This is a genomic window from Candidatus Bathyarchaeia archaeon (genome assembly GCA_038883335.1).
GTDB lineage: Archaea > Thermoproteota > Bathyarchaeia > Hecatellales > Hecatellaceae > JAVZMI01.
In genome coordinates, this window is the sequence record JAVZMI010000002.1 from 57,672 (window position 1) to 113,290 (window position 55,619).

General features: G+C 48.0%; 69 protein-coding genes, 2 tRNA genes and 2 pseudogenes (2 of these 73 cut by a window edge). 38 read left to right on the forward strand and 35 right to left on the reverse strand.

Annotation, left to right across the window (positions count from 1 at the left end; all coding sequences use genetic code 11):
* The 3 genes from QXJ75_01410 to QXJ75_01420 form a co-directional block, all read right to left on the reverse strand.
* Positions 1-159, reverse strand: the beginning of a protein-coding gene (locus tag QXJ75_01410) for a hypothetical protein (protein MEM3736739.1). It extends 378 nt beyond the left edge of the window; 159 of the gene's 537 nt are visible here — the first part of the coding sequence; its start codon is at positions 157-159; the stop codon falls past the left edge of the window.
* Between the two features lie 27 nt (positions 160-186).
* Positions 187-648, reverse strand: a complete 462-nt coding sequence (locus tag QXJ75_01415) for an Hsp20/alpha crystallin family protein (protein MEM3736740.1) — start codon at positions 646-648, stop codon at positions 187-189.
* A 69-nt stretch (positions 649-717) separates the two neighbouring features.
* A complete protein-coding gene (locus QXJ75_01420; protein MEM3736741.1) occupies positions 718-3,429 on the reverse strand; it encodes a UPF0182 family protein in 2,712 nt (903 codons plus the stop codon).
* Between the two features lie 307 nt (positions 3,430-3,736).
* Here QXJ75_01420 and rpl18a point away from each other — a divergent pair, with 307 nt between their 5' ends.
* The 9 genes from rpl18a to QXJ75_01465 all read left to right on the forward strand — a co-directional run bounded on the left by rpl18a (position 3,737) and on the right by QXJ75_01465 (position 8,988).
* Positions 3,737-3,982, forward strand: a complete 246-nt coding sequence (gene rpl18a, locus QXJ75_01425; GenBank protein MEM3736742.1) for a 50S ribosomal protein L18Ae — start codon at positions 3,737-3,739, stop codon at positions 3,980-3,982.
* Positions 3,979-4,416 carry a prefoldin subunit alpha gene (pfdA, locus tag QXJ75_01430; GenBank protein ID MEM3736743.1) on the forward strand — a complete coding sequence of 146 codons (438 nt, stop codon included), beginning with the start codon at positions 3,979-3,981 and terminating at the stop codon, positions 4,414-4,416. Before rpl18a ends, pfdA begins: the two co-directional genes overlap by 4 nt.
* Before the next feature lie 7 nt (positions 4,417-4,423).
* Positions 4,424-5,335, forward strand: a complete 912-nt coding sequence (ftsY, locus tag QXJ75_01435; GenBank protein MEM3736744.1) for a signal recognition particle-docking protein FtsY — start codon at positions 4,424-4,426, stop codon at positions 5,333-5,335.
* Positions 5,336-5,367: 32 nt separating this feature from the next.
* Positions 5,368-6,177 (forward strand): D-aminoacyl-tRNA deacylase, encoded by an 810-nt coding sequence (locus tag QXJ75_01440; GenBank protein MEM3736745.1) that lies wholly within the window; start codon positions 5,368-5,370, stop codon positions 6,175-6,177.
* A 33-nt stretch (positions 6,178-6,210) separates the two neighbouring features.
* The gene (locus QXJ75_01445) at positions 6,211-6,384 is read left to right on the forward strand and encodes a protein translocase SEC61 complex subunit gamma (GenBank protein ID MEM3736746.1); all 174 of its coding nucleotides are present in this window, start codon (positions 6,211-6,213) and stop codon (positions 6,382-6,384) included.
* An 86-nt stretch (positions 6,385-6,470) separates the two neighbouring features.
* Complete coding sequence (locus QXJ75_01450; GenBank protein ID MEM3736747.1) at positions 6,471-6,938, forward strand: transcription elongation factor Spt5; 468 nt, start codon at positions 6,471-6,473, stop codon at positions 6,936-6,938.
* Positions 6,939-6,942: 4 nt separating this feature from the next.
* The gene (locus QXJ75_01455; GenBank protein ID MEM3736748.1) at positions 6,943-7,425 is read left to right on the forward strand and encodes a 50S ribosomal protein L11; all 483 of its coding nucleotides are present in this window, start codon (positions 6,943-6,945) and stop codon (positions 7,423-7,425) included.
* 25 nt (positions 7,426-7,450) lie between these two features.
* Positions 7,451-8,107, forward strand: a complete 657-nt coding sequence (locus QXJ75_01460; GenBank protein MEM3736749.1) for a 50S ribosomal protein L1 — start codon at positions 7,451-7,453, stop codon at positions 8,105-8,107.
* A complete protein-coding gene (locus QXJ75_01465; GenBank protein ID MEM3736750.1) occupies positions 8,107-8,988 on the forward strand; it encodes a 50S ribosomal protein L10 in 882 nt (293 codons plus the stop codon). Before QXJ75_01460 ends, QXJ75_01465 begins: the two co-directional genes overlap by 1 nt.
* 58 nt (positions 8,989-9,046) lie before the next feature.
* Here the strand turns inward: QXJ75_01465 and QXJ75_01470 are convergent, their stop codons facing one another.
* Positions 9,047-10,267: a tRNA (guanine(10)-N(2))-dimethyltransferase gene (locus tag QXJ75_01470; protein MEM3736751.1), complete on the reverse strand. Its 1,221-nt coding sequence runs from the start codon at positions 10,265-10,267 to the stop codon at positions 9,047-9,049.
* A gap of 56 nt (positions 10,268-10,323) precedes the next feature.
* Here QXJ75_01470 and QXJ75_01475 point away from each other — a divergent pair, with 56 nt between their 5' ends.
* Positions 10,324-10,857 (forward strand): NTPase, encoded by a 534-nt coding sequence (locus tag QXJ75_01475; GenBank protein ID MEM3736752.1) that lies wholly within the window; start codon positions 10,324-10,326, stop codon positions 10,855-10,857.
* A 147-nt stretch (positions 10,858-11,004) separates the two neighbouring features.
* On the forward strand, positions 11,005-11,721 hold the full coding sequence (locus QXJ75_01480; protein MEM3736753.1) for a creatininase family protein: 717 nt from the start codon (positions 11,005-11,007) through the stop codon (positions 11,719-11,721).
* Between the two features lie 57 nt (positions 11,722-11,778).
* Here QXJ75_01480 and QXJ75_01485 read toward each other — a convergent pair whose 3' ends face one another.
* The 3 genes from QXJ75_01485 to QXJ75_01495 form a co-directional block, all read right to left on the reverse strand.
* A complete protein-coding gene (locus tag QXJ75_01485; GenBank protein MEM3736754.1) occupies positions 11,779-12,660 on the reverse strand; it encodes a cation diffusion facilitator family transporter in 882 nt (293 codons plus the stop codon).
* A 375-nt stretch (positions 12,661-13,035) separates the two neighbouring features.
* Positions 13,036-13,302: a thioredoxin family protein gene (locus tag QXJ75_01490; protein MEM3736755.1), complete on the reverse strand. Its 267-nt coding sequence runs from the start codon at positions 13,300-13,302 to the stop codon at positions 13,036-13,038.
* A gap of 11 nt (positions 13,303-13,313) precedes the next feature.
* Positions 13,314-14,399: a permease gene (locus QXJ75_01495; GenBank protein ID MEM3736756.1), complete on the reverse strand. Its 1,086-nt coding sequence runs from the start codon at positions 14,397-14,399 to the stop codon at positions 13,314-13,316.
* Between the two features lie 195 nt (positions 14,400-14,594).
* On the opposite strand from QXJ75_01495, the gene QXJ75_01500 reads away from it, so the two are divergent.
* From QXJ75_01500 to QXJ75_01510, 3 genes are read left to right on the forward strand one after another with little or no spacing between them, the layout of a single operon-like run.
* Positions 14,595-14,981 carry a putative zinc-binding protein gene (locus QXJ75_01500; GenBank protein MEM3736757.1) on the forward strand — a complete coding sequence of 129 codons (387 nt, stop codon included), beginning with the start codon at positions 14,595-14,597 and terminating at the stop codon, positions 14,979-14,981.
* 26 nt (positions 14,982-15,007) lie between these two features.
* Positions 15,008-15,706, forward strand: coding sequence for a tetrahydromethanopterin S-methyltransferase subunit A (locus QXJ75_01505; protein MEM3736758.1), 699 nt, complete (start codon positions 15,008-15,010; stop codon positions 15,704-15,706).
* Between the two features lie 2 nt (positions 15,707-15,708).
* Positions 15,709-16,056 carry a metalloregulator ArsR/SmtB family transcription factor gene (locus QXJ75_01510; protein ID MEM3736759.1) on the forward strand — a complete coding sequence of 116 codons (348 nt, stop codon included), beginning with the start codon at positions 15,709-15,711 and terminating at the stop codon, positions 16,054-16,056.
* A 257-nt stretch (positions 16,057-16,313) separates the two neighbouring features.
* Here QXJ75_01510 and QXJ75_01515 read toward each other — a convergent pair.
* From QXJ75_01515 to QXJ75_01635, 25 genes and pseudogenes are all read right to left on the reverse strand, one after another.
* Positions 16,314-16,437, reverse strand: a tRNA-Ser gene (locus QXJ75_01515).
* A 50-nt stretch (positions 16,438-16,487) separates the two neighbouring features.
* A pseudogene (locus QXJ75_01520) lies at positions 16,488-17,455 on the reverse strand (RNA-guided pseudouridylation complex pseudouridine synthase subunit Cbf5).
* 164 nt (positions 17,456-17,619) lie between these two features.
* Positions 17,620-17,868: pseudogene (locus QXJ75_01525) on the reverse strand (50S ribosomal protein L14e).
* Positions 17,865-18,443 carry a nucleoside monophosphate kinase gene (locus QXJ75_01530; GenBank protein MEM3736760.1) on the reverse strand — a complete coding sequence of 193 codons (579 nt, stop codon included), beginning with the start codon at positions 18,441-18,443 and terminating at the stop codon, positions 17,865-17,867. The pseudogene QXJ75_01525 and the gene QXJ75_01530 overlap by 4 nt, the downstream one beginning before the upstream one ends.
* A 103-nt stretch (positions 18,444-18,546) precedes the next feature.
* Positions 18,547-19,053, reverse strand: coding sequence for an EMC3/TMCO1 family protein (locus QXJ75_01535; GenBank protein MEM3736761.1), 507 nt, complete (start codon positions 19,051-19,053; stop codon positions 18,547-18,549).
* A 17-nt stretch (positions 19,054-19,070) separates the two neighbouring features.
* Positions 19,071-19,643 (reverse strand): adenylate kinase, encoded by a 573-nt coding sequence (locus QXJ75_01540; protein ID MEM3736762.1) that lies wholly within the window; start codon positions 19,641-19,643, stop codon positions 19,071-19,073.
* 102 nt (positions 19,644-19,745) lie between these two features.
* A complete protein-coding gene (gene secY, locus QXJ75_01545) occupies positions 19,746-21,146 on the reverse strand; it encodes a preprotein translocase subunit SecY (GenBank protein MEM3736763.1) in 1,401 nt (466 codons plus the stop codon).
* 15 nt (positions 21,147-21,161) lie between these two features.
* Positions 21,162-21,512 (reverse strand): uL15 family ribosomal protein, encoded by a 351-nt coding sequence (locus tag QXJ75_01550; protein MEM3736764.1) that lies wholly within the window; start codon positions 21,510-21,512, stop codon positions 21,162-21,164.
* Between the two features lie 87 nt (positions 21,513-21,599).
* Positions 21,600-22,076 (reverse strand): 50S ribosomal protein L30, encoded by a 477-nt coding sequence (locus tag QXJ75_01555; GenBank protein ID MEM3736765.1) that lies wholly within the window; start codon positions 22,074-22,076, stop codon positions 21,600-21,602.
* Between the two features lie 9 nt (positions 22,077-22,085).
* Positions 22,086-22,712, reverse strand: a complete 627-nt coding sequence (locus QXJ75_01560; GenBank protein MEM3736766.1) for a 30S ribosomal protein S5 — start codon at positions 22,710-22,712, stop codon at positions 22,086-22,088.
* Positions 22,713-22,714: 2 nt separating this feature from the next.
* Positions 22,715-23,296 (reverse strand): 50S ribosomal protein L18, encoded by a 582-nt coding sequence (locus QXJ75_01565; protein MEM3736767.1) that lies wholly within the window; start codon positions 23,294-23,296, stop codon positions 22,715-22,717.
* Positions 23,293-23,751, reverse strand: coding sequence for a 50S ribosomal protein L19e (locus QXJ75_01570; protein ID MEM3736768.1), 459 nt, complete (start codon positions 23,749-23,751; stop codon positions 23,293-23,295). The genes QXJ75_01565 and QXJ75_01570 overlap by 4 nt, the downstream gene beginning before the upstream one ends.
* Positions 23,752-23,787: 36 nt before the next feature.
* Positions 23,788-24,309: a 50S ribosomal protein L32e gene (locus QXJ75_01575; protein ID MEM3736769.1), complete on the reverse strand. Its 522-nt coding sequence runs from the start codon at positions 24,307-24,309 to the stop codon at positions 23,788-23,790.
* Entirely contained in the window at positions 24,275-24,832 is a 558-nt protein-coding gene (locus QXJ75_01580) for a 50S ribosomal protein L6 (GenBank protein ID MEM3736770.1), read from the reverse strand. Before QXJ75_01580 ends, QXJ75_01575 begins: the two co-directional genes overlap by 35 nt.
* 13 nt (positions 24,833-24,845) lie before the next feature.
* Entirely contained in the window at positions 24,846-25,238 is a 393-nt protein-coding gene (locus QXJ75_01585; GenBank protein MEM3736771.1) for a 30S ribosomal protein S8, read from the reverse strand.
* 12 nt (positions 25,239-25,250) lie between these two features.
* Positions 25,251-25,412, reverse strand: coding sequence for a 30S ribosomal protein S14 (locus QXJ75_01590; protein MEM3736772.1), 162 nt, complete (start codon positions 25,410-25,412; stop codon positions 25,251-25,253).
* Positions 25,409-25,981, reverse strand: a complete 573-nt coding sequence (locus QXJ75_01595; protein MEM3736773.1) for a 50S ribosomal protein L5 — start codon at positions 25,979-25,981, stop codon at positions 25,409-25,411. Before QXJ75_01595 ends, QXJ75_01590 begins: the two co-directional genes overlap by 4 nt.
* Complete coding sequence (locus QXJ75_01600; GenBank protein MEM3736774.1) at positions 25,963-26,712, reverse strand: 30S ribosomal protein S4e; 750 nt, start codon at positions 26,710-26,712, stop codon at positions 25,963-25,965. Before QXJ75_01600 ends, QXJ75_01595 begins: the two co-directional genes overlap by 19 nt.
* On the reverse strand, positions 26,712-27,188 hold the full coding sequence (gene rplX / locus QXJ75_01605) for a 50S ribosomal protein L24 (GenBank protein MEM3736775.1): 477 nt from the start codon (positions 27,186-27,188) through the stop codon (positions 26,712-26,714). The genes QXJ75_01600 and rplX overlap by 1 nt, the downstream gene beginning before the upstream one ends.
* Before the next feature lie 24 nt (positions 27,189-27,212).
* Positions 27,213-27,650: a 50S ribosomal protein L14 gene (locus QXJ75_01610; protein MEM3736776.1), complete on the reverse strand. Its 438-nt coding sequence runs from the start codon at positions 27,648-27,650 to the stop codon at positions 27,213-27,215.
* The gene (locus tag QXJ75_01615) at positions 27,651-27,998 is read right to left on the reverse strand and encodes a 30S ribosomal protein S17 (protein MEM3736777.1); all 348 of its coding nucleotides are present in this window, start codon (positions 27,996-27,998) and stop codon (positions 27,651-27,653) included. It lies immediately after the preceding gene.
* Entirely contained in the window at positions 27,992-28,279 is a 288-nt protein-coding gene (locus tag QXJ75_01620) for a ribonuclease P protein subunit (protein MEM3736778.1), read from the reverse strand. The genes QXJ75_01615 and QXJ75_01620 overlap by 7 nt, the downstream gene beginning before the upstream one ends.
* The gene (rpmC, locus tag QXJ75_01625) at positions 28,276-28,512 is read right to left on the reverse strand and encodes a 50S ribosomal protein L29 (GenBank protein MEM3736779.1); all 237 of its coding nucleotides are present in this window, start codon (positions 28,510-28,512) and stop codon (positions 28,276-28,278) included. Before rpmC ends, QXJ75_01620 begins: the two co-directional genes overlap by 4 nt.
* Entirely contained in the window at positions 28,512-29,279 is a 768-nt protein-coding gene (locus QXJ75_01630; protein MEM3736780.1) for a 30S ribosomal protein S3, read from the reverse strand. The genes rpmC and QXJ75_01630 overlap by 1 nt, the downstream gene beginning before the upstream one ends.
* Before the next feature lie 224 nt (positions 29,280-29,503).
* Entirely contained in the window at positions 29,504-29,965 is a 462-nt protein-coding gene (locus tag QXJ75_01635; protein MEM3736781.1) for a 50S ribosomal protein L22, read from the reverse strand.
* A gap of 352 nt (positions 29,966-30,317) precedes the next feature.
* Between QXJ75_01635 and QXJ75_01640 the strand changes: the two genes are divergently transcribed.
* Together QXJ75_01640 and QXJ75_01645 are read left to right on the forward strand one after the other, a co-directional pair.
* The gene (locus QXJ75_01640; protein ID MEM3736782.1) at positions 30,318-31,421 is read left to right on the forward strand and encodes a DUF362 domain-containing protein; all 1,104 of its coding nucleotides are present in this window, start codon (positions 30,318-30,320) and stop codon (positions 31,419-31,421) included.
* A 148-nt stretch (positions 31,422-31,569) separates the two neighbouring features.
* Entirely contained in the window at positions 31,570-31,728 is a 159-nt protein-coding gene (locus tag QXJ75_01645; protein MEM3736783.1) for a hypothetical protein, read from the forward strand.
* Here the strand turns inward: QXJ75_01645 and QXJ75_01650 are convergent.
* Entirely contained in the window at positions 31,717-32,361 is a 645-nt protein-coding gene (locus QXJ75_01650) for a stage II sporulation protein M (GenBank protein ID MEM3736784.1), read from the reverse strand. The genes QXJ75_01645 and QXJ75_01650 overlap by 12 nt on opposite strands.
* A 233-nt stretch (positions 32,362-32,594) precedes the next feature.
* Between QXJ75_01650 and QXJ75_01655 the strand changes: the two genes are divergently transcribed.
* The 7 genes from QXJ75_01655 (at position 32,595) to QXJ75_01685 (ending at position 38,825) form a co-directional block, all read left to right on the forward strand.
* On the forward strand, positions 32,595-34,493 hold the full coding sequence (locus QXJ75_01655; GenBank protein MEM3736785.1) for an arginine--tRNA ligase: 1,899 nt from the start codon (positions 32,595-32,597) through the stop codon (positions 34,491-34,493).
* Positions 34,494-34,606: 113 nt separating this feature from the next.
* A complete protein-coding gene (locus tag QXJ75_01660; GenBank protein ID MEM3736786.1) occupies positions 34,607-35,896 on the forward strand; it encodes an MBL fold metallo-hydrolase in 1,290 nt (429 codons plus the stop codon).
* Between the two features lie 309 nt (positions 35,897-36,205).
* A complete protein-coding gene (locus tag QXJ75_01665) occupies positions 36,206-36,424 on the forward strand; it encodes a DUF2116 family Zn-ribbon domain-containing protein (GenBank protein MEM3736787.1) in 219 nt (72 codons plus the stop codon).
* A 31-nt stretch (positions 36,425-36,455) separates the two neighbouring features.
* On the forward strand, positions 36,456-37,052 hold the full coding sequence (locus QXJ75_01670) for an archaemetzincin family Zn-dependent metalloprotease (GenBank protein MEM3736788.1): 597 nt from the start codon (positions 36,456-36,458) through the stop codon (positions 37,050-37,052).
* A 306-nt stretch (positions 37,053-37,358) separates the two neighbouring features.
* A complete protein-coding gene (locus QXJ75_01675) occupies positions 37,359-38,243 on the forward strand; it encodes a hypothetical protein (protein ID MEM3736789.1) in 885 nt (294 codons plus the stop codon).
* A 346-nt stretch (positions 38,244-38,589) separates the two neighbouring features.
* Positions 38,590-38,736 carry a hypothetical protein gene (locus tag QXJ75_01680; GenBank protein ID MEM3736790.1) on the forward strand — a complete coding sequence of 49 codons (147 nt, stop codon included), beginning with the start codon at positions 38,590-38,592 and terminating at the stop codon, positions 38,734-38,736.
* Positions 38,737-38,747: 11 nt separating this feature from the next.
* Positions 38,748-38,825, forward strand: a tRNA-Gly gene (locus QXJ75_01685).
* 199 nt (positions 38,826-39,024) lie between these two features.
* On the opposite strand, the gene QXJ75_01690 is transcribed toward QXJ75_01685, so the two are convergent.
* Together QXJ75_01690 and hisG are read right to left on the reverse strand one after the other, a co-directional pair.
* Positions 39,025-39,261 (reverse strand): Lrp/AsnC ligand binding domain-containing protein, encoded by a 237-nt coding sequence (locus tag QXJ75_01690; protein MEM3736791.1) that lies wholly within the window; start codon positions 39,259-39,261, stop codon positions 39,025-39,027.
* Positions 39,262-39,332: 71 nt separating this feature from the next.
* Positions 39,333-40,247 (reverse strand): ATP phosphoribosyltransferase, encoded by a 915-nt coding sequence (gene hisG / locus QXJ75_01695; protein MEM3736792.1) that lies wholly within the window; start codon positions 40,245-40,247, stop codon positions 39,333-39,335.
* A 412-nt stretch (positions 40,248-40,659) separates the two neighbouring features.
* Between hisG and dapA the strand changes: the two genes are divergently transcribed.
* The 15 genes from dapA to QXJ75_01770 all read left to right on the forward strand — a co-directional run.
* The gene (gene dapA, locus QXJ75_01700; protein ID MEM3736793.1) at positions 40,660-41,718 is read left to right on the forward strand and encodes a 4-hydroxy-tetrahydrodipicolinate synthase; all 1,059 of its coding nucleotides are present in this window, start codon (positions 40,660-40,662) and stop codon (positions 41,716-41,718) included.
* Positions 41,705-42,505, forward strand: coding sequence for a 4-hydroxy-tetrahydrodipicolinate reductase (dapB, locus tag QXJ75_01705; GenBank protein ID MEM3736794.1), 801 nt, complete (start codon positions 41,705-41,707; stop codon positions 42,503-42,505). Before dapA ends, dapB begins: the two co-directional genes overlap by 14 nt.
* A gap of 46 nt (positions 42,506-42,551) precedes the next feature.
* Positions 42,552-43,829 carry a diaminopimelate decarboxylase gene (lysA, locus tag QXJ75_01710; protein MEM3736795.1) on the forward strand — a complete coding sequence of 426 codons (1,278 nt, stop codon included), beginning with the start codon at positions 42,552-42,554 and terminating at the stop codon, positions 43,827-43,829.
* Entirely contained in the window at positions 43,817-44,653 is an 837-nt protein-coding gene (gene dapF, locus QXJ75_01715; protein MEM3736796.1) for a diaminopimelate epimerase, read from the forward strand. The genes lysA and dapF overlap by 13 nt, the downstream gene beginning before the upstream one ends.
* A gap of 12 nt (positions 44,654-44,665) precedes the next feature.
* Complete coding sequence (locus QXJ75_01720; protein ID MEM3736797.1) at positions 44,666-45,856, forward strand: aminotransferase class I/II-fold pyridoxal phosphate-dependent enzyme; 1,191 nt, start codon at positions 44,666-44,668, stop codon at positions 45,854-45,856.
* Positions 45,857-45,955: 99 nt separating this feature from the next.
* Positions 45,956-46,630 (forward strand): energy-coupling factor ABC transporter permease, encoded by a 675-nt coding sequence (locus QXJ75_01725; GenBank protein ID MEM3736798.1) that lies wholly within the window; start codon positions 45,956-45,958, stop codon positions 46,628-46,630.
* Positions 46,627-46,908 (forward strand): hypothetical protein, encoded by a 282-nt coding sequence (locus QXJ75_01730; GenBank protein MEM3736799.1) that lies wholly within the window; start codon positions 46,627-46,629, stop codon positions 46,906-46,908. The genes QXJ75_01725 and QXJ75_01730 overlap by 4 nt, the downstream gene beginning before the upstream one ends.
* Positions 46,909-46,932: 24 nt before the next feature.
* A complete protein-coding gene (cbiQ, locus tag QXJ75_01735) occupies positions 46,933-47,751 on the forward strand; it encodes a cobalt ECF transporter T component CbiQ (GenBank protein ID MEM3736800.1) in 819 nt (272 codons plus the stop codon).
* Between the two features lies 1 nt (position 47,752).
* The gene (locus QXJ75_01740) at positions 47,753-48,652 is read left to right on the forward strand and encodes an ATP-binding cassette domain-containing protein (GenBank protein MEM3736801.1); all 900 of its coding nucleotides are present in this window, start codon (positions 47,753-47,755) and stop codon (positions 48,650-48,652) included.
* A 728-nt stretch (positions 48,653-49,380) separates the two neighbouring features.
* Positions 49,381-50,301, forward strand: coding sequence for an LLM class flavin-dependent oxidoreductase (locus QXJ75_01745; protein MEM3736802.1), 921 nt, complete (start codon positions 49,381-49,383; stop codon positions 50,299-50,301).
* Positions 50,302-50,692: 391 nt separating this feature from the next.
* Positions 50,693-52,321, forward strand: coding sequence for a DUF885 domain-containing protein (locus tag QXJ75_01750; GenBank protein MEM3736803.1), 1,629 nt, complete (start codon positions 50,693-50,695; stop codon positions 52,319-52,321).
* 92 nt (positions 52,322-52,413) lie between these two features.
* Positions 52,414-52,548 carry a hypothetical protein gene (locus QXJ75_01755; protein MEM3736804.1) on the forward strand — a complete coding sequence of 45 codons (135 nt, stop codon included), beginning with the start codon at positions 52,414-52,416 and terminating at the stop codon, positions 52,546-52,548.
* A 142-nt stretch (positions 52,549-52,690) separates the two neighbouring features.
* Positions 52,691-53,404, forward strand: a complete 714-nt coding sequence (locus tag QXJ75_01760; protein MEM3736805.1) for an orotidine 5-phosphate decarboxylase — start codon at positions 52,691-52,693, stop codon at positions 53,402-53,404.
* Between the two features lie 9 nt (positions 53,405-53,413).
* A complete protein-coding gene (locus tag QXJ75_01765; GenBank protein ID MEM3736806.1) occupies positions 53,414-54,172 on the forward strand; it encodes a hypothetical protein in 759 nt (252 codons plus the stop codon).
* Between the two features lie 334 nt (positions 54,173-54,506).
* On the forward strand, positions 54,507-55,619 hold the 5' portion of the coding sequence (locus QXJ75_01770) for a radical SAM protein (GenBank protein ID MEM3736807.1). It continues 306 nt past the right edge of the window; 1,113 of the gene's 1,419 nt are visible here — the first part of the coding sequence; it begins with the start codon at positions 54,507-54,509; its stop codon lies beyond the right edge, outside the window.

Here is a 55,619-nt window from a genome sequence, read left to right on the forward strand (position 1 = left end):
TTCTCTCTCTTTCTGCGAGTCTCGGAGGATGGCGGCTGACCGCTGCCTTGTGGCGTCCATCTCGTCGAGGATGGCTTTACACTCCGCGCATCTTCGAATGGTGTCCTTAACTTCCCTAACTACGTCCGACTTCGCGTAGACCATCACGAAAAACTCCACGAAACAACCCCCTCCGGGTCTGGCACATTAGGCGAGCTTCTGCTTCCTCTTCAATATCACTTGAAGCACACCATTATGGTATGTAGTTTCAGCTTCTCCCACCTCTTCAGGAAGCTTTATTTGGCGGTAGAAGTTACCGCCCCCTCTTATCTCAAGTGTACGGTTGATTATATTTATGGAGATCTGTTCTTCCGGGCCCGGAACCTCCGCTATGACTGCTATCTCTGCTCCTCTATCTACGAGGTCGTATGTCCACTCTGCTTTGCTGGGTGGGGCCTCCGGTAGCCACTCCTTCTTGGCAGTTTTTCTGAGCTCCCTCAACCAGTAGAAGAGGAGGAGAGCCGCTGCAACCGCTAGGATGACCCCCAACAGTCCCCTCTGGAAACGGACTATAAACGCTAACAATATGCCTATGACTAGTAGGCCTATGACTAGCACGGCGAGTGAAATTGTTTCTTCAATGGTTCCGAGAGGTTTTCTCTTCATCATTTATGTAACCCTTAAACCTAGACTCAAGGTAATATGATATGAAGAAGAAATATAATAATATCGCGGGCTTTAACTTTGCTCAACCAGCTGCTGGATCTGGTTCCATAGGTCTTGGAACCGCTGGAAGTGCTTACCCGCCTCCTCATATTTGCCTTGAGCCCAGAGCTGGTGGTAAGCTTGGAGTTCATCGTTCGCCTGTTTTATGAGCTCCTCCAGTGTAAGCTCAGTTGGTGGAGGAGTTGGCGGCGGCGTTACAGCGGCGCCTGGGAGGGTATTCAAGAAGGCTTTGAAGGCTGCCTGAGCCGTGTTCCCAAGACCGACATAATATTCGCCTGTAAAAGTAGCGCCTACCGCGGCTATGGTACCTATCTCGCTTACCACACCCCCAGCGCCGGCGGTGTAGACTGGTATGAAATATACGTCATAGTCACCTATCCGGTAAATTATGTTGTCACCTACTCTTGGTGCGCGGAGTAGCGTTCTGAGTGTGGCAAAGTCCGGATTCCTCTCCAATGCCTCTCTCACAGCCGTGGGCCCTAGCAGCTTAGTCGGCGATTCTGTGTCAACTTGATAGAAGGTCATCTGGCCGAAATTGTCATACTCGTTGTCCACTATCATATAACCAGCCAAGTTTCGGCCCGCTGCCCCCTTCAACTCTAATGACAACAACCCTACATACTTGATTTCCTCGGAGCCAGGAGGCTGGCTCATTACGTAGTAGGTAGTTAACCCTGCAGGCACCTCGTAGAACATTCTTCCAACAATAAATGTGACAGGATCTCTTACATGGTAGTAGTTATACATGCCCACTCGCCACTCGAAGAGTTCTTGCGGGTATCTTAGTTGGTCACGGAGCCAGTCTGGGACCTCGCTCATAACGTAGTCGCTGTAGACAGTTTTGAATAGTGTACTGAAGAAGTCGTCGCCTAAGACTAGGAGTTGGATGCTACCATTGTAGATATCAATTAGAGCGTAGCCTGTTAGCCTCATGAAGTAGTTTTCCCTGCTCCAAGGTACATTATTGACGTTGAGGTTCACTATTAACGGCATCAGCCAATAGGTATCTTTCCCGTCGGTCACGGGCAGCATATCAACTTGCTTCTCGCCGAAGGTATACTGGAAGTAGGGGAAGAGTAAGCTTGTACGGTCATATACATCCTTATATCGCATTACATGGACGGTTTGGTCGCGGAAAGATAGGAAGAATATAAACTCGAAGATCCAACTCAATGGCGGCTGGAGATCTATCCCGCCAGTCCCATCGTAGAAGAAGTTCTCTATCTCGTCTGTTGTCTGACGGCCAACAGGGTAAGCAGCCCAGACTTCGTGGAGAAGACCTCCTTCACCATAATAGATTCTTCTCTGTTTGAAGAAACTTCCAGTATCAACGATCGTGCCTTTGTTGGCGTCTAACATTAAGAAACCCCTGGGGGCGTGAGTGTAAACTAGATGTTCGGCATACCATTTATCTTGCTGTAAGACGGTAGCAGGCAGGACTGGTTTCATCGAGGCACTCCAATACAAAGTCTTATTGAAGCGTAATATGTCTGAATCCTGGAAATCTAGATACGGGATGAGCCCTATCTCGGGCTTCAGCTTGGCGAATGCCGCTTCCCAATCCCATAACCTTATACGATCTAAAATCTCAGCGTTTTCTGAGATTACCGCGTCGGCTCCTTCAGACGGAGCCTTTAACATACCGAAATGATGGGGCACCTCCTGTACTTCGTCAAGTTGGGCTAGATAGCGGTTGACAGAAATTTGTTGCGTCACGTAAGGACCCAGCCATTCGCGTTTTCTGGCGTCGGCAGTGCTGTTCTGTATTGCGATAGCTGAGCTTACTATGAGAACTATCAGGGCTACAGCTACCATTCTAGTGAATATGCCACGCTTTGTGAGAAATAAACCCAACCCTCTGTCTTTTACGCCGTCCAGATATGCAAAGAAGCAGAACAATATTCCAGCGGCAGCGAGGCCTCCGATAATGAGCTTAGTGTTGTAGTCTATGTAGGAAGTGAAGAACGAGTTTATCACCCCCCAAAAAAGCCCCATAGCGATAAGTGCCTCCACTACCGCCACTCGCCAACCTATTCTCCGCCTCCCCTCACTCATCTCCACAACTGAGGGTGTGAAAACTCTGATGAGTTGCGTGAGGGCGACTAGGAGACCTAGGCGTATTCCTATGGCTCCAAGTACCGGGGCGATGATGAGGCTTAAGGCAGGCACCATAGGGATGACGATCTCTTGGGCGTATGCCGTGTCGAAGGGCGGGGTGACGAAGGGAAGACTGAAGATGCCAGTTACGGAACCCAAATTAGCGTCCCACCCATCCACCATAGCCACCACAGCCATCCCAAATAGGAGGTTCATGAGCAGCAACATCCCAAGAATCACTTTGGTAGCCTGCCATGCGACGAAGTTGAAAGGCGTCATCCTGAAGGTTTTGAAATCTAAGTAGTTCGGGGGAACAGCCTCCAGGATGCCTCTCTGGCGGATGAGCCGTATTATTAGACGGACAGCCCACCAAACGATAGAGCGCCTGTTCTTAATATCGATTCGTGCGAAGGCAATTACTGCCAAGATAAAGCCCCCGACCAGTTGGAAGTAAATGGGGCGTATGTAGAGATCACCAAACTCCAATATGTTAAGGTAGAACCATAGAATATTCCCAACAGAGGCTAAGCTGATAATCATCGCCAAGGCGGCTACTAGCATTACGCGTAGCAACCGCGGATAAGCCGCTTTGGTGGCGCCTCCTCCCATGGCATCATCTGAACCCATTGCGTCATCCAGCACAGGCAGATTTAGTAACCAACATTAAAGCCCACCTATTTTTAAATCTATGTATTTACTTTGAGGATATACCGAAACTTTTTAGCTCGCCTAGCGGAATCCATCAAACTCAGTGCATGCGAAGAATGCCACACAACCTTAAAACGTAATTTTTAATTGGTGGATAGTCCACGGTTTTCATTGCCAAACTCTTAAAATATCAGCCCACTCAATTTCAACCACCATGAGACGCTGAAGGGTGCATCTAACTTTATTAGAGGCAGAAGTTAAAAATCTAAGCCAACAGGGGAACACTATGAGTGAAGTTAAGACTTTCAAAGTGAAAGGAGAGGTTAAAACTGGCTTCAAGGGAATGCCCTTCGCGAAAGAAGTCAGGGCACTCAGTATGGAGGAGGCTGTGGGGAAAGTCTACGATGAGATCGGCAGTAAGCATGGAGTGAAGCGGCATCAGATTAAAATTCTAAACGCAGAGGAGATAGACCCCCACACAGCCAAAAATCCTCTAATAGCTAAGTTATCAAGAAATGGTGAACAGAAATGAGCGACGGATCCAAGGAGGAGTTGGAAGATAAGCTGAGGAATCTAATCATCGAATCCCGAATTTTAGAAGGTACCGCCTCGGAGATACAAGCCAGGATAGGAGTCGTAGACGCCGCAGCGAGGGAGTATAGGGTCTCAGAACTCACTTTGGCGGGGCTGAAGGAAGTTGGGAAAGGATCTGAAATACTCGTCCCAATAGGTGGAGGGTCATATCTAAAAGCTTCGATCGCCGACGTAGAGAATGTTGTCACTGGCATAGGAGCGGGTGTTACTCTCGAGAAGAGACTCCCTGAGGCTGAAAGCTACGTAAAAACTAGGATAGAGGAGCTTAAAAAGGTGAGGTCTGCGTTAGAGGAACAATTTAGCCAGGTAATGGGAAGGATGCAAGCGGTGAGGCGAGAGATGGAGCAAGTTATAGCTAAACTGAGAATGTGACTACCTGATGTTCGAACGGTTAAAGAGAAGTTTCAGCTTCCTCATCGAAAAGGTTACAACCGAGACGTTAAGCGAGGAGAAACTTGACTCTATCCTATGGGATTTTAAAGTAGCCCTTATGGAGAGTGATGTAGCCTTAGCTGTAGTAGATAAGATCTGTGAGGATCTTAAGAAAAATCTCGCCGGGTTGAAGGTTGGAAGACTGGAAGACAGAAAGAAGATCGTGAAGGAGGCTCTAGTGAAGTCACTTATAGATGTGCTAACGCATGAGGGCGAGGTAGACCTCCTAAAGTTAGCCGAAGAGAAACGAAAGCAGAGGATACCTCTCTCCATAGTCTTCGTAGGCATAAACGGGACTGGAAAGACTACAACCGTAGCCAAAGTTTCACGGCTATTCATGGATAAAGGCTACTCCGTAGTATTAGCTTGCAGCGATACCTATAGAGCTGGCGCGATCGAGCAGCTAGAGGAGCATGCCAAGCGCCTCGGAGTGAAGATGATTAAACACCAGTATGGGTCTGACGCTGCCTCGGTAGCTTTCGATGGTGTAGCTTATGCGAAGGCGAGGGGGATTAACGTGGTATTAATTGATACGGCTGGTAGGATTGAAACTAACCGTAACCTGCTGGAGGAGATGCGGAAGATAGTGAAGGTTGTTAACCCTGATTTGGTGATCTTTGTTGGGGACGCTTTAGCTGGGAACGATGCTGCAACGCAGGCGGAGGAGTTCAGCAAGTTCGTACCCATATCTGCGTCTATACTTACTAAGATGGATGCCGACGCGAAAGGTGGGGCTGCTCTATCGGTGGCTTATGTGACTAAGAAACCTATAATTTTGATTGGAGTTGGCCAAACCTATACGGACCTAGTACCCTTTAAACCGGCAGAGTTCGCAGAAACCCTGGTGGGAAAACTGTAGGCTTCAGTGTAGCATTATTAGGTGGAACCTAGGTGACCTATCTTGTAGCGGCCTCAAAGCTTGACTCAGCAGCCCTCAACATTGCAGAGAAGTTAATCGCAAAATATGGCTTCAGGGCGGTTGGGCGGTATGCTGGGTGGGGTGAAATCTACGAGAGAGACGATGTGAAGTTACTCTACCTTGACATTGACAGTGTCACAGTAACCAGCCTTGAAAGGTTCTCTGACGTTGAGGCAGTGGTCTTCGCCTCGAGGCATAAGAGCGAGAGCGGTGAACCTACCCTAACAGTACATGCCCCAGGGAACCTAACGGCGGAGGCCAGGCATGGTGGACGCCCTCGAGAGTTGGCTTGGGCTTGGCCTCAGAGGATGAGAAACGCCTTGAAAAAAATGATGACGAGGGCTGAGGGTACAGAGTATAAGGTCTCCCTAGAGGCAACACACCACGGTCCAACCTCGCTTACCATGCCTGTCTGGTTTGTGGAGATTGGAGGCTCAGATCGATATTGGTGTGATAGTGAGGCTGGGATGATTGCAGCTGAGGCGATTTGGGCGTCATTAAAAGAGCCGCCGGAGGGTCGGGGGTGTGTAGGCTTTGGAGGAGGACACTACGCTCCGAGGCATACAGCCATATGTTTGGAGAGCGATCTGGCAATAGGTCACATCGTCCCAAAATATCTGCTGGATTTGGTCACTGACGCCATAATAGCTGAGGCGCTTAGTAAGACTTTAGGGGGCTGTAGTGCCGCTGTCATAGATTGGAAGGGGTTTAAAGGTTCTCAGAGAAGCCGTATATTAGGCGCCTTAAGCAAGAGAGGTGTGGTGGAGGTTATAAAGGTTTAAAAACCACCATCCTCAAAACTTGGAGGTGTGGGCTTGAAGAGTTGGTTCACATCTGCAAGTAAACTGTTACGGTCCGCCTCAAAGCCGGGGATAGATGAGTTCTGGCTACTGTTCCGAGTATGCCTTATAGGGATAGCAGTGCTAGGAGTTCTTGGCTTCATAATAAGGCTCATCTTTGCCTTGATTGGGCTGGCTGGGGTAGTGTAGCGGTAAAAGGCCTAAGCGGTAATGGGAGATGTTATATATTTTTAAGCATGTTTGTTCTCTACGGTCTGCTCTCTGAGAGGGGAAAAATGAGTAGCGAAGGTAAAGCCCAGATCTATGTCCTCCGCACAACTGCCGGACAGGAACGCAATGTAGCGAACTTGCTCCAGAGTAGAGCCACTGTCGCTCATGCACCCATCTTCAGCATAATGGTTCCAGAAATGTTGAGGGGGTATATCTTCATCGAGGCTTTAGGTCCTCACTTTGTGGATGAACTTGCTTCCGGTGTCAAGCATGCAAGGCAGAGGGTTGCGGGTGTTGTTAAAGTCTCGGAGTTAGAGAAGTATATAATTACGAAGCCTGTTATCGAGGAGTTGAACGTTGAGGATGTAGTGGATGTAATCGGGGGGCCACTTAAAGGCATGAGGGCGAAGATTACCAAAATAGATAAATTGAAGAATGAGGTTACTCTTGAACTTCTAGAGGCAACAGTCCCTTTGCCAATAACTGTTCACGCAGATTATGTAAGGTTGGTGGAGCGAGCTAAGAAGGGTTAAGATTATGGGTGAGCAGAAGATCGTAGAGGCGCTTGTAAGCGGGGGTAAAGCTACAGCTGGACCACCTCTAGGACCGAGCCTAGGCCCACTGGGGGTTAACGTGGTTGCTGTTGTCAACAAGATAAACGAGTTGACGAAAGATTATGCTGGCATGAAAGTTCCAGTCAAGATTAAGGTAGATGTCAGCACCAAGCAGTTTGAGGTAGAGCTTGGAACCCCCTCCACCGTGGCGTTAATAGTGAGGGAGTTGGGCATCCAGAAGGGTTCAGGGAACCCTAAGGCTGTGAAGGTGGGTAACATTACGATGGAACAAATTCGAAAGATAGCGAAGATAAAGATGACAGAGACCTATGCGAAGGACCTCAAAGGGGCTGTCAGAGAGGTTTTAGGGGTCTGTACCAGCATGGGTGTCACAGTTGAGGGAAAAGACCCTAAAGAAGTTGGGAGAGAGGTAAAAGAGGGACTCTACGACGGAGTCCTCAAATAAATTGATGCAGGGCAGGGGCTTTGTGATGTCTGCAGAGATCAAAAAGTTTACAGCAGCCTTGGAAGCGATCAAGCGAAGTAGAAAGAGAGGATTCAACCAGTCAGTAGATCTGATAGTTAACCTAAAAGACATCGACATGAAGTCTGGTAGCAAGATAAATGAGCTGATTGAACTTCCTCACTCCATACAAAAGGCAATTAAGGTATGCGTTGTAGGTTCAGGTCAGATGGCATTAGATGCGAAGAAGGAGGGGGCAGACGGGGTTCTCCGGAGAGAAGATCTTGAGGTTTTGAGTAAGGATAAGAAGGCTGCTCGGAAGCTCGTATCACAATATGATTTCTTCATATCAGAAGCATCTCTGATGCCAATGGTAGGTAAGACTCTTGGCGTCTTTCTCGGTCCGCGGGGGAAGATGCCTACGCCGGTTCCGCCTAATGCACCCCTCGGCCCAATAATTGCTCGTCATAAAAAGTCAGTTCAGGTGAAGTTAAAAGATAACCCTACTATTCAGTGTAGAGTTGGAACTGAGGATATGTCAGTCGACCAGTTGTATGAGAATGTGAAGGCGGTTTTGGAGAGGTTGAAGCAGAAGTTGGAGCGTGGTGCGAGGAACATCGGAGCGATTTACCTCAAAACCACTATGGGGGAGCCAATTAAGATTGAGTTGGGAGATGAGAAGTAGTGGCTCTAAAACTGAAGGAAGTAAAGGATTGGAAGAGAAGCGAAGTCAAGAAGATCATTGAGCTCATTCGAAAATATAGGGTAGTAGCTTTAGCTGACCTTTACAAGGTGAGAGCGGCTCAGATCCAAGAGCTGAGGAAGAAGTTGAGGGGAGAACTTGTCTTCAGATGTTCCAAGTCTAGTCTCTTGAAGAGGGCTCTAAAGGAAGTGGCAGCCGAGAAGCCCAATATTGACAGGCTGATGGAGAGTCTCAACAGATCTAGTGCCTGCATCTACACAGAACTCGACGCCTTCAAGCTCTCCTTCCTCCTTGAGAAGAGCAAGATCCCCATGCCAGCTAAGGCTGAAGATATAGCCCCGCGTGACATTGTGATTGCTGAAGGTAATACTGGGATGCCTCCAGGACCGATAATAAGCGAGTTCACTGAGTTGAATGTGCCTACCAAGATTGAGGGCGGAAGCATCTGGATAGTTGAGGATACCGTGGTGGTGGAGAAGGGAAAACCCATCTCCGCCAAGGTTGCGAGCCTTCTATCTAAGTTAGGTATAAAACCGATGGAGAGCGGAATAAGCATCAATATTGCCTATGAGAATGGACTGATCTACCCCCAAGAACTGTTAAGGATAGACCTCCAAGCGACAAAGGCAAGCCTCCAGAAGGCGGTTGAGGATGCTTTCAACCTCGCCCTGAACTTGGCGTACCCAACACCTGAAACCCTACCGATACTTTTAGGGCGTGGCATTCAAGAGTCTATGAACCTCGCGGCAGCTGGCGTAGATTTCGGCAAGGATACACTCCCCCTATTACTGGGTAAGTGCCATAGCGAAGCTGTAGTCTTATTGGAAAAGTTGAAAGAGAAGGCCCCCACATTAGCATCATAAAGAGGCAAACGTCCAGCTTGAGGGGCTAGCGGTTGGAGGACTCCATGTTCAGATGGTCCTACGGCCCCTTCAAGTTTAACCTCTTAAGAACCTTTGATATGAGTCGTTGTGAGGCAGCTGTCTTTATACCTTGGGGATTGAAATGTGTGAGAGCTGCCTCAAACCCCTCCTGCCTCAGCGCCTCAACTATGCGGGATATCGGTGGAGTTTGGAGATTTAGAAGGTCGCAAAGACGACTTGGAATATAATAGGTTGGGGGGGCCCCAATCTCTCCTATAATCCTTTTTACTATACTTTCAACACGCCTTGCATGGCTGAGGCGTGTGCCTCCGATTGCTTCCTCGATTCTCTGACAGAGGTTTTTATTCCACAGTCCGCCTAACCAGAGAGGCCCAGCGTATTCAAACTCTCCACCACACTCTTCACAGGATAACCCAAGAAACTTCGGGAAGAGGCCTCTAGCGGGCGTACGGTTTAAACATCTGAAGCAGTGAAGGATGAAGCCCATGGCTTCCAAGTATGAGTCTGCGTCTCTCGCCCCACGCTTCAGTCTTAGGTATACCCTCACATAATGATCAGTGTAGTGGCAGAAGAGAGGTTCAGCAACCTGATCCTTACTCGCAGCTACCCGGATAGCAAACCCAACTAGGAGCCTAACAGCTAACTCATGGCAGTACTCAGTTCGCAGAGGTTTAGCCCCATAACGCCTTACACATGCCTTTTGATGTGTACCACATAAGGGGGCCATATCGGTAGCAGTGAGAGCTACGACCCCTCCATCACGTAAAGCCCTAAATGCCGAGTCGAGGAATGGAGCTGGAGAGCCGAAAGGGTCTAGATCTATATAGTCGAATCGACAACCTGGTTGTGCGTGGAGGCTTAGTAGAAGGTTAGCATCTTTATCTTCAACCTTCACCAAACCGTCGAAACCTAACCTTTCGACGTTTAATTTAGCTAGTTGAGCTGCATTGGGGTTCAGATCATTGATCACGATCTCTCTTATGCCCTTGACCTCGGACGCAAACCTGAGGCCTCTCACCCCGCAGCCTGTGAGGGGTTCACATACTCTTAGAGGACGACCAACCAACTCTTGGAATACCTTCAGGAATATAACGGCTACATCTCTGTTGAGACCCATTCGGGGGTTATAGAATACTGGACTTTTGAGAACACCACTACCTCCCATGAATTCAATCTTAGGAATTAGAAAGGAGACACCACCTTCCTCAGCCTCTACTAGAGGAAACCCTACCCCTAGCGAAGAGCAACCACCAACCAGGAGTCCTTCACCACCAGTGAAGTTATTTTTACCTCAACACTTAAGATTATAGCAGATTGAAGAAGCTAATCTTCCTGACAGGCCACCCGGGGGTAGGTAAGACGACAGCCCTCAGAAGGGCGATAAACCTACTCACAGAGAGAGGTTTGAGAGTGGGCGGGATGGTCTCCTCCGAGATTAGAGAAGGGGGGAGACGCGTTGGCTTCGAGGTTATTGATATCTCCACGAGCCGAAGGGGCATCTTAGCCCAGGTTTACAAAGGCGTAGGACCCAGATTCGGCAGGTATACTGTGAACATTGCGGACTTGGTCGCGGTAGGTGTTAACGCGATAAAGAGGGCAGTGAACACCGCCGACATAATTGTCGTGGATGAGGTCGGGCCTATGGAATTACTCTCACCTGAATTCAGGGAGGCTGTGAAAAAGGCAGTGGACTCTGGAAAGGTTGTGGTAGGCACGCTTCACCATAATGCAAGAGGTGATCTGATAGACTGGATAAGATCTAACCTCGCCTCCAAAATAATCGAGGTCACACTAGCCAACAGGGAAGGATTACCTAGAGCTATAGTTGATATGGTATTAGACGCATAACTCCGAACCGTTTAACATCTCCACCTCGGCCCAGCAGACCTTTTGGCGTTTTGCACTAGCGGGGAGTAGAAAAGTGAAAGCTGTAAACTGTTTAATTTAAAAGGTTAGAAGAGCTTAACTTACGCTGGATTTACTGAGGGTTAAGGCATGCGTAAGAGCCTATTGGAAGAGATGACGTGGGAGGAGGTTGAGGAAGCACTGAAAGTATCTAAGACTGTAATAGTTCCTTGGGGTTCAACCGAGGAGCATGGATACCACCTCCCACTTGCCACGGACTCTCTTATAGCATACGAGATCGCGAAGAGGGCCGCGGAGAGAACTAAAGCCCTAGTAGCACCTCCCATAAACTATGGCCTCTGCAGAAGGACTGCGCCTTTCCCTGGGACTGTGACCATTAGCTTCGACACTGTTCGAGACCTGATGTGGGACATCTGTAAAAGTCTCTACAATGGTGGTTTTAGGAGAATCATCATCTTTCCAGGCCACCTCGGCGCGGCACACTTAACAGCCTTAGAGATGGCTGCCCAGATCCTCCTCCAGACCTTCCCCGAACTCAAGATTGCCATAGTAGATCTACCAAGGATGCTGAGGAAGCTAAAAGGTCTGATAGAGGATGAGAAAGATCTCCACGCGGGGGAGATTGAGACGTCGATGGTTCTTGCTATTAACCGAAGCCTTGTGGCGGCAGATAAGCTCGTAGCTGAGCATCCCGTGTTCCCCGACCACATTGTCATAAAGGAACCACGCCGCTACATGACCTCCGGCATCATCGGTGATGCTACAAAAGCCTCAGAGGAGAAAGGAAAGATGCTCCTTGAGGTAGCCGTCCAAGGGCTTAGCAACCTGGTAATGGAGTTGGAGTAGAAGAATACGCCGTTTACGATACTCGATACTCTATTGAAACTCAGTAGTTGATTGTCTCTATTTGCCGGTAGGGTAGGGTTTCGCAATTATTGTGAGACCCTTGATGCCCTCTATCTCCCGCCTCAAATCGCGTTCTATGGCGTCTTTCAACTCACCTACCTTGTAGAGAGTAAGATTCCCGTCCACAATAATACATATCTCACCAGCAAGATAAGGCCCCAGCTTACGCAACTTTATGCTCTCAACTTGAACTTTGTAGACACCCTCCACGACCCTCTTGATTTTGTTAATGAGATCTGGGCAGTAGCAAGCGTCCACAAGAACCAGTGATGATTCCTTAATCGCCATGTACGCTATTTGGATGATGAAGCCGGCTATCACCATAGCACCAATTGCGTCCATCTGGTAGAAGCCTAGATATGCTGCGATGAGACTGGCGAAAATAATGAAGGACGCGGAGCCATCCTTAATCGAGTTATATGCGCCAGCCTTAAGTGAGACCATATTGTATTTTTGTGAGATGCGCCTCATCTGGAAAGCACGGTATAGGGAGATACATCCAGCCCCAAATATAGTGGCCAAAGCGATGTGAGGATAAAAGAGCTCTTGAGGGTTAATAAACCTTTGATAAGCTTGGTAGAGTATGTAGGATGCAACTCCCACCATCGCTATAGCTGTGACCAGAGCGGAGAAGGTCTCCACCCTAAAGTAGCCGTAATGGAACTTTTTGTCTGGAGACTTCATAGACAACCTTAAGCCGAGCCAGACGATGAAAGATATAACCGCGTCGCCTAAAGAGTCAACTCCATCAGCAACCAAACCCACACTCTTACTTAACAGCCCGACGAGAATCTCAACTACTCCAATGCCCAGCAGAGTTAAAACTGATAATTTGGCGATCCTTTCGCCTTCTATGAAGCCACGGCTGTAATTATCCAACTTATCTTCACTAAATATGAGGCATGTTAAAAAATGTACTCTGAACAACCAAAGTTGACTGTAAGTCGGTTAAGTTCTACGCAAATTCTGTGCTTGTAAGATGCAAGTTACCGTTGTTAGAATTAAGGCTTCTGTCATGAAGTTTATCTGGTTTTTAGTGGCTCTATACTTGTCCCCTTTCCTTGAAATATATGGAGGCGATTACTTTTACTTTTTACCTGTAAACTTTTGGAAGATAGACACCGCTCAACGACCTCCTAGCCAATGTAAAGTTCTTGTGGCGCCGGAGAATAGAGGGTAATATGCGTTCAGATTATGCACGTCTGTGTATGCTGATTTAGTGAGAACCTTACTCGTGTTTGGTATTAAGTCAGCTTATCCTATTTTCAGCTCTTGTCTTATAGCATTGAGCAACTCTTCTCTACTTGGGATTTTTCCTGAAGTCACAACTCTACCGTTGACCACAAGGCTCGGCGTGATCATTACGTTGTACTTATCAGCTTCTTCTGAGAACACAGTATACTCTTTTACTTCAACCGCGTTGCCGAACTCTTTAGCCACCTCTTCGGAGAGCTTGACTGCTGCCCTACATTTGGCACATGGCGGATCAGAGCCGAAGATTTCTATTTTTACTTTTGCCATATTTCAACCTCCTAACTTTCTTGCATATAAACCCTTACGACCAAAGGGATACTGCCTATGATGAAAGCAGTTATCGCAGCCAGCGCTATGGTGGTAAGTATGTAAACTAGTGCCTTCTTTGCTGTAAATATTCTTACGATCACTATCATGTTCGGTAGGCTGAGTCCAGGCCCAGCCAATAGAAGCGCCAGAGCAGGGCTCTTGCCCATTCCTAAACTTATAAGCGTATCCACAAACGGGGCTTCCGTAAGCGTTGCAAAATAGATTAGAGCCCCGAGCAGTGAAGCCAGAAATGTAGAGAGAAATGTATTTCCACCTAGCCAAGTCTGAATCCACTCCGCAGGTAGTATTTTACCAACAATTCCTATGATAAATACGCCGACCAAGAGCAGTGGGAATATTAGTCTGACAAACCACAATGCCTCTTTAAGCCACACCTTAACAGAAGACACACCAAGCTTGAACCAGGCGTAAATAAACGTTATCACCATAGGTATAAGGAAGATGATAATCTTATGGAGATAGGGTCTCCCTACGCCAAGGTAGTTAGGTAAAAGAAGCGTAGCTATAAGTATAATAAAGAGCACCATATGCTTTGAACTAGTTATCTGAGATCTCACTAAAGACGAGGGATTGCCAAATTTTTCGGTTCGTTTTCTCTCTTCTGACCTGAAGACATACGTCATTATCAAGCCTACAATGAATGCGGTTGATACGGCGGCGACGATTCTCATAACAGCTATATCCAAACCGAGTATTGCCCCCGTATATACTAGGGCTAGCAGGTTGGTCGCTGGCGCTGTCCAGAGTAGAATGAAGGCCGGCCCTAGACTGCTGCCCCTACGATATAAGCCGCTGGCTATTGGGATTACTGTACAAGAGCAGACGGCTAAACCTATACCTGCAAAGGCTGCTAGCGGAAAAGATACTGTTTTCTTAGCGGTTGAACCCATATACCGAAGTATGGTCTCCCTCGAAAGGAAAGCGGTTATCGCTCCAGCTAAGAGGAAGGCGGGAACCAGACAGGTTAATGTGTGGAGGGCTATGTAATCCTCTAACGCATAAAGCCCAGCAAAGATTAGATTAAATAGTAGAATATTCTTACCCCTCCTCTGCCTCTAGTCATCCCTTGGCTGACTCCGTTCAACAAGGGATAATATTTGAGATATTTTAATATATCGCTATATGCGAATATGTGCATATAAGAATAAAACTTGCTAAAGGAGAAGCTTGAGCAATATGACTGAAACGAAAGAGACCTGGTTGCTGGGAAAAATACGCATGAGAATGTAATCTATGCCTGCTTTGGCGGTATGTCAAACACAGGCATAGTAACTGCTCTTGCGAGTATTGAAGCAGTTAAGGAGTTGGGGCTACGAAAAGCCGCCATCGGATGTTTAGGCAGGCTTCCTACGAATGTGCTTTCTGTCCTTGGGAAAACCAGAACGGCCAAGAAAATCGTGACTGTTGATTGTTGCTCCTTCGAGTGCAGTAAGAAAATTGTTGAGAACTCTGGTTTTAAGGTTAGTAAAAATATCGTACTGGTGAGAGACATAGGCATGAAAAAGAAAGCGTTGCACGAAGATGTTGGCAGAAACTTGGGGTTGGCGAGTTACGTCTCAGAGGATGATGTGAGAAGGGCAAAGGAGCTAATCATTAAAGCAGTAATGGAAGACTAGATTATTCGGCTAGGGCTGATGATTAAATGGATGAAATTAGGAAAGTTAAACCGCCGCCGGAATATCCGCCTGAAGAGGGGTGCTTCCTGCGGGGCAATGATTATTCCCCTGTTGCTGTCTGCGTGCTCCTAGACACATTCTACGAAAAGATAACCCCCTGGCTTGAATTGCTGGTTCGCACGGGAATTGAGAGCGGTGCGGCCCTTGCAGGGTATCTTCAGACTGAGAATATTGGGGTGGAGAAGATAATCTGTAATGTTATCGCAAACACAAACATCAGATATCTAGTTGTTTGTGGGGCAGAGTCAGCTGGACATAGCCCTGGACAGACACTCCAAGCACTGGTTGATAACGGCGTTGATAGTAAGAGGTTTATAGTTGGTGCTGTGGCGCCTACGCCTTACCTCTATAATATACCTCTCGAGGCGATAGATAGGTTTCGGAGACAGATAACTCTGGTCAACTTGGCACTTGAAGAGGATGTAATGTTGGCGCGCAAACCTGAAATTATACGGGAAGCAGTACGGTGTTGCTATCAGGAGAAACCTACGCAGTTCATGAAGTGGACACTTTATGACAAGGGAGCATTTCCTGAACCGCCTATGTGCCTCAAGATTACTTGGAGAATTCAGAAACCTTGGACAGTTTGCTCAGAAGAGGAAGAAGCGATAATTAAAAGGATTAAAGCGGCTGCATTGAAAGCTTCAGAACTGAGGGGAAACTAGCCATGAACAGGGAGAAGATTCTTTTGGATTACAGAGTTCGAATTCTTAACGCGTTATCCGACCCCCTCAGATTGGAGATAGTGGAACTTCTAAAGGACGGTGAACGTTGCGTCTGCGACATAATTCCCTTCTTTGGAAGATCCCAGTCCACAATCTCTAAACACCTCGACGTTTTATATCAGGTCGGGATTCTAGATAGACGGGTCGAAGGAAAGCGAACAATATATAACATAAAAGACACTCAAATACTCAACATTCTGAGGGAACTCGACATATTTGTGTTAAACCAAATTTCATCTCTAACGAAGGCTATTAAACTTCCAGAAACACAGCAAAGCGACAAAAGATAGCTAGAGAAATGCCTAAGGTAAGGTAGAGAAAACTATCCCGCCAACTAAAAAACGGATACCGCGCAAAGCGAAATTGCCAGAAACATCCAGCGCTGGAGATATGGTGAAAAATCGCGGCGCTTATTTTTCTATCATGGTAATGGCACAATATAGATTGGAATCCCCCTTGACGGCGTTTCATACAAAAAACCCCAAATTCAAGTTCGTTCATTTTACAAAAATAACATTAAGATAAGGTTTGGGCAGGAAAATAGGCTTGGCGCCGGAGGAGGGATTTGAACCCTCGAGACCCAGAAGGGTCACAGGCTTTGAGGCGTTTGGACTCCAGGCATCCGCCCCCCTACAGGAGGAGACTGCGCCATGCCGCTAGGCGACTCCGGCGTGGTGGCTTTGTGATATAAGTCTAGGCGGGCGTTAAATCTGTTTTGCCTCTACCAAGCCTTCGGGTATGTCCCAGCCCGCATTATGACCCTCTCAGTCTTCACGGCAAGCCCTTTCTCGCCTTCCAGAATTGACTGAGCTGGCATGAGCGCCTTACCTAAAGCAACTAACTCGCCCTTTAACGTCAAGACCGCAACCAAGTCCCCACTCTTGACCTCAGGGCTCAACTTTACTATGCCTGGGAGAGCCAACTCCGCGCCGTGGCAGAGGGCGTCTACAGCTGAATCCTTGACTACAATCTTAGGGAGTAGCTCAACAGCCTTCTCAACCGGCTGAATAAGACTCTTTATAACTTGTTCATCACCCTTGTCCCGCCAAGAGGCAACTGCGTCTGTCAACTCTTGTAGAGTTGTAAGTGTGTCTTGAGTGAAGGGCCCAGCTCTAATCCTCCGAAGCTCGACCATGTGTGCTCCTACACCCAAAGCCTCGCCAATATCATGCACTATCTTCCTCACATAGGTACCTGACTGGCAGCCTACTTTAAAGAGCACATTTCGACCTTCAACCTCAAGGATCTGGTTGTAGTATATGGTTCGTATTCTAACTCTCCTCTTCACCGACGACCTTAAAGGAGGCCGCTGGTACACATCACCCACAAACTCTTTGAAGATCTCCGAGAGCCTCTCAGCCTCTACGTCACCGTGAAGCTTCATAACGCAGACATACTCTTTGCCTCCAACCAAGATTGCCTGAAGAATCTTGGTAGACTCTTCAAGGGCGACTGGGAGAACACCAGTCACAGCGGGATTTCCCTGGAAATTATATCCTCAAGGGTTCCGCCGTGGCCGGCATGGCTGACGTTCAGTATCCTCTTAACCCACGCAGTTACCTCATGGCTGGATGGCCCTGAAGGTTTGTCCACGTTTACAATCCCATATCTTATATGTTCCACGAGAGGACGCTTATCGTAGAAGTGCCCAAACCTTGGATCAGTTGCCGACTCGGCTTTTACAATCATTCTCTCCGCGAGATCGCTGAGCGAACTACTCACCTCCCGGACTCTTCTACTACTTCTCCAGCAGTAGTGTCCTCTTTGCCCTTCGCTCCCTTTGCTGGAGACTCTTTCATTTTAGTAGTTTTCTTCTTTGTTCTACGTGTCTCTGCAGTCTCCTTTGGAGATGCTTCTATTAAGCCGGCCTCTCTTAGAGCTTTTTCAATGACTTCGTCTTGCGCCCCCTTTGGTATCTCTACTTTGAGGTTTGTGGGCTCAAGATGGTCGACGTTAACTCTCCTCCGTCTCACACCAGTCACATGTTTAGGGCCTGAGACTAAGACGAAGTTTTTGTCTATTACATCCACGACTACGCAGCGCGCCCCTGCTTCCCTGCCTGTCTTCTTCACACATATACGCCCAACATCGTAGAGAGTCATTTCGCATCCTTACCTCCTAACTTCACGTTATTAATATATTCTTTGAGAATTGTTTTGAATACTGTGATATTTGACTCCATGGGAAGTAGCTCTGTGTCAAAAATGATATTATATATGGATAGATCTTCGATATTTATGTTGTAGTGTTTTTTGTATCGAATCTTTTCCAGCAGTTCCCTCCTCCTAGTCAACTCCTCAGCCTCTTTAAACGAGATGCCATCCCTTGCAGCTATACGTTCAAACCTCGTCTTATCTGAAGCTGAGAGGAATATTTTGATGTTGGCATATCGCCTAGCGATCCAAGCTGGAAGTTGACCGTCAATCACTACTGAGCCTTCTCTAGCCTCTTTCTCCACCCTCTCATCCACAAGCCTATCTATCGTGCTATCTTTCACCGATAAATCACTCAGTTGCTGAAGAGAGAGACCTCTCTCATCTGCGATCTGCCTAAAAAGCATACCTGCCGAAATGTGTCGCAGCCCAAAGCTCTCAGCGAGGGCTTGGGCATAAGTGCTCTTGCCAGTTCCATGTAGCCCACTGACGGTGACAACCAAACCCTTGCATTCCTTAGACATCTTGAACGCCCCATCCGCAACACTGCCAGCGAGGTTTATCCACCTTAAGTGGAGGTGAAAATAAATCTTTCGAGAAAGCCGTGTAGAATCTGAAGATTCGCCGTTATTGGCCTATGCTTATCTTGAAGAGGCGGTATATCGGTGTGTTCACTGCAAAGGCGCAAAGGATGTACCATTGGTAGAATGTTATCCCAAGTCTATCAGGACCGACCGTAGCCCAGCCGTCAAACCAAGGGATGGGGAATGGGGCGTAGGCCACGATTGCAGGGGCTCCACCTTGGGAGAATAGGGCGCTGAGTGCGTAGAATATGCCAAGGTAGCCGATCATTGGTATGAACATGACTTTATATTGCTGTTTCATGAGTCCACCGGACTCTTTTAGTAGCTCCTTCTGCTGCCTCATGAGACGTGCATATGCCTTCCTATCACCCTTCTTGCGCGCCTCTGAGATCTGCTTTCTAAGCTCACTACTCTTAATTCTGTACTCTTTCATCTTCTCCGGGTTAGTGAATTTACGGTTTAGAGTCCCAGATATTAATGATATACTTATACTTACAAGGAGGATGAGGAATGTGGAGGCAGGTATGACTGTGAGGAAGTCTAAAACCATATCGACATCCACCTATCCTAGTTTTTCACCATCTCTAGTAGTTGCGCCGCAGCCTCCCGTTGACAACCCGTCTTGTTCACGAGTATCCCGAAGGGTATTCCAGCTAAGGTTGCACAAGTAGAGACCATGGCCCTCGAGAGTTGGAGGTGTTCTTTAACTTCCTCTGCGGAGAGACTGTCTCTTCTCCTAGTTTTATCATTACTCCTTCTGAATAAGATTTCCTCCGGCGAGGCTTCCACTAGAGCTATCATGTCTGGTTTAAGGCCTTGGAGCACATGATAAGGTATACCCGGTAGATAGCCCGAATTTGTTTCTATTAGAACGTGGGTGTCAACTATTATTATGCCATCTGAGCCTTCTTGTGCTATGGTTTCAGCGGCTTTCCTTTGGAGTTGGTGCTGAATATCCATCGACGCCTTACGGATCTCATCCCTGTCCTTTATGATGTCCTTAGCTATCTCTAACATGACGGATCCGAAGTTCATAACTCTACATTTGAGACCGTCGTCTTCCGCAAGTCTCCTGAACTCTTCAATCACCGTTGTCTTCCCTACTCCCGGTATTCCTACGATTATTATTCGCCTCTTCACAGCAATCTCGCCTTTAGACCATGCTTCCTAACTATTAAACACAGCACCCCGAGAGCAATTGTTCTCTTCATCTCGGCATTTTTAGAGTTTCCCTTGGTCAATTTATCCTTTTCCTAGAAGGCGGGCTATGCCCGGGTACATCTCCTCGAGACGTTCCCTCATTAGGATTTGGTAATACTGCCACATTATACTGGTCGTTAGTAGCATACCTGTCCCAGTACCGAAGGTATTGGTAAAGTCGGCTACAGCCGCGATAAACCCCACTATACTCCCCCCCAGCACGGTGACCACTGGGATATACCGGTTGAGAAGCTCTTCAATCGACTTCTCCGAGCGTCTGAAACCTGGCACTTGCATACGCGCGTCTATAAGCTGTTTGGCCACTTTCTCAGCGCCTAGGCCACCTATCTGAACCCAAGTTACGGCGAAACCAGCGCAGATAAGTACCATTACAGCCGTGTAGACGACGGCTCTTATAGGGTCGGCTGCAACTGCCTCCAAACTTCGAGGAGAGGTAACGAAGTATGCAAGCCCACTGACAGGGTTACCTTGGGCATCGAACTTCCCTAAGATGTCGACTAGGAAACCTGTCTGGAGGCGTGTGTAAAGTATCTGTGCACCAAAGTAGATGTCTGCAAATAGGGCTGAAGTTAGGATCACAGGTATATTGGAGACGTAGAAGAGCTTCACAGGGTAGATCCCCTTATATCCTCTATACTGCGCATGCGCAATTGGAATCTCCACCCTCAGCCCCTCACAGTAGATGACGACAAGGAACACGATAAAAGTAGCGAGTAAGCCAATGAGGCTTGGATTATTTCCAGGCCTGAACAGAGCGAGAGTTAGGCCTCCGCTTGCCATAAGCCCAGGCAACGCTGGAAAGATGCCGTAGAAGTGGCCATCAGTTCCTAGTATAGGACTAATAGACATCCATGCAACCTGTTGTGCAACGCCAGCTGCTATGAATAGGCTGATGCCGCTGCCTAAGCCCCAACCCTTCTGGATGAGTTCATCCATTAAGATAACCAGTATGCCCACCACTATGAGTTGTGCTAGGATTAGCGAGAAACCTGTGGCGGTTACTTGACCGAAAGCGCCCCCTAGAAGGTATACTACGGATTCGAAGACTGTGAATATTATGGCGAAGAGCTTGTTCATAGCAGTGAAGGCAGCCCGATCTTCTGCCTTGGAGAAGTCTAGAGGAATCATCTTCGAGCCGACGAGGAGTTGTAACACAAGCCCACCAGTCACTATGGGGCCTATCCCCAACTCCATCAGACTCCCTCTCCTGGAGGCGAAGATAACTCTGAGCATCCTGAAAGGATCTGTCCCCTCGCTGATGTTGATGCCGTAGAGAGGGATTTCACACATAACGAGGAAGGTTATGAGGACTAACCCGGTCCACAACAGCTTCTCTCTGAAAGGGACCTTGCGCTCTGGTTTCTTTATCTCTGGTAATATTCGCCCAACCTTGGATAGAACAGCTATACCTCTACTTGGCATAATGAAGGAGACCCTCTACTCTATAGTTACCAGTTTACCACCGGCAGCCTCAATCTTTGAGGCTGCGTGCTCTGAATAAAGCCGAGTCTTGACTATGATGGGTTTGGTGACTTGCCCCTCACCTAAAAGCTTAGCGTAGCCCAGAGAGCCAAGGTCTACGTGATACACGTCACCTTCAAGTTTCGCCTTACCCTCAGCAACCCACCTATCCACGCATCGATCAAGCTCCCCCACATTTATCACCGAGAGTGCCCCCATTCCGGTTGGGGGGAAGAAACCTCTCCTGCCGAAGTGGTCGGGAGCATACTTCACGGTGTAACTCCACTTGTGCTTGTGTAGGCCACTCTTCCCTCTTCCGCCTTTCATCCCATGTTTACGATGCTGGCCGACTTGGCCCCAGCCGTGCGTTCTTGAACCGCGTTGCTTTCTAACCTTTCTAAGCCTGTGAGGCACCTAAAGCATCCTCCTGATAAGGTCGTTTATCTTCTCTCCGCGATAACCCAACTCTCCACACTCACCTACGCCCCGCTTCAGCGACCGTTTGAAGCCTCCGGAGGGAGGGCGCAAACGGAAAACCGGCTTAACATCCCGCAGATCAGTCAATTTAATTTTAAGCTCGTGTAGAGCGTGAGCCAACTCGTCTACCGATTTAAATCCATATCTTTTGAGGTCCTCCACCCTTAACTTTCGGCCGCCTGACAGCTCACACTTTTCAGCCAGCAGCATGGATAAAACATCCTTTGAGATCTCCCCCCAAGTTACATGATCCTTGACAAGCTGTAGCATTCCTAGATAAGGGGCTGTAGAAGGGACTAGAGTAGCATGGTGAGGGCGGTTTAGATGTAGCATGGAGAGAGTATCATCTACATCTTTCCTAACGTTTACAGTACCTCTCAACCTGACTACTGCAAGGCACTTTGCTACTTCCATGACGTCGAGTCACCTGTTCCAGTTGGTCGGAGTTGCTGTGCGGTAAGTGTTTCTCAGGGCGTCATAAACAGCGAAGGCTAGGGAGGAGACTGTATTGGTGGAGCCTGAACTCCTCGACCAACAGTCACTAATGCCCGCCATTCGAAGGATTATAGTCGCAACCTCGCTTGCCACCAGCCCAAGCCCTCGAGGGCCTGGAACCAGCTCAACTTTGACGCTTCCGCATTTACCGACTGTTATGAAGGGGAGGGAGTGAGGTTGGTCGCATCGACACTCCCAGCTCCCGCATCCTCGCCTTATAGGTGTTATGTTCAATTTGGCATACATAACAGCCTTATCTATTGCGTCTCGAACTTGCTTCAACTTACTAGTACCCACACCAACGTAGCCATCTTCGTTACCAACCACCGCGATTACCTTGAACCTCGAATGTTCCCCAGCGTCAGTCTGCTTCTGGACGATACTTATGTTCAATACCTCTTGCTTAAGGTTGGGCAGAAGTTTATCTACTATCTCTGCCTCTTGGATACGGTATCCCTGGGCGAAGATCTCATCTAAAGAAGTGATCTTACCCTCGTTGACAAGCTTGCCAAGTTTAGTCCTTGGACTCCATAACTGCTCTTCTGCAATCCCCAAGCCTATTCACTCTCTATTTTTGCCTTAACTTCGTCGAAGTGTTTCGGAAGATCTCCGGGTGTCAAACCTGCCTTTAGATATCCGGAGAAGAGGCGATTCCGCGTATCACTGTCAGTTATACTCTCCCAATAGTTTGCTATGTGTTCACCGCGAATTCGAGCCTCATCAGGGGTCACCTCCCCATTATGAGGGATGATTACCCCCGCGTCCAGAACACCCCTCAAAGCACCATATACCTTTGACTTTGGCGGAAATTTTCCCACGCCTAAATCTAGTATCGCTTCAGTCAAGCCTATCTTCTTCGCTTTCTTGCCAGCTAATAGGCCCGTCAAATATGCGGTAGGTAGGTTCCCACAGGGAGCTTTCCATCCGTAACATCTCACCAGTTCTCTGGAGGTAACTGACGTGCGAATCAGATCTCCCCCCAGCTTAGCCTCCACGAACTGCACAATTGTATGGGCTAAAGTGTTACGGATAACCAGCCTTAGCTTACGTGATTTTATTAGGCTGATACGCCTCCTATAGTTGGTCTTCCCTTCCCTCCGCCTTCTGAAGGGTGGCCGATAGTTCGAGATGCGCCCTATTTCTGCTTCCTCCTAACTAGCCCTGCGGACTTTATGTGCTGGTTGAGGTTAGCCACACTCTTGAAAGCCCCGCCTTTAGCCATTTTGTATAGCGTGTGGTATGTGGCATCAGTAATAGCCTTGGACTCTCTCAAAACCTTCAACCTGTCTCTCACGGCCCTAATGGTAGCCACCCACTTATCTTTCTTCGGGGAGCGCGCATATTGATTCCCCTCTCTGCTCCCCAGCCCCCTACGTCGCCCTTCTTTCCGCTTATCTTTGAGCACCCTAGCCCTACCTCTACTGACACCTTTAACAGGCAGGGCTTTGATTATACCGCTTCCTATGAGCCTTCGAATATCCTGTCTAGTTATTGCAGAGCCTACATTAGTGAGCTGTTCAGGATCTATCCAAACGCGGTTTAAGCCCACGCCGAGCACATCGGCAGCCAGGCGTCGTTGGCTTCTCAAACTCATCAGTTAAACCTCCCTAACCAATCCATTAGAGCTAAACTACCCCTCCTCCTCGATTTCCTCTGACTTTGCAGCGGTTTCAGCCTCAGCCTTAACTTCACCTTCTTTCTCAGTGGGTTTGACAGCCTTGCCAGGATTCAAAACCGTGAAGCCACGCTTGCGTGCCTCCTCCAGAATCTCCAGACGTTTCCTAGCGCCTACATTGCCAGCTATTCGGATGGCATATTTACTAGGGTCAAGCCTCTCTAAGATCGCACTATTGAATACGAGAACTTCGCAGAGGCCGGATGGATGGAGACCTCTAGCAGCCTTTGGGACTCTATACCCAACCTTCGGTAAAGCTGGCCAACCCTTCCTCTCAAGGCGCATTTTACTGTCTATGCCCTTAGGCCTCCTCCAACGGTTTTTAACCCGTCTGTAACGCCAGCTCTCCTGCCGTATGAAGTCGGGTTTATTCGCCTTAATTTTAGCCCTCAACTTTAGGAGACCCTCAAAGACTGTTTTTTTGGGCCGCGCCTGAATGCCTTCAGCCTTCGCCACCTGCTCCCTCCCCCCTCTCATATATGTAGATCCCGTCGAGAAAGACACGAGGGTCCTTCTTCTTTATTTTTGTAGCCCTTTCAATATTGGCTGCTGTCTGACTTACCTCCTCGAGGTTCACACCCTGAACTATAACATCGTCGCCCTTAACAGTAACCTTGGCGTTACCAATAATCCTAGCGGTTCTAGGACTCTTTTCACCTATGAAGTTCTCTATCAAGACTTTACCTGGATTGACCTTTATGGTGACTGGGAAGTGAGAGAAGACCACTTTAAGTTTATACGTGTAACCTTTGGTAACACCATTAATCATATTCTTTACATGCGCCGCGACAGTCCCCACTAGGGCTCTCTCAGTTTTCCTAGCCCAGTAACTGCGAACATATACGCCTCCATCCGCGGCCACTATCTCGACAGGGGCATGAGAGAAGTCTCTAGTAATCTCGCCGAGGGGGCCTTTAACTCTAAGCGATTTTCCTTCCAGCGCAACATCTACACCCTGTGGGATCGCTGTGAAGCGTTCTTCAACATCGGCTCGAACCATTTACCCTGCCCCTTTAACTTACATAAGCTAAGAGTTTGCCTCCCACATTCATCGCCTTTGCATCTCGATGCGAGATTACCCCCCGAGGTGTGGAGAGTATAAGTATACCAATATCCCTAGATGGCAGATACCTCTTCTCGAAGAACTCGAGTTTGTCAACCTTAACGGAGTAGCGAGGCTTCACCACTCCGCACCTATTAATCCTTCCAAGGAGTTGTACATGGAATTTACCTGATCTCCCGTCGTCTATAAACTCGAACTCGCCAATATAGCCGTTCTTCTGCATAACTCTCAATACGTTCCCGATAAGTTTAGAAGCCCTTGTTATCAGGCATTCACGCTTATTTCTAAACTCGTTATTCATTAGGGTTGTAACGGCATCAGCGAGTGGGTCTGTTTGTGTCATCTTTTTCACCAGTTAGTTATACTTCTTGAAGCCTATTTTCTCAGCAGTCTCCCTGAAGCATTGACGGCAGAGATTTAAACCTAACTTTCTGATTATGGGCCCGTATGCGCCGCATCTCCTGCAAGACCTGCTACCCTTACCAAACTTTCTGACTTTCTTAGGCTTCTGTTTCACTCAAACCCACCTCCAACAACCTCAACCCCGAATATTTCTTTGACGAGGCGGGCTGACTCTGTTGGGCTTACGAAATGCTTAGCTCCGATTCGACTCCTAGCCCTCTTCCTCTCCCTAACCCGATGCCCAGGCCTGCTAACGGTTACGTACACATTCATCCCAACTATGCCCAGCTCAGGGTCATATCGAGTCCCAGGGATCTCGATGTGTTCCCTGATGCCGAAGCCGAAATTTCCCAGCCTGTCGAAGGAGCTGGTTGGAAGCTTATTTCTAACTGCTGCAAAAGCTTTACTCAGAAACTCCATCGCTCTTTGCTTTCTCAACGTTACCATACAGGCTATAGGCTCGCCCTTGCGAATGCCAAAATCTTTAATGGTCTTCTTAGCCGACCTATAGCAAGGTTTTTGGCCAGTCAAGCTCTCCAATATTTTAGAGGCCTTCTCTAAAGGCTCACCAGATTTACCAATGGCAATATTTACGGTGACTTTCTCAATCCTCGGCCGTTGCATCGGATTTCGATACTCAACTGTCGCAGTAGAACTCAGATTGATCAGCCTCCTGGCAGGGATATCTCTGGTTTATCTCGCCCTATAATGAAGACGTAATCTACTGTCGAGCTGTATTCATCACCTTTGGGGCTCCTGATCTTGACGGTAGGTTTAGCCGTGGGTGAGACTTTGGCTATACTAACAATATTGCCACTTATCCCCACGTTTTTACCCCCGGTTATAAGGGCATACGCCCCCTCAGCAAACTTAAAACAGTCTAATATTTGACCCCCAGGTATGCTCAGCTTTAAGGTATCATTGGGCTTATATTGGACATTGGTTGGAGGGGCGCCGTCCGATTTAATAACAAGGTTGCTGCCGTCATGAAGACTCAGCTGAATGACGCCCTGTTTGATGATTGAACAATCACTTAACTTGGCAAGTCTGAAAGTCTTCTCTTCTCCGTCAACCTGGTGAAGTTGGAGAAACCTTTTAGTACTTGGGATTAGCCTATAAGTCCTCTTAACCCCTTCAATCTCTACCACATCCATAAGTCCAACTGGAAACTTTTCATCGAACCTAACCCTGCCGTTAACCTTAACTTTACCATCCGCCAAGATGACTCTTGCTTCTCTCTCCTTACTGGCTAGTCCAAGGATGTCCCTTAGAATGGTTAAAAGAGGAATCGATTTATCGCGAGCGTGAGGCCCGGCTCGTGGTTTAGATATCCAGACGAACTCCTTTCTATGAATTGGCCAGAAGCCTGGGGCTGATTTCCTCTTGCTATGCCGCGCCCCACCTTTATTAGCCATTAATCCTTTCTCCCCTCCTCCTCTTCAGCCGTGTCTGCCTGTTCCTCTCCAATAGCCTCCTCCTCGACTTCTTCGGCGGCTTCAGCTTTTTCTTCCACTGGCTTCTCTTTAGCCAGTCTACTCCTTTCCTCAAGTTTCAGCCTGCGCCATCTATCCTCAGTGTTCAGTTTAGTCACGGAGACTTTAGACGGGTGGATGGGGATTAAGAAACTTGTTCCATCGGCTTTCTCGCCGGTGACACCCTCTATGGTGATCCTAAAATTCTTGAGGTCTACCTTGGCGATCTTACCCTCTAAGCCTGCGTAGTCGCCTCTCGTGATCGTGACTGTGTCCCCCTTTCGAACAGGGATCGACCTCATGTCATACTTGACACGGAGTTCCGGGGATAGAGGCGCTGCTAAAGACTTGTACCTTCTATGTAATGGAGCCGTGAAGTGTGCCTTCCTTTGTTTCGAAGGTTTAGATGAGCTCAACAAATTTACTGGTGCACCTCGTTTCACCTAAATTATTATGCTGGAGAGACTAGCTACCCTAGGCCACCTCTCCGCGGCTTCGCGGGCAACTGGGCCACGGATCTCAGTCCCCTTCAGCTCCCCTTCGGGCGTCATAATGACAGCTGCATTATCCTCAAACTGGAGGACAGTCCCATCAGCCCTCCTGAATGGCATCTTCTGGCGGATGAGCACCGCGGGGAGAATCTGCCTCTTGAGGTCTGGCGACCCTTTCCTCACGGAGGTTAAGAGCATATCACCAATCTTAGCCGAAGGAACCCTTCTTAATCTACCTTTATACCCCACTACCTGAACTATCCTAAGCTTCTTAGCGCCTGTATTGTCTGCGCAGTTTATCACTGCGCCAGTGGGGAGACCTCTCGAGATTCTGGGTCTATACTCGACGAGCCCTTTGGCGCTGACGGCTCTGGTCTTAGGGCCAGGCATCTATTCTTTCCCCTCCCTTTTTACCTTCTCAACGACTACGAAAGAGACAGTCTTGCTTAAAGGTCTACACTCAGCAATCTTCACGGTGTCCCCCTCCTTCGCGGCGATGCATGGTGGATTGTGGGCAGGGATCCTACTCCTACGCCGCTCATACCGCATATACTTGGGTATATAGTGAGTGTAATCTCTTCGGACGATGACAGTATTCTGCATTTTGGCGCTTACTACTTCCCCCTCCAGCATGCGCCTTCTAACGGTTAAGAGACCATGGAAGGGACAGTTGCGATCGCCACAATTCTCTGAGGTTAGAGCGGGTATCCCAAGCCCTATACCTTTGAGTTTCACCATCGTCTACCAGTCCTCCTCTTCACCCTATCCTCCAGCCTCCCAATTATCTTATTCCCATCTACATCGACGAGGTCTCCACTTGGCAACTTAAACCTGAAGATCGACCCTGCCTTAGGGATCTTCTTAAACCGCCCCTCTTGAAGTATCGTAATCATATTTCTGGTTTCATCCACAACCTTACCTGCGAGTGACTCCCTGTCTTTACAGGTATCCTTTACCACCACAGTGTCTAACCCAATCAGTTCACGTCTAAGTATATCTTTCGGGGATGGACGACTCACTCCTTGAGACGCCTCCTCTTCGCGGAATGCCTCACTGATTTCTCCTCGTTCATCACCGTCAATATGCGAGCCAACGTCTTCTTGATAGCTCTTATTCGACCTGGGTTCTCCACTCTACCCCCAGCCTTCACCATTGTCTTCAACTTCATCAACTCAACCCTCAACTCTGAAAGCTTTGCATTCAGCTTTTCTGAACTCATAGCCCGTATCTCTTTCATTCTAAGGATAGCCACTACCCAGACACCTCCCCAACCCCTTCAGCAACCTCATCAGACCCCTCCAAATCTTCTTTAGCGCCAATCTCTGCCCCCCCTCCAGCCTTCTCTGGAGACATTGAACTCCCTCCTTGAGATGAAGAAACTTCAGCGGGTGCTGTCTCCTTGGGGGTTTCAACTACTTCGGGCGCCACCTCCTTTATCTCCACTATGTCAGGAGATTTGTACTCAGGAGGCACAATTACAACCTTTATGCCGAAGAGTCCGCGTGGAAGTTGGATGTATAGGACAGCTCTCTTCAGGTTGTTCAGGACTGGATCTCCAACTTTGGGTATGTATCCAGCCTTGAACTTCTCATGTCTAGCCCTCTCGCTGCTTAGTTTACCCGATATGATTATCTCAGCGCCTAGAGCGCCCGCTTTCATGATGCTGTTGAGAGCCCAGTGGCAGGTTCTCCGAAAGTGAATTCCTCTCTCCAAGGCTGAGGCTATCTTGGCTGCCATTATGTGCGGGTTGAGTTCAGGAACTGGAACTTCCACCACGGCGATCTGAGGGTTGAATAGCTTATACTCATCCTCAAGCCTCTTGGATAGGTTTTTAATTCCCACGCCTCCCCGCCCTATGACCATACTCGGCCTGACAGCATAGATCGTCAGCCTAGTTCCCAGAGGAACCTTAGTGATCTCCACACCTCCATAGCCAGCCTTAGCTAGCTCCTTCTGGAGGAACTCGTCTACTGATGCCCTCCTCCACGACTCTGAAACTATCTGCTTTATCGCCGACATTTACCTTCCTCGTGGCTTGCGAACCCGATTCAATTGATCTATGGATTATATTAATCTTATTGATCTCCTAAAAACCGTTAGGTAACCTTAATGCAAGGATAACTGTTTCATCCCCGAACACTAAACTGTCCAGCTGGAAACTTGGGGAAAAAGCGGACAAAGGAGGTTTCCACTGGACAGGCAGAGCGCCCCGCGCTAAGCCAATTTAGATGCCCGCGTATATTCTACACTTTTGCTACTGCGAGCTCTATGTGAACCAGCTCTCGAGCGTGAACAGACGACCTCCCAAAAGCTCTAGGGACAACCTTCCTTATCTTCATTCCCCTCTGGGCTGCCGCGTGAATTATCTTTAAACTCTCAATTTCGAGATCCTTCTCTCCAGCGTTAGCCTCTAAGCTCTTCAGAAGTTTCAGGAGTTCTCGAGCTGCTTTGACAGGATACCTACCCGCATACCAGCCCTGGAGTCCGCGGCGGTGGGGTACCTCCTTGTTATGGTGTTTAAAAGGTACAGGTCTCCTCTTTTCTATAACATCAGCTAGAAAAGCCTCCGCATCTTTCAACCTCATCTGCCTGATGGTGGCGCAGATCTCTCGAGCTGCCTTAGGGGAGATCTTCAAGTCTCTTCCACTAGCTATGGCAGTTTTGTTAGGGTCGAGTCCTGTAATTGAGTACCCCCAGTTAGGCATCTTTCTACACCTATGCTTGCATAGAAATGCGGTGACCATTTATTAAGGCTTCCCCGCCTGTAGCGAAGAGCGAACACACATTGCTCATAAGCCTCCTCAAGAGATAATCTCACTGTAAAGTGTTGACTTGCTAAGATTAGGTTGATAGTAGATCGAGTGCCCGGTGAAGTGGTGAAAGCATGCGGAGGCATCATCGTAAGACTAGCATATTTCCCAATTTTCCTGCCTACCCACAGCCTATTTCGACGAAGCCACAGGTCAAAAAAAGCCCTTATAGGAAAAGCTTTTGTGCGGCTCTAAAATCCTAAGATGTACAGCGGTAAGAGCTCTGATGTCATGTGGGAGTAACGTTATGTCTGAAGTTTTTTTCCAAGATTACAATAGGGCGAAAGATGTTCTTGAAGGTTTGGAGAAACTCTTCCTAAGCTCCGGTCTTGCAAGCATCATCCCTAAAGGTGGCTCTGTAGCAGTTAAGGTACACATGGGCGAGAAAGGTAACATTACTTATTTGAGACCATCATTCGCACGCAAGATAGTTGAGTTAATCAAAGAAGCAGGAGGCATACCGTTCGTCACAGACACCACCGCACTATACCCTAAAGGGCGCTTTACCGCTCGCGACTATCTAGAAACTGCCGCATTTAACGGCTTCACCGCGGAGACCATGGGAGCTCCAATAATCATAGCAGACGGGGATAAGGGATATGACGGTACACCTGTCAAAATCGAGAAGAGAGTAGATGGTTGCACCTTGAAAGATGTAAAAGTGGCTTCAGCCATACTAAAAGCAGACGCCCTAGTTGTCCTCTCACATTTTAAAGGCCATGTCTTGAGTGGGGTGGGTGGTGCCATTAAGAACTTGGCTATGGGATGCACAACGAAGGAGGGAAAGGCGGCTCAACATGCAATGAACCCACCAACCTTAGATGAAGCTAAGTGCAACGCCTGCGGAGTCTGCGTCGATGTATGCCCTTTCCAAGCCTTGACTTTAAAGGGAGGTATGCCTTCCCGCAACCTTCAGAAGTGTATGTATTGCAGCGAGTGCCTCTTCAAATGTCCTCAAAGTGCTCTTTACTGGCCTAAGGGGGCAAAGGAGAAGTTCCAAGTATATATGGCCCACGCGGCTTACGGGGTCATAACTGCCCTCAACAAGTTGAGGGTCGGATACCTTAACTTTATCCAAGATGTAACACCACAATGTGACTGCTGCACACCAGCTGGCCAACCTCTCACCTGGGATGTAGGAGTGCTGGCTTCTCTAGACCCTGTGGCGATAGACAAAGCCTCACTCGACATTGTAGATCAAGCTCCCCTCTTCCCAAGTCTACCTGCGGTAAGCCCCCCAGACCTACTTGGGAAAATTAACGGAACTAATAGTCTCATTCATATACGGACTGCCGAAAAACTAGGAGCTGGAAGTTTAGAATATAGACTGAAGGCAGTGGGCGACGAGTAGATTTTCACCTTTATTGAATAGCGGTTAGAGTATTAATTTTTAGGTTGCCAAGTCACGAGGCCTGTCATCTTGAGTAACGGAAGATTATGATTACCGTCAAGGGATTCAGCCGAAAGTAGGAGTGTAACTAGAACGTGAAATAGCGTACATGACTGTAACGATTGGTAGATCTAGAAAGAGGAAGGTTCAATATGGCGAACGTTTCCTCTGTGGCAGTGTGATTATACTACCACGCATGGTGGAGATGGCCATACAGGCACAGACAAATCATGACAATTTAATGGTTACATGCTCCCTAGTGGATTAACAGGTATAGACCAGTCATCTCCCACACAGCGCCTAGCGTTAAGAGTATAACCACTATTATGAACAGCCGACCTGCATCTTTCCATGCCTCTTTGAATGCAGCCTTTCTACTTTCGGTGTTATGCCTTCTTGGGAAGAGTATTGATAGGGCTATGTTGGTACCTGCTGCCGTCGAGAACACGTAGGCGCCAAGTTCTAATACTGCCGTGCCTACAGCCACAGCAGCGGTAGCCGGTGAAGAGTTCAACAGGCCGTAGTATAAGAGACCGACTAAGAAACTGCGGTAGAAGGCTACAAGCGAAGGGGCGACCACTCCCAGTACTGGTATCACGCCGATCAAGGTTGTAGTCAGGAAGGCGCCCCCCGCGAGATTCACGGTGAAGGTTAGTAGAATTGCGGAGGCGAGATCCCTATTCTGGAGCGCTTCAACCACCGTGGTAAATGGGGGTTGAGTTAAGACCGTATTTATTAGCTCATCTAAGATCTCATCAGATACGACGCTAATTGATGAAACCTCACCTACACTTGCTATGTAGCTGGTATAATACCCCGAGGCGAACGATGTAAAGTAGATTAGAGCAGTAATGAAGAGGAGCTTCTTCAGCCTCCTCGCAGTGAGCAACGAAGCAGACAACAACCTTGACATCTCCAACTTAGAAATCATAAAAGGTGTAGTTAAATATAACCGAACCGTTTGATGAGACTGCAATACCCCACGACTATACCACCGCCGTTATCCCATAAAATGGTTAAATATCTTACCCGTCTTATTACCCACACGGATTATGGACACACCCCCTAGGCGGTGGGCGTGAGCTGGTTAGGTCGAATATCTTTGGAGTCTTCAGAGCAGAGTGCGAATCTGCTTTGAGAGAGGCTATCAAAGAGTACGCCACCCAGCTGGAACTCCCGAAATCAATGGTTTCTCCACCTCCATCACCACAGTATGGAGACTTGTCGTCACCCATCTGTTTCGAGCTTGCCAAGCTTACGAAAGAACCCCCGAAAAGCCTCGCTGAGACGCTGGCAAAGAAAATCTCCACTGAGCGATTCGAGATGGTGAGCAAAGTTGAAGCCTTGAATGGGTACCTGAACTTCTACGCTGACTATGGAGTACTCAGCCGAGAAATGGTCAGGGCAGTAGAATACTACGGGGCTGACTATGGACTTTTAAAGACCGACGAACCTAAAAGGATCATAATCGAGCACACGAGTGCTAACCCCAGCGGTCCTCTACATATAGGAACCGCTAGGAACGCCATTCTTGGCGATGCGCTGGCGAGAATTCTGAAGGGTAGGGGTCACACAGTCAGGAGACACTTCTATATCGACGACATGGGGAGACAGGTGGCAATAGTTGCCTATGGATACAAGCTTCTGGGCGAACCAGAAATCAAAGGAAAACCTGACATTTGGATAGGTTTCATCTACGCCGCGACAAACTGCGCCGTCACCATCCGCTCCCTCAGAGCAAAATTGAAAGAACTCCAAGACAGGCGTGTAGAGGGTGAAGAACTTGAGAATACTCAACGAAAACTCGACGAGTACGTCGGCATCGCGGCGGAGGTTGAGCGATACGACCAACAAACCTTCCTGAAGATCGTCGAAGGAGTCAATGCGGATGAAAACCCGGAGAGAACCATTGGGAACCTGATCAAACTCTACGAGTTGGGCGACCCAGAGGTTAAGAGACTCTTCCGAGAGATTGTAGAGAGCTGCCTCCTCGGCTTTAAAGAAACACTGGCCATGGCAGGCATAAACTTCGACAGTATGGACTGGGAGAGCGACCTAGTTTGGAGCGGCGAAGTTAAAGAAGTAATTCGCAGACTTGCTGAAACACCGTTTGCCATACGTAAGGAGGGCGCGCTCATTATTGATGTAGATCGAGCTGCTGAGAGGCTTGGCATAAAGGATAGATTTTCTTGGGGTGTCTCAAGTGAGATACCGCCTCTGACGCTGACTCGGAGCGACAGAACTACCTTGTACATAACCCGCGACATAGCCTATCATCTAAGAAAGTTCAAGTGGGCTGACGTAGTGGTGAATGTGATTGGAGCTGACCAGAGGCTAGCTCAAATACAGTTGAAGATAGCCCTCTACCTACTAGGCTTGGAGGCTGTATTGGATAATTTAGTGCACTATGCTTATGAGCTGGTTAAACTCCCCGACTACAAAATGTCACGCCGTAGAGGACGGTTCGTTACATTTGACGAAGTGATGGAGGAAGCCCAGTCTATAGCTCATAACGAGGTTAGCAGTAGGAACCCAACCCTCTCAGACGTAGAGAAAACCCATGTTGCAAAGGTTGTAGGCATAGGCGCCGTCAAATACGCGATGCTCAGCATCTCCGCCCTAAAGACTGTGACCTTCACTTGGGATAAGGTGGTAAACTTTGAAGTCAATAGCGGCCCATTCATCCAGTACGCGTACACTAGAGCTTCTAGCATCCTTCGAAAGGCAGATTTCAAACCTACTCAGCCAGACTTCTCGCTTTTAAGTCACCCCCTAGAAAAAAGATTGATACTTAAACTCGCCTTGTTCCCAGAAGTGTTTATTGAGGCGGCGGATGAATTGAAGCCAGAGGCTTTAGCTGAGTATGCAAATGATTTAGCCGCCGTATTCAACATATTCTATGACACACTACCGGTCATCCAAGCTGGGGTTCAAGGTCTGAGAGACGCCCGCATGAAGCTCGTCGAGGCGACCCGTACAGTGCTTGGTAACGCTCTCAGCATACTGGGGATTGATGCGCCTGAAAAGATGTAGCTGAACGACGGATAGACATTTATGTTTGAAAGAAACTTTTTTAACAGCCTCAGCTATAAAATGCGTCTAATAGCTTCTATGCAGGCATGGTATTTGGAAATAGGGTAGTATGTGTGTCGGCTGATTCAAATGCTGGATCCTCAGCCAAGCTGAGGTTTCTAGGTGGAACTAAGGAAGTTGGAAGATCTGCTGTGGCAGTGAGTAGTGGTAAAACTCAGATCCTTCTAGACTACGGCATAGCAATGAACTACGAGCCAGGCTTCCCCATACATATACCACCAAAAGAGGTCAACGCAATAGTTCTAACCCACGCTCACCTTGACCACAGCGGCGGAATACCGATCTTCCATGTCAGAGGAAAAACACCAGTCTACGCCACAAGCCTAACCTTCGAACTTACCAAAATCCTCCTAAGCGACCTCATCAACCTTTCAGGCTACTACCTTCCCTATGAGTACCTTGAAGTTGACACCATGATGCAGTGCAGGGTAAATGTCTCCTACAGCGACGAATGTCAAATCGGCGATATTAAAGTTGGGTTTTTGGATGCAGGCCACATCCCCGGCAGCGCGCAGTTACTCTTAGATCTTGGAGGAGGCAAACGCTTAGCCTATACTGGCGACATAAATACCGTGGACACGCAACTGCTGTCTAGAGCCTCAACAGATTACGGAGAACTCAGCCACCTAATAATCGAGGCGACCTATGTCAACGAAGACCATCCTGAACGCTCCCAGCTGGAGAAACTTTTTGTAGCCCGCGCTAGAGAGGTTGTGGAGAGAGGTGGAACTGTGCTCGTTCCAGCTTTCTCGGTTGGACGTTCACAGGAGATTCTATGTATACTAGCCGCTCACAAGTTTGAGTACCCGGTGGTGATGGACGGAATGGCACTAAAGGTCAATGAGATTATGCTTCAGTATCCCCAATACTTCAAGAACCATAACCTCCTCCGAAGAGCCCTAGAAGGTGCGAGGTGGGTCTCAGGCTGGCGGGAGCGAAAGGAGGTTGTGAAGTCGCCGGGTGTGATAGTCTCTCCGGCAGGTATGCTGAAAGGAGGGGCTGCAGCCTTCTACATAGAAAAAGTTGCGAACAAGAAACAGAACGCCATATTTCTTGTGAGCTTCCAGATCCCAGGAACTCCCGGCAGGGTTCTACTTGAGGAGAGAAAAGTCTTCATCGGAGGGAAGGCGAAGACAGTGGAGGCTGAGGTTGAGAGGTTCGACTTCACATCTCATTGTGGGAGGAAAGAACTGGAGGCTCTGCTTAAGGAAGCCAAAGGGAATCCAACCGTTTACACTGTGCACGGTAGCCCAGAGAACTGCATGGAACTGGCGGAGTGGGTGGAGAGAGAGGTAGGGTTGAAAGCGTTGGCGCCTTCAGCGAACGACAGCTACAAGTTATAATTGTAGCGACCCTTAAATAGAGTTAATGAACACTCACACATGAGACTCAAGACTGACATATTATCCATTACACTAAAGCCTGTCCAGCACTAGAGTTTTAAACCATCCATCTTCAGCATAATTCACCTCGCACTCATGGCTCTTAGCCATCAAACTCCACCAACTTGTTGGAATGAGAAAGAAACTATCACATAGCCAAGGCTTGTGCAAACTAGATCTCAGCTTCTTTAACCCCTTCTTTACTCAAACTTTTTATAAAACCCAGTAGACCTACAAATGCGAGTGTTAAGCCCAGGCTGGAAATCTCTCATGGTAGAGAAACATCGCCATTGTGTGGTATGCGGAATCTCGGTGCCGGCGGATAAGGACCCTCCAATCTGCAGTCAGAGATGCGAGCTTGAAATAGATAAGAGGAAGAAGAGGCAGAGATATACTATGCTTATGACGCTAATACCTATGGTTGTCGTGGCTGTCTTGATAGTCCTTCTTCCCTACCTCTTCCCTCCAACAGTAGGCCCTACGCCTTAGCCTCTAGATAGCCTACCAAAAATGGTCTAAAATGGCATCCAATAATCAAGGCTTCAGACTCTTAGAGCATTTGACGATTCACCTACTTCAGATAGGAGAGGTCGAGGAGGAAGTTATTAACAGGGTCTTAGCCAACCTTGAGAGCGTATTTGGAGTATGCAGAGTCGTAAGGAGCCGAGGTGAAACTCAGCTTCTCCAAGCTGCCTATAATGAGGTAAGACGACAGTATAATGCGGAGGTCATCTTAGAGCGACTGTCTAAAACGGTAAAACCTCTGGGAGGGGCGGACAGGGTCCTTGCCCTACTGTGCGTAGACATCTATGCGGGAAGACTGAATTTCATCTTTGGGCAGGCTCAATGCCCCGGACGGTTTGCGGTTGTCTCTACTTACCGGCTCCGGCCTGAGTTCTACCATGTGGAGGATTGCTTCCTATTCGTTGCTAGAGTCGTGAAGGAGGTAACTCATGAGTTGGGTCACACTTTCGGGATTAAACACTGCACCAACCCTCGATGTGTGATGTGCTTCTCAAACAGCGTTGAGATGGTAGACGGTAAAAACTCCACATTCTGCCCTTCTTGTCAGAGTATGTTATGGGAAAACGTGAGGAGGACAAGTTTTCGGGCTTAGTGCCCTCAGAACTTGCCTCTTTCATTTTCCATATTGCCACTTTTAGCCATGACGGTTGCGGATTTCAACCTTCCCCAGCAGATTTTGAAATAACCCCCAGATGCACATTTTTGATGGGAAAGTTTTCTGTGGCTTTCGGGACGCTGAAAGTTAGAAGACGGGCGAGGGGCTTCTAAAAAGAGAATCTTCCAGTTAAATACTTGTTCGCCTTATTGTTAGTTTAAAGCGTAGGCGTAACGTTCTCGCTACGCAGCAAATATTTACACGCTAATAAATTGGGAGAGGGAATATTTCGTGGGAGATGCCTTGTCGGCCTCGGGGCCTCGAGAGGAGAGTTTAAGGCTGAAATCCTTTAAAGCTAGGCCCCACCATCTGATTCCAGTAATCTTTGTGTCATTACTTTCTACAGGTTTAGCAGCCGCCTTGAGGCTTGCGTACGGCACATCAGCATCCACTGTTTGGATATTTCCCCAAGAGGGGTTGGGTTTCCTCGCCAACGCTTTGTATCTAGTTCTGGCGGTAGGCATGGCTGGTACACTCCTCTACTTCTTGGCTAAGAGTGGTTATGGAAGAGCCCTGACTGCGCTTGTCACGCTTGCCTATTCAGCGGTAGGTTTCATCTTAGCCTCAGTCTACTTGCCAGTTGCATTCTGGGCTTTAGGACTGTTCGGGTCGGAGTTTTATCTTCTATCCCTGGCAATCGCTACTTCTATGTCGGTTGCCTCAGTGGTTTATGGAGGAGTATTTGGGAGCAAGAGGTTAAGGCTGGTTACAATGTTACTCGCTGGATCTTCTTTGGGGGCGTTGTTAGGTTTCTCATCAACAACTCTTACCGCTTTCACGGTGCTCCTCGCCCTAGCGGCATATGATGTTTTCGCTGTGTTTAAGGGCCCTCTGGGCAAGATGGTCTCCATTAGAGGAGACAGGGCAGTGAAAGGGTTGATGATGCCATTCGGAGACTTATCAATAGGACTAGGCGACCTTGTCTTCTACTCTATGCTAATATCTCACATTTATCTTGCCTTAGGGGTTACACCATTTCTCACAGGCATGTTGGGCTTGCTGCTCGGAGCCTACCTCACCTTTAAACAGTTGGAGAAAAGGACGATCTTCCCAGGTCTGCCTATCGCGTTAACTTTGGCGATGGGACTTGCCCTCGCAACCTACCATCTGCTCAATTTATTAACTTAGAACGTGCTGAGAACTTAGGAGATCGACGCTGCCTGTGTAATGTGTCTTCCCTGCTGGGTAGCTTGAAAAAACAACCATTCTTAAGATAAGAGGTTTAGATTGTCGCAAGTTAAAGAATGAGACTGAGGGCTAAAGATCATAGCCAAGTTTTTCTTTTTCCAAACTTTGGATCTCTTATACCAGATCTAACTCGAAGTTACAGCTTCACCCAGTTTTCTAAACTCTGAAACTCATAGAACAGCGTAATAATCTACCTGTTTCTCTTCCCACTTCATTTTGCCCAAAACTCTCACTCCGCGTACGTAGCCTCACTTAACTAGTCACTCAAAAGGAATAAAATTAATAGATGAAGGAGCTTAAAAAGATGAGATGGTTAATGATAGTCTTGAAGATTTTTAGCCCCCTAACCTTTATAACGTTTACAGCCTCAGCCTTACTGATAAGCAATAGAACTATCAGCCAGCGAAGCCTCAAACCTAGGTGGTGTGGATAAATAGCCTGTGTGCGGCTGTGGTCTAGCGTGGCCTAGGACAGGGGCCCTCCAAGCCTCTAACCCGGGTTCAAATCCCGGCAGCCGCACCATAATAAAATCTTCGAATTGACGGAGAGAAAAGAGCGTAGTTTAAACTGTAAGCTATATCCCACCTTAAACTCTACAAAACTTTTGGACGGCAAGCTTCGAGGAAAAGTGCTATTCTTGAACTGTGAGGCTGATTCTCTCCGAGGAATCACTAAAAAGAGAAGACCTAGATTTTAAGGTCGAAAAACACCAGGAAAATGTTTAGTAGGCTATGAAGGTTTCGGTTGAGTGTACACCGGGTATAATCCGTATCTCGTTATCGACAATTTGAGCCAGAGCATCGACGTTCTCAGCTTGAATCTTCAAGATGAAGTCATATTGACCGAAAAGGACATGCACCTCCTCCACCCCCTTAATTTTACTGAACACTTCCTTGTAGTAAGCTGCCGAGTAAGCCTTCCGCTCCCCGACCCTTATCAGAATGAATGCCTTCAACATTAAGACCACCCAAGTATGGGTAAGGCTCCAACAAATTTAAAGGCGTAGAGGAATTTTAGACATCTTTCCAGCTATCGGACTACCTTCTTTATGTCTATCTCTAGAATATCTGTCGCGCCCTTCCTCTTTAATGTCGGTATCAAGTGTAACACTTGTTCATCGCTGACGGCAACTTCCACGGCATACCCAGCATCCCCGCCACCCGCCAGCCTAGAAATAGTAGGGCTCTTCATGGATGGGAGTATACTTAACACACCCTCTAAGGCGTCTGCGCTTACGTTCATCTTGATAAGCTTCATTCCCCTCGCAGCCATAGCCCCCTTCACCAGCTCTACAACGCCTTCAATCTTCTCTCTCTTCCAGTCGTCTCTCAGGCTCTGCCTATTCGCTATAAGCCTAGCGGTTGAACTGAATATTTTGGAGATCACCTGCCACCCATTAGCTTGGAGGGTCGCTCCAGTCTCTGTGCAGTCGACGATCAGGTCTGCAGCCCCGATAAAGGTCTCAGTCGCCCCATATGAGCGGATAAATTTATATGGAAATGCCCCAAACCTTCTCCGGCAGAAGTTGGCGGTGATATTCTCATACTCTGAGGCAGCTATAATTCTCTCCTTGCCCTCTTCTTTAATCTTCTGGATAAACCTACCTAGAGCCTCGTTTTCACCAAGCCCCTCAAGTTCGTACCGTTGAGGTACTGCGGCAATTATGTCTACTTTCCCAACCCCTAAGTCTAGGAGTTCCTCTACGTCGGCATTGTGCTCAACCACCCAGTCATACCCGGTGATGCCTATATCGTATCTTCCTTCCTCCACCAGTGGGCTGATGTTCTGAGCACGGTGAATTCTCAACTCTAGCTCAGGGTCGTTGGAGCCTACCAGATATGACCTTTCATCTTTTACGCGTAACCCGTATCCTGCTTGATCAAGAAGATCCTTAACTCGAGCCCAGAGGTGCCCCTTCGGTAGAGCAAATCTAAGGATGCCCATTTCTGTTCGGAGACAATTCATCGCGGTTAAGTATAAACCTTTTCAGGCTTAGAATTGTTGAGAGTGGCAGCATTGCCGTCTAGAATTATCCACATGCATGAATTTATTAGGATGTTCACGCTTTATCAAAAATAGTAGGAGGCGATTTCTTGGCTCAACCAGCTAAGAAGGAAGAGAAGAAGAAAACCAAGAAGTAAAAGCCTACCTAAACAGTAAATTCTAGGACAGAAGATAATACTACGAGCCAAAGGGAGGTGCACTGTCCTCCATAAGCTGCCAAGAGGGCAGCCTATTTCCACACATCACCTTTTTATTTTTTATCTACTTTACGCTAAACGCGTAGGCCAAATTTCCCCACATTTTTTGCGAGAAACCTGAAAGAGAAGCAACTTCTAAATATCTCAATTCAGTAATGGGTGTTGTGGTTAGATTGTTCAGTGGCTGCTACACGGCTTTAATTACCCCAATGAAGAGAAACTTCAAGGTTGACTATGAAAGCCTAAAACAACTTGTCCAGTTCCAGCTTGAGAATGGAGTGGCGGGCATAGTGGCTGTAGGCACTACCGGAGAGAGCCCGACTCTAAGCTGGCAGGAGCATAACACCGTGATCGAGCGGATTTATGAGTATGCGGATGGGATGGGAGAGACAATAGCGGGCACCGGGAGCAATTGCACGGATGAAACCTTGAAAGCTACAGATCACGCAGTAAAATGTGGCATAGAATCCTTCCTTCTCGTGGACCCATACTACAATGGACCTAGCTCCCTCGAGATAAGGCGTGAATATATAGAGCCTTTGGCGAGGCGTTTCCCGCAAATAAAGATAATCCCATACATAATTCCAGGCCGGACAGGAACCCAGTTACTACCCCAAGACTTAGCCATCCTCCACTCAAAATTTCCTGGTGTGGGGGCAGTTAAGGAAGCTACGGGCGATCTGGAGAATACAAAGTTGATAAGGAGCCTGTGCGGACCCGATTTTGATATTCTCTCAGGTGACGATGATAAAACATATGAGCTCATGTCTTCTTCAGCCATCAGGGCAAGTGGGGTCATCTCGGTAGCATCTAACATAGCCCCAGCGGCTATCGTTGAGTTTGTGAAGGCGTTGAGAGGGGGGGATATAGTTTCAGCTAAGAAGCTCGATGAGGCGTTGAGACCGCTCTTCCAAATTGTCACAGTAAAGACAGAGGAGAACCCCCCAATAGGGCCGAAAGTTCTCTATAAAGCCAGAAACCCCTTACCATACAAAACATTAATGAACATCTTAGGGATGCCCTCTGGACCTTGCAGACCACCCCTTGGCAAGATGACTAAGAATAGTTTAGAGTTCATGTTGAATCAGGTCAGGAAAGTATATACGAATAACCCTGAGATTCTACGCCCGGTGGAATCATTCTTCGAAGTGGATCTTGGGGAGAGGCTCTACGATGAGAGATACTTAGAGGGACTGTATTATGAGGAGTATTAGAATCTGCGTGGCTGGCGCAACGGGCAGAATGGGCAGTACCATCATAAAAGAGGCTGAGAAAGGCGGGTTCACACTAGTAGGGGCAGTAGCCCACCCGCGAGAGCCAAGCATCGGGAAGAGCCTTAGGGAACTTGGAATCTCCAACTCGGACCTAAGAGTTCTAAGCTCCTCCAACTTGGAGGAGGCTATCAGGGACGCTGAGATTTACGTAACCTTTACAAACCCTGAGGCGGAGGTAGCAAACCTCCCCATCGTTGCTAGGCGCGGGGTTAAGATAGTGATGGGGACTACTGGCTTTAACGCGGAGCAGATGAAGACTATAGAGGAAGCTGTTAAAGGGAAAATCCCTGCCTTCTTTTCTCCAAATTTCTCTCTAGGTGTGAATATACTTTTACAAATCCTCCGTGCGTGCAAGCTTTTCCCCCCAGATTATGATTTCAGCATCATAGAATTCCACCACGCAGGGAAGGTAGATGCTCCAAGCGGTACAGCCCTGAGGTTGGCCGATTTGATCTCGGAAGTACGAGGCTACAAGATGAAAGTGTACGGGAGAAGCGGGCTCAGCAAGAGGGAGAGAGGCGAACTCGAGGTCCTCGCGGTTAGGGCTGGCGGAATACCTGGAATTCACGAGTTAATCGTCGCAGGCCCCTATGAGATGATAAGAATAGAACATACCGCCTTCTCTAGGAACGTCTTCGCCCAAGGAGCTCTCCGTGCGGCTGAATGGTTATACCGCCAGAGCGAGCCGAGAATATATACTATGGACGACCTTCTATCTGCAGACTAGTTTACGATGTTTATATTTAAATTAATAATTATTAATGGGAGCTGCGGTGAACAGGTTATTAAAAATTGATGAACGAGGTTTATCTATCGACGGTGTCTACGCTGTAGAGTTGGCGGCGAAATTTGACACGCCACTCTATGTCTTGAGTGAGAGGAGGATAAGAGAAAATTACCGCAACCTCAAGAGCACGTTAACATGCAACTATGATAAAGTAAAGATTTACTATTCTGCAAAGGCGAATACGAACCTCTCAGTTCTGAAGATTTTGGAGGAGGAAGGCTCTTGCCTGGACGCAGTCAGCCCAGGGGAGGTATACTTGGCCCTTAAGGCCGGTTTCACTCCTGACAAGATACTCTTTACAGGAACATGTGTAAGAAACGATGAACTCCGATATCTAGTAGAGGCAGGGGTTACGATAAATGTCGATTCTCTTTCCCAGCTGGATAGGTTGCTTAAATTTACCACACCCAGCCTGTTATCCTTTAGAGTGAATCCTGAGATAGGGGCAGGACATCATGAGCATTGCATAACGGCGGGTAGACGCTCAAAATTCGGTATCTGGGAGGAGGATGCTCCAGAAGCTTACCGTCGTGCTAAGGAGGCAGGCGTTGAGCGTTTCGGCATACATATGCACATAGGTTCAGGGATACTTGCAGTCGAACCGTTCGCCGCAGCTACGTCGAAGCTTCTGGATATCGCTGGTATGATTCATCGCAAAGTTGAGGTTACGTTCGATTTTATTGATGTAGGAGGAGGGCTGGGTGTACCGTATAGGCCGGGGGAAAAAGAGTTGGATTTAGAGTCCTACGCCAAGGAAATCTCCACGCTCATCAAGCGAAAAACCAGGGATTACGGGTTGGGAGAACCTAGCCTTTTCATCGAGCCTGGCAGGTATATCGTATGTGACGCAGGAGTCCTTCTTACAACCGTGAACACAATAAAACTCACACCTTTTAAATGCATTATTGGGGTTGATGCTGGTTTTAACACTCTACTGAGACCTGCCATGTATGGTTCATACCACCATATCCTTCTCGCCAACAGACCTGGCGGTGGGAGGGAGGCAGTTTACGACCTAGCTGGACCACTTTGCGAGTCAGGAGACCTCCTAGCCGTAGACAGACAACTGCCGGAAGTAAGGGAGGGCGATCTGATCGCGATATTGAACGCAGGGGCCTACGGCTACTCAATGAGTTCCCAATATAACTCGAGGCCTAGAGCTGGGGAAGTCCTCGTCAAGGACGGCATGTACGCCTTAGTTAGGCGTAGGGAGAGCCTTGAGAGCTTGGCGGCTGGCCAGGAGATTGCTCCATGGTTAAGATAAGCTTCTGGAAGATGCATGGCTTAGGGAACGACTTTATCTTGATTGACGGCAGGAATGGGAAGCTCAGTGATGACCACATGGGAAGGTTGGCTAGGGAGCTATGTGAGAGAAGGTTCTCTGTAGGGGCTGACGGTCTAATAATAGTCTTCAACTCTACCTTCGCCGACATTAGAATGAGAATCTTCAACCCGGACGGGAGTGAGGCTGAAATGTGCGGCAACGGGATCAGATGCTTGGCCAAATACTGTTACGAGAAAGGCATAGTTAGGAAGAAGGAGATGAAGGTGGAGACGTTGGCAGGAGTGAAAGAGGTTGAGTTGACCGTTGAGAGAGAGACTGTGGAGAAAGTCAAGGTAAATATGGGCAAGCCAGTCTGGGAGAGGAGCGGTGTTCCTATGCTGGGTGAAGGCACCTTCATAGATAGAGACTTGGAGTTGGGCACAACAAGATTCAGAGCAACCTGCCTGTCCCTCGGCAACCCTCACTGCATCATCTTCGTCGATGATGTAAAGAACTTCCCAATCGAGACGACTGGCCCTGAAGTTGAGAACCACCCCCTCTTCCCTAACAGAGTCAACGTAGAGTTTGCCCAAATCCTGAACCGGCATGAACTGAATGTAAGGGTGTGGGAACGGGGATGTGGAGAGACATTTGCATGTGGAACAGGCGCCTGCGCAGCCGTAGCAGCCGCAAAGGTGTTGGGGAAGATTGACGGTAAAGCCATAGTCCACCTGCTAGGTGGCGACCTAGAGGTGGAGTACACCACTTTGGGCATCTACATGAAAGGCCCCGCTACTAAGGTCTTCGAGGGGCGAATGTTTTGAGTGCTTTGCTACATGGAGGCTGTTAGTGTGAATGTAGATTTCTCTGAGCGAGTTAAACGGCTCCCACCCTATCTCTTCGCTGAGATGGAGAAGGTAATCCTTAGGAAGAAGGCTGAAGGCGTTAACATTATAACGCTAAGTATAGGCGACCCAGACCTTCCGCCCCCCCCAGAGGTGTTATCTACTCTCAGCGAAGAGGCGGCAAACCCGAAAAATCATAACTACTCCTTCAGCCAAGGTGAACCATTCTTCAAGAAGGCTGTTGCGGAATGGTATAAGGTCAGGTTCGGTGTCGATCTGGATCCTGAGTCCGAGGTCATTGCGTTGATAGGATCGAAGGAAGGTTTGGCGAATGTGTCGAGAGCCTTCATCAACCCAAATGACCATGTTCTCGTGCCAGACCCCAGCTACCCTGTCTATATGAATGGTGCAACCATCCTAAGTGAGGGAGTTCCAAAGGTGTTGCCTCTACTTGAGGAGAACGATTTCAAACCAGTCCTCGACGCTGAGGTTCTGGAAAAAGACACTAAGTTGATGTTTCTGAACTACCCGAATAACCCAACCGGCTCAGTCGTCGATAAAGCTTTTCTCAGGTCAGTAGTCGACTTCGCGTCGGATAACAACCTAATTTTATGTTACGACAATGCCTACTCTGAGATAACTTTTGACGGGTATAGGGCGCCGAGTATACTCGAAGTCGATGGTGCTAAAGAGGTGGCGCTTGAGTTCCACTCCTGCTCCAAGACTTTTAACATGACGGGGGACCGGATAGGTTTCGCTGTGGGGAATAGGCGACTGCTAGAGGGGCTGGTGAGAGTTAAATCACAGATTGACTCAGGGCCTCCAGTTTACATTCAGAAAGCCGCCGCTAAGGCTCTGGGAACCTACAAAAGCAGTGAGCCTCCTAGGCATGTGGCGGCTGTAAATCAAATCTACAAGGAGAGGAGGGACGCCTTAGTTAAGGGTCTCAGGTCGTTGGGCTTCAGATGCCAAGCCCCAAAGGCTACCTTCTACGTCTGGTTGAACTGTGGGTGCAGTTCTGCGGAGTTCGCCTTGAGACTGCTAGATCTCGGTGTGGTTGTGACTCCTGGTAGCGGTTTTGGGAGGTATGGGGAGAATTATGTTAGGTTTTCGTTGACTAGACCTAAGGATGAGATAGAGGCTGCTTGTGAGAGGATGACTGAACTGCGGCTGAAATTTTAGCCGCGAAAAAAGTTCGGAGTATCTAGTAATACTTTTTAGGAGTGTAGTAATATTTATATAAGTAATACTATTACACATGAAAGTATTACGTGATGGGTTATGCATATTCCAGACGGTTTCCTAGATCCATCCACCTGCGCAGCCACCTATATCGCAACTCTCCCATTCTGGATTCTAGCATTCCGAAGGGCTAAAAATGTGCTTAGCGACAAACAAGTCCCACTGTTAGCTACCTTGACTGCCATGTTCTTCGCTGCACAGATGATGAACTACCCCATTGTTGGGGGGACCACCGCCCACCTGCTGGGCGGTCCCATAGTAGCCATAACTCTAGGCCCCTATGCTGGGGTGATTTCTATGACATTAATACTTTTAATCCAAGCGTTAATGTTCGGAGATGGAGGAATAACCACTTTTGGAGCTAATGTCTTGAACATGGGTGTTGTCGGTGTCTTCGTCCCATACGTAATATTCTTACTAGTTAAGAGGGTAGCGGGAGGTAGGGCTGGCCTATTGGCAGGGAGCTTCTTAGGCGCCTTCTTTGGTGACCTCTTAGCTGCGGTCTCCGCCGGCTTTGAGTTGGGCCTCTCGACGCTCTACTTCCCTTACAGTCTCTCTATAGCCGTCACGGCGATGGCGGCCCACCACTCTATAATCGGGGTTGTTGAAGGTATAGCTACGGTAGCCATCCTATCGGCTCTCATGAAGGCTAGACACGACCTCCTACAACTACCAAAAGTTGAACCTGTATGGTTCCGGGGGTTATCTAGATGAGTGAAGGTAGAGGGATGTTTATAGTCGGCATATTGGCATCTATTATCTTTGTAGTTACCGGTTGCGTATGGTTATCCGTCTCAGCTGAGACGTTAGATGTTGTCGCCGAGTATTTTGGGGCTGAGGACGTAGCCCTCTGGACGCCTCCGATCCCCGACTACGAGATACCTGGGTTTGAGGGTGTGGTCACGGTTAACATCCTCTTGGGCATAGCCTCTACAATTCTAGTTCTGGCTGTCACGTTGGGAGTAGGTAGGGTTTTGAGGGTGAAGAAGTAATCTGCCCTCTTAATAGGAGAACGAATGCCAGTGCTTAGTGAGTTAGTAAAGGCAGCCGGGGACTTAGTGTTCCTTGAGCGCTTCCAGAGTGCAGGCGGGATTCTCCAACGGATAGACCCTCGGATAAAGCTTATCTCGCTCACCACTTTAGTGGTTGTGGCGGTCTCCCTGAAGACCATAGCTCCGTTGTCTATTCTATTCATAATGATCCTTCTACTCGCCACAGCCTCAAAGACCCCCATTAGATTCTTCCTCTATAGGGCAACTTTCTTCATCCCAATCTTCGCCGGGGTGATCTCTCTACCGTTGCCCTTCATAACTCCCGGAGCAAAACTACTATCGGTCAGTTGCATAGGTTATTCTTTAGCAGTAACGAACGAAGGAGTTTATAGAGCCATCTTGTTCACTTTTAGGGTTTGGGTCTGTGTTGCAGCTATGACCTTGCTGATTATGACTACACGGTTCTCAGCGATTATTAGTGCGATGGAGCGATTGAAGTTTCCAAAAATCTTCACACTGATGTTAGCTATTACCTACAGGTATATTCATGTCTTCATTGATGAGACACACCGAATGCTCCTCGCCATGGATTCCCGTTCAGCTGGGAAGATGAACCGTCTACAGGCTTTGAAGGCGCTCGCACACACTACTGAGGCGTTGTTTATAAGAGCCTATGAGCGGGGAGAGAGGGTTTATGGGGCTATGGTGGCGCGGGGATATACAGGCGATGCAAGGTATATAGGTGAGGTGAGGTGTTCTCTTCAAGACTGGGCGTTTGGGGTTCTATCAGCCTCAGTCTTTATTGGGGCGGCAATAGTCCAACTTTACGCTGGCGGTGTGTAAAGTGACTATTGAAGTAGCAGTCGAGATGGAAGACGTGGAGTACTTGTACCCTGACGGCTGTAGGGCACTTAAAGGCGTAAGCTTAAGAGTGCTTAGAGGGGAGCGGGTTGCTATCTTGGGACCTAATGGAGCTGGCAAATCTACCCTCTTAATGCACATTAATGGCATCTTCAAACCTATGAAAGGCTGGGTGAAGGTTCTTGGGATGACGATTGATGGCTCCAAACTGCGGGATGTCAGAAGGAAAGTGGGATTCGTGTTCCAAGACCCAAACGACCAACTATTCTGTCCTACCCTCTGGGAGGATGTCACTTTTGGCCCAATAAATATGGGGCTACCCGCTAATGAGGCAACCGGTATTGCGGAGGAAGCCCTGAAGGCGGTTAGGTTAGACGGTTACAGGGACAATGCGCCACATCACCTCAGCCTGGGGGAGAAGAAACGGGCGGCGATCGCTACGGCTCTGGCCATGAAACCGGAGATTCTGGTCCTCGATGAGCCTACCGCTAACTTGGATCCTGAAAGCCGGAGGGAGCTTGTAGTACTCCTTAACCGCCTGCACGCAGAATGGAAGTTAACACTCATAGTAGCTACACATGACGTGAACTTGGTCCCAAAAATTGCCGACAGGATCTACGTGATAAGCGGCGGATTGATAGTAGCTGAGGGGCCAATGAGGGATATCCTCTCAAACGCCAAGGTAATGGAGGAGGCACACCTCGAATTGCCAATAATAACTCAACTCTTCAACCTAATCTATGAGACTGGAATACCTGGGGACGGGCAGGTAACCCCGCAAACTCTCCCACTAACAGTCGAGGAAGCCCTCCAAGAGATGAAGCGTCTTCTTAGTAAAACACTGAACCAAAGAAGTGCGAATAGCCAGATCGAGAGATGTTAGTATTCGCTATTTCGTTGATCGAGATTTCAACCTATTCGCTTGACTGCAATTATCCCGCCTGAGGGTAGGTAGAGACAGCTCCATAGTTTATGCAAGATGTATATCGGTCTTGGCTTCGTTCTCCCCTTGGGGCTATGCATCTTACTTTATATCCGTACTTCTTGAGGAGCCCCGGCGATATAAGGCATCTATGTGTAGAGACAAAATCTTTACAGACGTCGACTACATCAATGCCCCTCTACTGCACCGTTGTAATAACCACTCTGGAACCCAGCTTCTCTAGGGAGATGGCGAGTTTCAACGCACCGGGATGCACAAGATGCTCCAACTTCAAATACTATAACCACATCGAAAAGAGACTTAGCAAATGGGAGTTGCTGTACATCGCAATAAACAACCTCATCATAAACCTTCTTCGCCTTCTTTAGCCGTGGGATGGATAGGTTACAACCCGCGATTTATCTACAGCGCCCAGCGCATAATAAGAGAGCCTGCGATCCACAGCCAAAACTTACATCAAGAACTTGTCTCTAGACGTCTTCTTTTGAGAGGTACAAGTGGCGATCCGTTGCAGTTGAATCTATACGTGACCGATAGCGCCCCTGTTAAGTAGGTGTGTTGGTTTAACAATTTATTCACGGAGATAGGTTTTAATTGGATCTGGTTAAGAAATGGCGACTGAAGGCGTTACTGAATAACCGTCAACACACCTTGCGAGGGATTTAGGCTTGAAGTTCGGTTTCAACCTCACAGCTGAATACGGTCTTGACTCTATTGTAGAGAAGGCTGCTGAGGTTGAAAGACTGGGGTTTGACTCACTTTGGATCTTTGAAAGGCCCGGTTGGGATTATGGCTCGATAGTTGCTTCCGCCCTCGCCGCTAACACCAAGGAAATCCGGATAGGTTTAGGGGTCAGTCCACTCCTTCATACATCCAAGCAAATAGCAGACGAGATTCTCACCCTTATTAAGACCTATGGCGAACGTTTCGACCTCTGCTTGATCCCCGGCGATAAACGCCACCTACGACGGCTCGGCGTCAATCCCACAGCCCGAAAGGCTGCCCCTCAACGCATTCTCCAAGCGAAAAGAGAAATTGAAAAACTTCTTGCTGGGGAGGAGAGGAGTTGCAGCATATGGTTGGGCGCGCAGGGCCCAAGAATGCTAAGAACTGCCCAACATTATCGCGGGGTTCACCTAAACTACGCCTCGCCGCGGATGATAACTTGGGCTCTGGAACATATCGGGTCAACTGGAGAGAAGAGAGAGTTCGAGGTTAGCGTCATGGCACCATCTTATGTCTACAGGAACTTTGAAGAGAGACTCCAACATCTGCTAAAGTTAGCTGCATCATCAGTCGCGGTTAGCGCTCCTAGGGAAGTTTTAGAGGAGTTTGGGCTCTATGACCGTTTAGCTGAGCTGCGAGGCTATGAGGGTAGATTGAGCGAGTTAGACCCAGCGTCCCTACCCCCCGAAGTTGTGGAGTTCTCCCTGTCCATGCACTCAACAGAACTACCCAGCTATTTGGCAGTGGTTCAGGGACTCGGCATTAACCATCTTATATTTAGCCACCCACAGGACTACTCCCTCAAAACCATCCATGAGCTGGCTAGCTCTTTACCCCTCAACTCAAAGAACGACACTCATTAGTGACAATAGAGGCTTACGCAGAGCCGTGAGAGAACAAAAATGCCTACTATTTCTATGATATCTAAGGAAAGTTTTTGAGATCTCTCCATTTAGAGAGTGGCGGAGGTCTTGCGCTGACTCTCTCAACCTAGTTCATCCCAGCCACCACCCGTTTTATTAAAATCGCTCAGAAATGCAAAAACAGCAGCCGAGTAGATTGTAACATGAGACTGCGTAGACATCCTAGAGTTCGGCTCTAGGCCTGAAAATTTTAGAATAGATACGATAAAACTTATGGAAAAAGGGAAGTTTTAGGTGAATATTCAAACTCTCCTATCAAAAGTTTTTTAGTCAAAGGTTTAATGTTAAAGACCCTCGATGGGTTGAGTAGGGGATTGAGGGGTGAGTCACGGTGGGTGACTCTGAGAGCTTCGACCGTCTGGCAGAAGAGCTATTCTACAACATAGTTAAGATGAACCCTATCTTCGCCACCTACGTAGGTCTTCATCAATACGACCAACTAATGCCTGACGGACGTAAAGATGCAATCTATAAGAGAATGAAACTCTTCAAGGAGTATCTAGACAAGTTCGAAGGGATCTCACAATCAAAACTTGACTTCGAGAGGAGAATTGATCTAGCACTTGTAAAGGACTTCCTCCATCTTGCCCTCTTCTGTCTTGAGGAGTGGCCTCTCTGGCGAATGTTCCCAGACGCCCCAGATACAATTGGGGATGCTCTATTTCCTCTACTTGTAAGGAACTTCGCACCTCTAGAAATACGGCTGAGGAGCATAACTGAGAGACTGAAGAACTCGCCCAGATACATTGAAGAGACGAAGAGTTGCCTTGAGGATCCTGTGAAGATTTACTGTGAAATCTCCTTGGATACTGCGGAGAGACTTCCACTCTTCCTCGAACAGATAGTGGAGGCGGCGAGGGGTGTAAATGACAACACGAAGTCTGAGGTTGAGGACGCCGCGGAGAAAGTGAAGTGTGAGTTCTTAGAGTACAAAGAGTGGCTCAGGTGTAGGATGAAAGATGCTAGAGACGACTTCGCAATAGGGCCGGAGAGATTTGAGAAGCTACTAGCCTTACGAGGGTTAGGGATGTCATCGAGCGAGATTCTGAAGTTGGGTGAAAAGTACTTTCGCCAAGAGAAGGAGAACCTAAGAAGATACGCGGAGATAATCAAGCCTGGCGCAAGCGTGGACGAAGTCAGATCGCTGCTTAAGTCTCACCACCCCAAGAGCTTCGGGGAGGCGTTAGAGGCTTATAGGAAAGAGATCAAGAGGGCGAGGGAGTTTGTGGTCAGATCGAAATTTGCCTCTATACCGGAGAATGAGGAGTTAATAGTGATCGAGACACCTCCATTCCTACGGAGCACAACCCCCTTTGCCGCGTACTTCTCCCCAGCCAAGTTCGAGGATAAGCAGCTGGGAATATACATCGTAACCCCCCCAGCCAGCGAAGAGATGTTGAAAGAGAAGAGCTACTATGCTATCAGCAACACAACGGTTCATGAGGCCTACCCAGGGCACCATTTACAGCTCAGCTGCGCCAACCGAAACTCCTCGCTAGTGAGGCTGTTATTCCATGGAACTGATTTTGTTGAAGGGTGGGCGCACTACTGTGAGGAGGCGGTCAAGGAGCTTGGGTACGATGACACACCTGAGCACAGGTTTATCCAAACTCTTGACATGGTCTGGAGGGCTGCTAGGATCATCATCGACGTGAAGCTCTCTAGGGGTGAGATGGGCTTTATGGAGGCTGTGAACTTCCTAGTTGAGGAGGTGGGGATGGCGCGAGAGGGAGCGGTAGCTGAGATTAAACGTTACACCTATACCCCTAGCTATCAGCTCTCCTACCTTCTGGGAAAATATTTGATAGGCGAGTTGAAGCGGGAGACTCTAAGTAAGCTGGGGGACAGGTTTGATTTGCGATGGTTCCATGACACGCTACTATATGCTGGGAGCATGCCGCTCAAATACCATAGATTAAATCTGTTAGAGAAAATCCGCCAAGTAACTGGTGGGGCATGAGGCGCCCCCATCGGTAGGCTTATTAGAACTATATGAGCCCTTACTACTGGTTTAGCTTGATTACTCGAGAAGATTGCAAATATAGAGGAACTGTGAAGATTGGAGAGAAAGAGTGGAATTGGTGCTACCTTTTCAATGCGAAGATAGACGATGTAGACTGCGCTAACTGCGGCTATTCGCGTTTGTTTAAGGCTTCAACTAAGATAGAGTCGCTCCCAGTAATCTAGAGCTGATAGTCTGCAAATAATCGGGCTGACGAGCACGCCTAATTTGGGAGAAGATTAGGATAATGAATTGGAAACCATATGGTGGTTATTTTTTAATCCTCGCAAAGAATATAAACGAGGGAAACCTGGTGGTTGAAAGATCATGGGGCGGATAATAAAATATCAACGAAGCGTTATCCCTTCTTGCGATGTTAAATTGATTGGCGAGTTTAGGAGACTAATTGAGCAAACTTGTGATGTCGAAGGAATTGGCGGCTACAAGGTTGGGTCTATTTTAACGTTACGTTACGGACTACCTACACTGGTTAAGGTTGTCCGTGAATTTACAGATTTGCCGGTTATATATGACCACCAAAAAGCCATGACCGATATACATGATTTGGGAAGAGACTTCGCAGAGGTAGTGAAAGAGTCTGGTGTCGATGCATTAATAGGTTTTCCTCAGTCAGGTCCAGCAACTCAAGAGACGTGGATTAAGGCTTGTAAAGATGTTGGGTTGGAGGTAGTTATTGGTGGAGAGATGACTCATCCAAAGTACAAGAGGAGTGATGGAGGTTACATTGCTGATGAAGCGTTGGATGAAATATATTTGCTCGCCGCAAGATTAGGTGTGAATAACTTTGTGGTTCCTGGAACAAAGGTGGAGAGAATCATACACTACAGGTCAATACTACAGCACATAGTTCAGGGTGATTTGACACTTTTTATACCTGGGCTAATCACTCAAGGGGGCATAATCACCGATGTGGCTAGAGTTGCTGGAGATTCGTGGCACGCCATAGTGGGAAGAGCCATATACGGGACGAAAGACTTCCACGCTGCTGCGGGGGAGTTGACGAGACAGTTATTCAAATGAGGTGAGGAAGTGTCGAGACTTAACTTGGTTAAAAGGTTACATGAGATTGGCGCTATAAAATTCGGTGAGTTTAAACTTAAAAGTGGAAAGATAAGTCCATACTACGTTGATTTGAGAATTCTACCCTCCTACCCAAGTGTCCTACGTGAGGTAGGCAGAGTGATGGGGGAAATGATCTACAGTTTGCCAGAAAAGCCTACACGTTTATGCGGCATACCAGCAGCGGGTTTGGCGATAGCAACCATGGTTGGGGTGGAGACAGGTGTGCCTACTGTTTATGTGAGAAAAGAACCTATGGTTTACAGAGATTTGTTAATGAAGCTCAGAACTTTTATCAAAGAGAGAAAATATCAACCAGACGAGATTCCTGGCGTAGAGAAAGCCATCGAGATAATCGAGGAGTTGAGTGGGTTAAAGACCCATGGAATTGCTAGATATGTTGACGGTGAGCTGCAAAACGGAGACAGGATAGGTATAGTTGACGATCTGATCACAACAGCTGAGAGTAAACTGGAAGCTAGAGATTTGATCAAGCTTGAAGCTGAGAGGAGAAATTTAAACGTTAGAATTATTGGGGTTTACGTCCTCATTGATAGGGAACAGGGGGGGAGGGAAGCCCTACAAAAAGAGGGCCTTAAACTATATTCTGTAGCTACTATTAGGGATGTCGCAAAGTGGTTAAAAGACCTCGGGAATATCTCCCCTCAGATGTATAGCACTATCGTCAATTACACTACATCTGAAAGAAAAGCTGCTTGTTTAGAGTAATTTTATTAAACCAACAGTTTCTTAGAGGAACTTAGGTGAGAGACAAGGAATTACAGCCGTGAAGCACGACTGTGAGGGCGGACGCAACCATTCCTATTCAACACCGAATTTATCCAGTTAAGACATAAGTATGCATGCTTCTTTGTCTTTCCATGATAGACTTTAAGCTTTTATTCTCACCCTTTCCGATTACGGCATTATAACCTGTAATTTCTATCTAACACGCACCCGAGAATATGTCTGAGTTTAGGATTGACACCAAATTTATATGGTATTCGAGGAAGATACTGTTAACAAGCATAGAATACGTAATAAAAGGAACAGGATAACTGAGATGAATATCCTGCTCGTCCAACCTCCAACTAGGCCAGACTTGGAAACCCTCGCCGCGTTAGATATGGTTGCACCCTCCATGGGACTAGCCTATCTTGCGGCTGTTTTAGAGAGAGCTAATTACAAGGTAGAAATCCTCGACGCCCCCGTTTACCGAATGACCTTCGACCAATTGCGAGATGAGTTCGTGAGGAGGAAACCGGATATCATTGGGCTGACCGCTACCACTGCTACAATAAATGAAGCTCTAAGAGCCGCTAGGATAGCTGAGGAGAGCAGCCCTGACTCGAAGATACTCCTAGGTGGTGCCCATTTTACCTTCACACCAGAGCAGACAATGAGGGAGAACCCCGCCATCGATATAGGGTGTATAGGAGAAGGGGAGGAAACCATCGTGGAACTTGTGAAGACGATAGAAGCTGGGGGGGATCTCAAGCAGGTTAAAGGGATAGTCTTTCGAAGAGACGGCGAACTGGTAAGAACACCGCCGCGACCATTAATAGCCAACCTTGACTCACTGCCCTTCCCAGCCCGCCACCTCCTCCCGATGGGGGAGTACCGAGCCTTTGGTAAGAAACGAATACTGGGAACAATCCTTACAAGTAGAGGCTGCCCCTTCCAATGTGTTTTCTGCTCTTCCTCTCTACTGTTCGGGAAGAAGTTCAGGGCTAGGAGTCCTAAGAACGTAGTTGACGAAGTAGAGGAGTTCCAGCAGGCCTACAAAGCCCCCTATGTGGAGTTTGTAGACGACACATTTACACTAGACCGGAAGAGAGCGGAGGCCATCTGTGACGAGATCAAGAGGAGGAAGCTGGGTACCGTATGGGTATGCTCCACGAGGGTGGACATATTGACTAGAGAACTTCTGGAGACTCTGAAGAGTGCTGGGTGTGTTATGATATACTTCGGCGTCGAGTCTGGCGTTCAACGGGTTCTAGACCTGATGAAGAAGGGCATAAAGGTTGAACAGAGCATAAGATGTATGAAGTGGGCTAGGGAGCTAGGCATAAAGACGGTCGCCTCGTTTGTGATAGGCATGCCTGGAGAGACAAAAGAGGAGATAGAACAGACCATAAGGTTTGCCAAGAAACTAGACCCAGACTACGCCCAGTTC

Coding starts and splice junctions, on each gene's coding strand:
- QXJ75_01585 (MEM3736771.1), bottom strand. CDS start 25,238: ATGACACAAACAGACCCACTCGCTGATGCCGTTACAACCCTAATGAAT.
- QXJ75_01510 (MEM3736759.1), top strand. CDS start 15,709: ATGAACAGGGAGAAGATTCTTTTGGATTACAGAGTTCGAATTCTTAAC.
- QXJ75_01670 (MEM3736788.1), top strand. CDS start 36,456: ATGGCATCCAATAATCAAGGCTTCAGACTCTTAGAGCATTTGACGATT.
- QXJ75_01570 (MEM3736768.1), bottom strand. CDS start 23,751: ATGAGTTTGAGAAGCCAACGACGCCTGGCTGCCGATGTGCTCGGCGTG.
- pfdA (MEM3736743.1), top strand. CDS start 3,979: ATGAGCGACGGATCCAAGGAGGAGTTGGAAGATAAGCTGAGGAATCTA.
- hisG (MEM3736792.1), bottom strand. CDS start 40,247: ATGGGCATCCTTAGATTTGCTCTACCGAAGGGGCACCTCTGGGCTCGA.
- ftsY (MEM3736744.1), top strand. CDS start 4,424: ATGTTCGAACGGTTAAAGAGAAGTTTCAGCTTCCTCATCGAAAAGGTT.
- QXJ75_01720 (MEM3736797.1), top strand. CDS start 44,666: ATGGAGGCTGTTAGTGTGAATGTAGATTTCTCTGAGCGAGTTAAACGG.
- secY (MEM3736763.1), bottom strand. CDS start 21,146: ATGCCAAGTAGAGGTATAGCTGTTCTATCCAAGGTTGGGCGAATATTA.
- QXJ75_01635 (MEM3736781.1), bottom strand. CDS start 29,965: ATGCCTAACTGGGGGTACTCAATTACAGGACTCGACCCTAACAAAACT.
- QXJ75_01610 (MEM3736776.1), bottom strand. CDS start 27,650: ATGCCTGGCCCTAAGACCAGAGCCGTCAGCGCCAAAGGGCTCGTCGAG.
- QXJ75_01725 (MEM3736798.1), top strand. CDS start 45,956: ATGCATATTCCAGACGGTTTCCTAGATCCATCCACCTGCGCAGCCACC.
- QXJ75_01535 (MEM3736761.1), bottom strand. CDS start 19,053: ATGGTTTTAGACTTCCTCACAGTCATACCTGCCTCCACATTCCTCATC.
- QXJ75_01530 (MEM3736760.1), bottom strand. CDS start 18,443: ATGTCTAAGGAATGCAAGGGTTTGGTTGTCACCGTCAGTGGGCTACAT.
- rpl18a (MEM3736742.1), top strand. CDS start 3,737: ATGAGTGAAGTTAAGACTTTCAAAGTGAAAGGAGAGGTTAAAACTGGC.
- dapA (MEM3736793.1), top strand. CDS start 40,660: ATGGGTGTTGTGGTTAGATTGTTCAGTGGCTGCTACACGGCTTTAATT.
- QXJ75_01600 (MEM3736774.1), bottom strand. CDS start 26,712: ATGGCTAATAAAGGTGGGGCGCGGCATAGCAAGAGGAAATCAGCCCCA.
- QXJ75_01690 (MEM3736791.1), bottom strand. CDS start 39,261: ATGTTGAAGGCATTCATTCTGATAAGGGTCGGGGAGCGGAAGGCTTAC.
- dapF (MEM3736796.1), top strand. CDS start 43,817: ATGGTTAAGATAAGCTTCTGGAAGATGCATGGCTTAGGGAACGACTTT.
- QXJ75_01760 (MEM3736805.1), top strand. CDS start 52,691: ATGGGGCGGATAATAAAATATCAACGAAGCGTTATCCCTTCTTGCGAT.
- QXJ75_01420 (MEM3736741.1), bottom strand. CDS start 3,429: ATGGGTTCAGATGATGCCATGGGAGGAGGCGCCACCAAAGCGGCTTAT.
- cbiQ (MEM3736800.1), top strand. CDS start 46,933: ATGCCAGTGCTTAGTGAGTTAGTAAAGGCAGCCGGGGACTTAGTGTTC.
- QXJ75_01665 (MEM3736787.1), top strand. CDS start 36,206: ATGGTAGAGAAACATCGCCATTGTGTGGTATGCGGAATCTCGGTGCCG.
- QXJ75_01550 (MEM3736764.1), bottom strand. CDS start 21,512: ATGAAAGGCGGAAGAGGGAAGAGTGGCCTACACAAGCACAAGTGGAGT.
- QXJ75_01505 (MEM3736758.1), top strand. CDS start 15,008: ATGGATGAAATTAGGAAAGTTAAACCGCCGCCGGAATATCCGCCTGAA.
- QXJ75_01415 (MEM3736740.1), bottom strand. CDS start 648: ATGATGAAGAGAAAACCTCTCGGAACCATTGAAGAAACAATTTCACTC.
- dapB (MEM3736794.1), top strand. CDS start 41,705: ATGAGGAGTATTAGAATCTGCGTGGCTGGCGCAACGGGCAGAATGGGC.
- QXJ75_01460 (MEM3736749.1), top strand. CDS start 7,451: ATGTCTGCAGAGATCAAAAAGTTTACAGCAGCCTTGGAAGCGATCAAG.
- QXJ75_01730 (MEM3736799.1), top strand. CDS start 46,627: ATGAGTGAAGGTAGAGGGATGTTTATAGTCGGCATATTGGCATCTATT.
- QXJ75_01555 (MEM3736765.1), bottom strand. CDS start 22,076: ATGGAAGTAGCAAAGTGCCTTGCAGTAGTCAGGTTGAGAGGTACTGTA.
- QXJ75_01680 (MEM3736790.1), top strand. CDS start 38,590: ATGAAGGAGCTTAAAAAGATGAGATGGTTAATGATAGTCTTGAAGATT.
- QXJ75_01630 (MEM3736780.1), bottom strand. CDS start 29,279: ATGTCGGCGATAAAGCAGATAGTTTCAGAGTCGTGGAGGAGGGCATCA.
- QXJ75_01575 (MEM3736769.1), bottom strand. CDS start 24,309: ATGAGAGGGGGGAGGGAGCAGGTGGCGAAGGCTGAAGGCATTCAGGCG.
- QXJ75_01450 (MEM3736747.1), top strand. CDS start 6,471: ATGAGTAGCGAAGGTAAAGCCCAGATCTATGTCCTCCGCACAACTGCC.
- QXJ75_01615 (MEM3736777.1), bottom strand. CDS start 27,998: ATGGTGAAACTCAAAGGTATAGGGCTTGGGATACCCGCTCTAACCTCA.
- QXJ75_01645 (MEM3736783.1), top strand. CDS start 31,570: ATGACTGTAACGATTGGTAGATCTAGAAAGAGGAAGGTTCAATATGGC.
- QXJ75_01480 (MEM3736753.1), top strand. CDS start 11,005: ATGCGTAAGAGCCTATTGGAAGAGATGACGTGGGAGGAGGTTGAGGAA.
- QXJ75_01490 (MEM3736755.1), bottom strand. CDS start 13,302: ATGGCAAAAGTAAAAATAGAAATCTTCGGCTCTGATCCGCCATGTGCC.
- QXJ75_01640 (MEM3736782.1), top strand. CDS start 30,318: ATGTCTGAAGTTTTTTTCCAAGATTACAATAGGGCGAAAGATGTTCTT.
- QXJ75_01455 (MEM3736748.1), top strand. CDS start 6,943: ATGGGTGAGCAGAAGATCGTAGAGGCGCTTGTAAGCGGGGGTAAAGCT.
- QXJ75_01580 (MEM3736770.1), bottom strand. CDS start 24,832: ATGGTTCGAGCCGATGTTGAAGAACGCTTCACAGCGATCCCACAGGGT.